We start from the raw sequence: 57,671 nt of genomic DNA, 5'->3' as shown, positions 1-57,671 counted from the left end.
GCTGGTGTCAAATGAGCTGACCAAAGCCGGTATCAAACACAACGTCCTCAACGCCAAATTCCACGCCAACGAAGCGGCGATTGTTGCTCAGGCAGGTTATCCGGCAGCGGTGACCATCGCGACCAACATGGCGGGTCGTGGTACTGACATTGTGCTTGGTGGTAGCTGGCAGGCAGAAGTTGCCGCGCTGGAAAATCCGACCGCAGAGCAAATTGAAAAAATTAAAGCCGACTGGCAGGTACGTCACGATGCGGTACTGGCAGCAGGTGGCCTGCATATCATCGGCACCGAACGTCACGAATCTCGTCGTATCGATAATCAGTTGCGCGGTCGTTCTGGTCGTCAGGGGGATGCTGGTTCTTCCCGTTTCTACCTGTCGATGGAAGATGCGCTGATGCGTATTTTTGCTTCCGACCGAGTATCCGGCATGATGCGTAAACTGGGTATGAAACCAGGCGAAGCCATTGAGCACCCGTGGGTGACCAAAGCGATTGCCAACGCCCAGCGTAAAGTTGAAAGCCGTAACTTCGATATTCGTAAGCAACTGCTGGAATATGATGACGTGGCTAACGACCAGCGTCGCGCCATTTACTCCCAGCGTAACGAACTGCTGGATGTTAGCGATGTGAGCGAAACCATCAACAGCATTCGTGAAGATGTGTTCAAAGCGACCATCGATGCCTACATTCCGCCACAGTCACTGGAAGAAATGTGGGATATTCCGGGTCTGCAGGAACGTCTGAAAAACGATTTCGACCTCGATTTGCCGATTGCCGAGTGGCTGGACAAAGAGCCTGAACTGCATGAAGAGACGCTGCGTGAGCGTATTCTGGCGCAGTCCATCGAAGTGTATCAGCGTAAAGAAGAAGTGGTTGGTGCTGAGATGATGCGTCACTTCGAGAAAGGCGTCATGCTGCAAACGCTTGACTCCCTGTGGAAAGAGCACCTGGCAGCGATGGACTATCTGCGTCAGGGTATCCACCTGCGTGGCTATGCACAGAAAGATCCGAAGCAGGAATACAAACGTGAATCGTTCTCCATGTTTGCAGCGATGCTGGAGTCGTTGAAATATGAAGTTATCAGCACGCTGAGCAAAGTCCAGGTACGTATGCCTGAAGAGGTTGAGGAGCTGGAACAACAGCGTCGTATGGAAGCCGAGCGTTTAGCGCAAATGCAGCAGCTTAGCCATCAGGATGACGACTCTGCAGCCGCAGCGGCACTGGCGGCGCAAACCGGTGAGCGCAAAGTAGGACGTAACGATCCTTGCCCGTGCGGTTCTGGTAAAAAATACAAGCAGTGCCATGGTCGCCTGCAATAAAAGCTAACTGTTGAAATAAAAGGCGCAGGATTCTGCGCCTTTTTTATAGGTTTAAGACAATGAAAAAACTGCAAATTGCGGTGGGTATTATTCGCAACGAGAACAATGAAATTTTTATTACTCGTCGTGCCGCAGATGCGCACATGGCGAATAAACTGGAGTTTCCAGGCGGTAAAATTGAAATGGGCGAAACACCGGAACGAGCGGTGGTGCGTGAACTTCAGGAAGAAGTCGGGATTACCCCGCAACATTTTTATCTATTTGAAAAGCTGGAATATGAATTCCCGGACAGGCATATAACACTGTGGTTCTGGCTGGTCGAAAGCTGGGAAGGGGAGCCGTGGGGTAAAGAAGGGCAGCCCGGAGAGTGGATGACGCTGGCCAGCCTCAATGCAGATGATTTTCCGCCAGCCAATGAACCGGTAATTGCGAAGCTTAAGCGTCTGTAGGTCGGACAAGGCGTTTACGCCGCATCCGACATTTGCGCAAGATGCCTGATGCGACGCTGACCGCGTCTAATCAGGCCTACGTGCGGCATCAGACAAAATGTCACTGCTTTGGCTCTTCGCTCCAGTCATCACTCTCAGTAAGATCACCGCTGCTGGGGATTCGTTTTTCTTCAGCAGCCCATTCTCCGAGGTCGATCAGTTGACAACGTTTGCAACAAAATGGCCGAAACGGGCTGACTTCACCCCAAACCACCGTTTTCCCGCAGGTAGGGCAATTCACCGTAATAGTTTCTGACATTTTTACTCCTTAGCAACAGGCCAGTTCGAAATCCAGACGTTCCGGTACTTGTCCATTTTCACTGTCCAGTGGCATAAAACGAATCGCAAAACGGCTTTTATGACCGGAAATTTGCGGATAAAGCTGTGAATCGAGCGCCAGATTCAGGCGCAGCAAATCGGCATCGTCACCGTTATCCTGATAAAAACCATTCAGGCTGGTTTGTTTGCGGAAGGGGGCAGACTGGCGAATTAAATCAAGCACCATGGTAAGTGCCTGGGTGAGCGGGTTCAGGCTGGCAATCCAGGTTTCTACCTGGCTGTCGCGTTGTGACTGGGGTAAATGCAGCCAGATATGCAAAGTGGGCAAATCAAAGCTACAACAGCCGCCAGGGATGCTCAGACGCTGACGCACTAAGGCAATCAGCCTGTCTTCACGTAGAAATTGCCCGATACGCGGCGCGGAAATCAACACGCTACCCGCTGTTTTTAACTGCTGAATTAATGCTTCAATACGGCTCTGATCAACGCCTGGCACGCCAATCCAGGTCTGGAGTTTACGTTGCTGGCGGTCAAGCTCTTTCAACAGCTCAGTGCGCACTTCTCCGCGCTCGAAAACATCCAGCAATTCGCTGACATTACGGAAGAAATGCAGGGCGCCAGCGTAGTCAACGATGGGTAAATTTACGGTGAGTTGTTGAATTAAAAACTCAATGCGCAGCCATGTACGCATTTTTTCATTTAGTGGATGTTCAAAAAGGACCTGGGTCTGCATTACGGTTTTTCCTGTGAGACAAACTGCGACGCAAGCTGCAAATAGTGTGCGTGCAGGCGGGCAACATCCGATGCAATAGCATCCGGTGCGCCGTTATTATCAATGACGTCATCTGCCACGGCAAGACGGGCTTCGCGCGTTGCCTGGGCAGCAAGAATTTGTTCGACATGCTCGCGAGTAACATCATCGCGCTGCATGGTGCGCTTAAGTTGCGTTTCTGGGCTGACATCCACCACCAGCACACGATTCGCTTTTTTATACAGTGAATTTTCTACCAGCAATGGCACAACCCACAGTATATAGGGAGAAGTTGCCTGCTGGATCTGACGTTGCGTCTCCTGCTGAATCAGCGGATGCAGCAGGGCGTTAAGCCAGTTTTTCTCTTCCGGGTTAGCGAAGATCCGCTCGCGCAAGACCCTGCGCTGCAATGACCCATCAGCAGCAATCATGTCAGCGCCAAAGTGTTCAGCAATGGCACGTAGCGCAGGTGCACCTGGTTCAACCACCTGACGCGCAATAATATCGGCATCAATGACGTTAATTCCGAGGTCTGCAAACGCATTTGCAACGGTACTCTTGCCACTGCCAATGCCTCCCGTTAAGGCAACTATATACCTCATAATTTATATTCCCGGGAATTCATCATGATTATCAAAATGTTAAAAATGAGCGTACAAAAGCGAAATTGATGGAACATTCGCTCATTATTTACCAGGTAAATTTATGGGATTGTAGCGTAAAAAAAGACAATTTCGCAGTCTTGCGCCACATCGATTAGTGCGTATGATAGCGTCACTGGAGTTGCGCTCTTATCCTTATAGCCATTAACCCCAGGAATCCGCACATGCGTATTGAAGAAGATCTGAAGTTAGGTTTTAAAGACGTCCTCATCCGCCCTAAACGTTCTACTCTTAAAAGTCGTTCCGATGTTGAACTGGAACGTCAATTCACCTTCAAACATTCAGGGCAGAGCTGGTCCGGCGTGCCGATTATCGCCGCGAATATGGACACCGTAGGCACTTTTTCCATGGCCTCTGCGCTGGCTTCTTTTGATATTCTGACTGCTGTGCATAAACACTATTCTGTCGAAGAGTGGCAAGCGTTTATCAACAATTCTTCCGCTGATGTGCTGAAACATGTGATGGTTTCTACCGGCACGTCTGATGCGGATTTCGAAAAAACCAAACAAATTCTCGACCTGAACCCGGCATTAAACTTCGTTTGTATTGATGTGGCAAATGGTTATTCCGAACACTTCGTGCAGTTCGTTGCGAAAGCGCGTGAAGCGTGGCCGACCAAAACCATTTGTGCTGGCAACGTAGTGACTGGTGAAATGTGTGAGGAGCTTATCCTCTCCGGTGCTGATATCGTTAAAGTTGGTATTGGCCCAGGTTCTGTCTGTACAACTCGCGTCAAAACAGGCGTCGGTTATCCGCAACTTTCTGCGGTAATCGAATGTGCCGATGCCGCGCACGGTCTGGGCGGGATGATCGTCAGCGATGGTGGCTGCACCACACCGGGCGATGTCGCGAAAGCCTTTGGCGGCGGAGCTGATTTCGTGATGCTCGGTGGTATGCTGGCAGGCCACGAAGAGAGCGGTGGTCGCATTGTTGAAGAGAACGGCGAGAAATTTATGCTGTTCTACGGCATGAGCTCCGAGTCTGCGATGAAACGCCACGTTGGCGGCGTTGCGGAATATCGCGCTGCAGAAGGTAAAACCGTTAAGCTGCCGCTGCGTGGTCCGGTTGAAAATACCGCACGTGATATTTTAGGCGGTCTGCGTTCAGCTTGTACATACGTTGGGGCTTCACGCCTGAAAGAGCTGACCAAGCGCACCACGTTTATCCGTGTGCAGGAACAAGAAAACCGCATCTTCAATAACCTGTAATCTCCCAATGCTGGCGTGGATCACCACGCCAGCGTTATCCCATCCCACTCATCGCATCGCCTAAATGGAAAATTGGCAGATACATTGCCACCACCAGTGTACCGATAATTCCTCCTGTAATAACCAGCAACGCCGGTTCCAGTAAGGCTGCAAGATTATCTGCCAGCGCCAGCGTGTTATCCCGATGATGGTGAGCGAGGTTATCTAACATGAGATCCAGCGAGCCGGATGCCTCTCCTGTTCTCACTAATTGCAAACAGAGTGGGCTAAACTCACCGGCATTTTTTAGCGCCAGCCAGATAGGCTGACCGTTACTGATATCGTGCTGGATTTGTGTCAGAAGTTGCGCCCAGTACGGGCAGCGCATTGTTTCTCTGACGCTCTCAATCCCTTGTAAAAAAGTAATCCCTGCACTTTGTGTCAGCGCCAGAATCGTAAAAATCTGCGTGAGTTTTTGTCCCCGCATCAGGGAACCCATAATCGGGATGCGTAACAGCAACTTCTGCCGCGTGATAAGCCAGGTCGGGCGGCGTATCAGCAACTTATTAGCTATTGCCAGCAGAAAGCCGAACAACACCAGCAGCCAGCCCCATTCACCACTAAAATCTGCCAGCGTCATGATCCCCTGCGTTAGCGCCGGTAACGGGGTATTAAAGGTCCTATAGATAGCGGCAAACTCCGGCAGAACAAAATGCAGCATTGCCACAACCACCATGATTGCCATCGCTAAGATGATGATGGGATAACGCAATGCTGATTTCACTTTGTCGGCCAGCTGACGCTGGGCTTTTTGCTGACGAGCCAGTTCAAAACAGCATTCATCCAGCTTACCGGTCAGTTCACCCGTGCGGATCATCGCCTGGTAGAGTGGTGGAAATACCTCTGACCAGGGTAATAAAGCATTGGAAAAGGTAACGCCCTGCTCGAGATCGTGCGCCAGTGATTGCAGCAACACTTGCCATTGCTTACTGGGATGCTGTTCCGCCAACAGTGCCAGCCCTTCAGAAAGCGTCAACCCGGCTTTGAGTAGCGTCGCCAGTTGATGAATGACTTCCGCGCTTTTATCTCCTCTCCACTGCGCAGAATTGATGGCGATTCGCTTCAGGCTTAGTGGGGTAACCATCTGTTGCTGTAGTGCCATAAGCAGCAAAGCACGGCTCTCTGCCCATAGCATCCCATCTTGCGTATTGCCGTCGCCGGTTATGCCATGCCAGCGCCAGAGTTGCTTACTCGCCATGCGGCATCCCCAATACGCGGATTAACTCTTCAAAGGTGGTTAAGCCTTGCTCCACGGCCAGGCAGCCGTTTTCAAAAAGCGTGCGCATTCCCGCCTGTCGGGCGTGCGTTTCCAGCGATTCAACGTCGGTATTAGCGGCAATAAGCTGACGTATAATCGGTGTTATGGGCAAAACTTCAAACAAGGCCGTGCGACTATAAAAACCGAGGTAGCAATGTTCACAACCGGGTGCTTGCCAGCGGGGCAGCGGCGATAGCCATACATTGTCGGGAATATGGATAGGCTCCCCTTGCTGCCGGCGACAATGTGGGCAAAGTTTGCGTACCAGACGCTGGGCTATTACCAGCGTGAGCGCCGACGAGAGCATCCAGCGGGCGACCCCCATTTGCTGTAAACGCACCAGCGTTTCGCAGGTGGAATTAGTGTGTAGCGTAGACAATACCAGATGACCCGTTTGCGCGGCTTTAATGGCGATTTCTGCCGTTTCGCCATCGCGGATCTCTCCGATCATGATGACGTCAGGATCCTGGCGCAATAACGCACGCAAAACGCCCTGAAAGGTGAGCCCGGCACGCGGATGTATTTGCGTCTGGTTTAGCCCGGCGATGGGGATCTCAACCGGATCTTCGACGCTACAAATATTAATATCAGCGGTATTCAGCGTTTGCAGGGCACTATAAAGCGTGACCGTTTTGCCGCTTCCGGTAGGGCCAGTTACCAGCACCAGTCCCTGTGGTTGCTGTAGGGCATGAGCAAAGTCCGCCAGTTGTAACGGCTGCATTCCCAGCGTGTTGACATCCAGCGCCTGGTTCACCTGCTGTAACAACCGTAATACCACCTTTTCACCGCCCCGACATGGCAAGGTCGCAATACGAAATGAGACGGCGTTCCCTGCCAGTTCGACAGTGAATTGCCCGTCCTGCGGCAGGCGATGTTCCGCAATATCCAGGCTTCCCAGCACTTTTAATCTGGCGGTTAATGCCACTCCGATATCCAGCGGAATGTCCGGCAAAGGATGCAGTACACCGTCGATACGCAGGCGGATACGGTATCCATTGTCTGCTGGTTCGATATGAATATCAGACGCGCGTTGTTCCAGCGCAGATTGTAACGTTTGGGTCAGCAACTCTGCTCTGGGCTGATGCTTCTCCTGAACGGCTAAGGGCAACGTTTGTTGTACGCGACTGGCGTGACCTTCCATCTGCTGGCGCGTCCAGCAGATGATCTCAATGCGTTTGGTGGTAGCGAAATGCAATGCGTCCAGTAGCTCATGCGAAGGTGCATCGACCACCGCCACATGAACCACCTCTTCGCTGGTATCCAGCAAGACTCCCTGATAACGCAGACACAGGGCGGTGAGCTGTGAAATATTCATGGCCGCTCCTTAGTTAGCGTCATCAAAGCGGAAGACATCTTCGCAGGCTTGCTGCAACGCGCTGTCACTTTGAATATTGCAGTTGCGCGTCCAGCCGGTGACGCCGTTTGCGTTATCCCAACCCGGCGTCATGACGACGCTTAGCCCATTGAGGCTCTCCTGGCCGGTCAGCGACACCACGCCCTTTGCCACACTCATGGCTGAAACATAGCGGGTGGTGGTAGGCGAGGGAATGCCATTACTGCCACCGTCGCAGGTATCTATTCCACCATGTTCCAGCGCGCACAACTCTACGGCGGTACGGTAAGGCACAAAGGTTTGTAGCATGTCGGTGAGTGCGGCTTTGCGCAGGTAGTTTTGATAAGCGGGAATGCCGATGGCGCTTAAAATGGCAATGATGCCAATAACCACCATCAGTTCGATAAGTGTAAAACCGCGTTGCTTGTCCATCTGTTTTGCTCCTTGATTTCGTTGGCGCTACTTTGGCAAACGCCATCGGCACAGGCGAGGGGCAAAAAACAAAACGGGAAAGCAGCTTCCGGGGTTTTTTATTACGTTGCAGTGAAAGACAAGAAATTTGCGAGGCGTTACGAAGAAAGATGGGGGAAGGGAAGATTATCCGCCCGCTACGGAGCGGATAAATCTGTCAGCAATTAGCGAAAACGCATTGAAAGGTCGAGTGCCTGTACGTGTTTAGTTAGCGCACCGACGGAGATAAAGTCCACGCCCGTTTCGGCAAATTCGCGCAGAGTTTTGTCGGTGACGTTGCCAGACACTTCCAGTAGCGCCTTGCCGTTGGTGCGTTTGACGGCTTCGCGCATCTGGTCTGTTTCGAAGTTATCCAGCATGATGATATCGGCACCTGCTTTCAGGGCTTCATCAAGTTCTTCCAGATTTTCTACTTCGACTTCTACTGGCGCATCCGGGTGCAACCAGGACGCTTTTTCGACCGCCTGACGCACTGAGCCGGAGGCAATAATATGGTTTTCTTTGATAAGGAAGGCATCAGAAAGCCCCAGACGGTGATTCGCTCCGCCGCCGCAAAGTACCGCGTATTTCAGAGCTGAACGCAGGCCGGGTAAGGTTTTGCGCGTATCCAACAACTGCGTGTTGGTGCCTTCCAGTAATTCGACATAGTGGCGTACCTTACTGGCAACCCCTGAAAGGGTTTGCACAAAATTGAGCGCAGTGCGTTCGCCCGTTAACAGCACGCGGGATGGGCCTTCAAGTTCGAACAAGGGTTGATTGGCGTTGATGACATCGCCGTCATCGACATGCCAGATGATGGTGACATCGTCGCCTGCCAGCTGAATAAACACCTCTTCAACCCAGCGTTTGCCGCAAAATACGCCATTCTCGCGGGTGATCACCGTGGCATGAGAGCGAGAATTTTCCGGTAAAAGTTTTGCCGTAATGTCATTGTTGGCATCGACTGTTCCGCCTAAATCTTCCCGCAGCGCCTGAGCCACCGCGCCGGGGATATCGAGATTAATGCGTTCCAGCAGCTCGTCACGTCGGGTGTCAGGGTTATAGCGGCGAGGCGGCATGTTAAAACTCCAGATAGCTAACGAATCATAAGGTAGAAACATGCTACTCTGAACCGGGTATTAGCACCACATATAAGGAGATCCTGCATGTTGTTAGAACAGGGGTGGCTGGTCGGCGCGCGCCGCGTTCCCTCACCACATTACGATTGTCGCCCGGATGACGAAACACCCACCCTGCTGGTGGTGCACAATATTAGCCTGCCGCCAGGCGAGTTTGGCGGTCCGTGGATCGACGCATTATTCACTGGAACTATTGATCCGCAGGCACATCCTTTCTTTGCTGAGATCGCCCATTTGCGCGTTTCCGCTCATTGTTTGATTCGCCGTGATGGTGAAATTGTCCAGTATGTTCCTTTCGATAAACGCGCCTGGCACGCGGGAGTCTCTCAGTATCAAGGTCGCGAACGCTGTAATGATTTTTCTATTGGGATTGAGCTGGAAGGTACTGACACGCTGGCGTACACCGATGCGCAGTATCAACAGCTTGCGGCGGTTACGCGGGCGCTGATTGATCGCTATCCAGATATCGCTAAAAACATGACGGGGCATTGCGATATTGCGCCGGAGCGGAAAACCGATCCCGGTCCTGCATTTGATTGGGCACGGTTTCGTGCGCTGGTTAGCAAGGAGACAACATGACGCTATTTACAACCTTACTGGTGCTAATTTTTGAGCGTCTGTTTAAGTTGGGCGAGCACTGGCAGCTTGATCACCGTCTTGAAGCGTTCTTTCGGGGGGTGAAACATTTTTCGCTGGGGCGCACGTTAGGTATGACCATTATTGCGATGGGGGTGACTTTTTTGCTGTTGCGCGCGTTGCATGGGTTATTGTTCAACGTCCCTACGCTGCTGGTATGGCTGTTGCTTGGTTTACTGTGTATTGGCGCGGGTAAAGTGCGTCTCCATTATCATGCATATCTGACAGCCGCTTCACGTAACGATAACCATGCCCGTTCCACGATGGCTGGCGAATTAACCATGATTCACGGTGTTCCTGCAGGTTGTGATGAACGTGAGTTCTTGCGTGAGCTGCAAAATGCACTGCTGTGGATCAATTTCCGTTTTTACCTGGCGCCTCTGTTCTGGTTGATTGTAGGGGGAACCTGGGGGCCAGTTACGCTGATGGGGTATGCGTTTTTGCGTGCATGGCAATACTGGCTGGCGCGTTACCAGACGCCGCATCATCGTTTACAGTCCGGCATTGATGCCGTGCTTCATGTGCTGGATTGGGTGCCGGTTCGTCTTGCGGGTGTGGTATATGCCTTGATCGGTCACGGTGAGAAAGCATTACCTGCCTGGTTTGCTTCGCTGGGTGATTTCCATACTTCGCAATATCAGGTGTTAACGCGTCTGGCGCAGTTCTCTCTGGCGCGTGAACCGCATGTTGATAAGGTGGAGACGCCGAAAGCAGCGGTTTCAATGGCGAAGAAAACTTCGTTCGTGGTTGTGGTGGTGATTGCGCTACTGACGATTTACGGAGCGTTGGTGTAAAGATTGTAGCCCTCACCCAGCGCGGGTGAGGGCGTAGAGAGATTAATGCGCTTTTATGGCTTTTGCGGTTTTCTCTTTAAACAGATAACCGATGCCTAACACGAGCAGCCATACCGGGATCAGGTAAACCGAAATCGCCATTCCCGGCGTCATCAGCATAATTACCAGTACCGCCGCCATAAACAGCAGGCAGATCCAGTTACCCAGTGGATAGAGCAGGGCAGGGAAGCGAGTTACCACGCCTTGTGCTTGTTTGGCGCGACGGAATTTCATATGCGCCAGGCTAATCATCGCCCAGTTGATTACCAGAGCGGAAACCACCAGCGCCATTAACAGTCCGAATGCGGACTCTGGGGCAAGGTAGTTAATCAGTACGCACAATGCCGTAACCAACGCAGAGACCAGAATGGTGTTTACCGGTACGCCGCGTTTATCGACGGAAGCGAGCATTTTCGGTGCGTTTCCTTGTTGTGCCAGACCGAAAAGCATACGGCTGTTGCAGTAGACGCAACTGTTGTAAACCGAAAGCGCCGCCGTCAACACCACGATATTCAGGGCGTTAGCTACAAAAGTATCGCCCAACTCGTGGAAGATCAGCACAAATGGACTGGTATCGGCGGTAACGCGTGTCCACGGCATCAGCGAGAGCAGAACGGCTAAGGAACCAATGTAGAAAATCAGGATGCGGTAGATAACCTGGTTAGTCGCTTTGGGAATACTTTGCTCCGGGTTATCTGCTTCTGCTGCGGTGATGCCCACCAGTTCCAGACCGCCGAACGAGAACATGATAATCGCCATCATCATCACCAGCCCGGTGAAGCCGTGCGGCAGGAAGCCACCTTGATCCCACAGGTTGCTAACGCTCGCCTGCGGGCCACCGTTGCCGCTAAACAGCAGCCAGCCACCGAAGATGATCATCGCCACCACCGCGATAACTTTGATAATGGCAAACCAGAACTCCATCTCGCCAAACACTTTAACGTTGGTCAGGTTGATGGCGTTGATCACCACAAAGAATACGGCGGCCGAAGCCCAGGTGGGGATTTCCGGATACCAGAACTGAATGTATTTGCCGACGGCAGTAAGCTCTGCCATGGCAACTAAAACGTACAGTACCCAGTAGTTCCAGCCAGAGGCGAAACCAGCAAAGCTGCCCCAGTATTTATAAGCAAAGTGGCTGAAGGAGCCTGCTACCGGTTCTTCGACCACCATTTCACCTAACTGACGCATGATCAGAAAGGCGATAAAACCGGCAATAGCGTAACCCAGGATAATCCCTGGCCCTGCGGACTGTATTACGGAGGCGCTTCCCAGGAATAGCCCGGTTCCTATCGCGCCACCCAGCGCGATAAGCTGGATATGGCGGTTTTTAAGGCCGCGCTTTAGCTGCTCGCCGTGCTGTTGACCTTCCATCATGAAACCTCGTGCGGTGATTGTTTTTTTGATCTACGCAGTAATGCGTGTGTAAGTTTGCAATTCCGTTTATTGTATTAATTTGTTTACATCAAAGGAGTTTGAATTGTTACAAAGGGACTTCCGTCAGATCAAGAATAATGGTATACGGCAGCGAATGCACTCGCTTTATGCCAGGTTGAAGATGAGTTGCCTAAAAAGAAATCGTTTGTAAAGGGAAGCCCCGAAACACCCCCACCGCAATAAATGAATATAAATTCATTTTAATGGCATTAAAAATCGAAAAATTGGTAAGTGAATCGGTTCAATTCGGATTTTTATAGTTTAATAAACGTTAAAAAAACCATTGCTCACGTAAAGTCTACATTTGTGCATAGTTACAACTTTGAAACGTCATGTGTGTCAAGTTGTTAAAATGTGCACAGTTTCATGATTTCAATCAAAACCTGTATGGACATGAGGTGAATACTTTGTTACTTTAGCGTCACAGACATGAAATTGGTAAGACCAATTGACTTCGGCAAGTGGCTTAAGACAGGAACTCATGGCCTACAGCAAAATCCGCCAACCAAAACTCTCCGATGTGATTGAGCAGCAACTGGAGTTTTTGATCCTCGAAGGCACACTTCGTCCGGGCGAAAAACTCCCACCGGAACGCGAACTGGCGAAACAGTTCGACGTCTCCCGTCCCTCCTTGCGTGAGGCGATTCAACGTCTCGAAGCGAAGGGCTTGTTGCTTCGTCGCCAGGGTGGCGGCACTTTTGTCCAGAGCAGCCTCTGGCAAAGTTTCAGCGATCCGCTGGTGGAGCTGCTCTCCGACCATCCTGAATCACAGTATGACTTGCTCGAAACACGACACGCCCTGGAAGGTATTGCCGCTTATTACGCCGCGCTGCGTAGTACCGATGAAGACAAGGAACGCATCCGTGAACTCCATCACGCCATAGAGCTGGCGCAGCAGTCTGGCGATCTGGACGCGGAATCAAACGCCGTACTCCAGTATCAGATTGCCGTCACCGAAGCGGCCCACAATGTGGTTTTGCTTCATCTGCTAAGGTGTATGGAGCCGATGTTGGCTCAGAATGTCCGTCAGAACTTCGAATTGCTCTATTCGCGTCGCGAGATGCTGCCGCTGGTGAGTAGTCACCGCACCCGCATATTTGAAGCGATTATGGCCGGTAAGCCGGAAGAAGCGCGCGAAGCATCGCATCGCCATCTGGCCTTTATCGAAGAAATTTTGCTCGACAGAAGCCGTGAAGAGAGCCGCCGTGAGCGTTCTCTGCGTCGTCTGGAGCAACGAAAGAATTAGTGATTTTTCTGGTAAAAATTATCCAGAAGATGTTGTAAATCAAGCGCATATAAAAGCGCGGCAACTAAACGTAGAACCTGTCTTATTGAGCTTTCCGGCGAGAGTTCAATGGGACAGGTTCCAGAAAACTCAACGTTATTAGATAGATAAGGAATAACCCATGTCAGAACGTTTCCCAAATGACGTGGATCCGATCGAAACTCGCGACTGGCTCCAGGCGATCGAATCGGTCATCCGTGAAGAAGGTGTTGAGCGTGCTCAGTATCTGATCGACCAACTGCTTGCTGAAGCCCGCAAAGGCGGAGTCAACGTAGCCGCAGGCACCGGCGTCAGCAACTACATCAACACCATCCCCGTTGAAGAACAACCGGAGTATCCGGGTAATCTGGAACTGGAACGCCGTATTCGTTCAGCTATCCGCTGGAACGCCATCATGACGGTTCTGCGTGCATCCAAAAAAGATCTGGAACTGGGCGGCCACATGGCATCCTTCCAGTCTTCCGCAACCATTTATGATGTGTGCTTTAACCACTTCTTCCGTGCACGCAACGAGCAGGATGGCGGCGACCTGGTTTACTTCCAGGGTCACATCTCCCCGGGCGTTTACGCTCGTGCTTTCCTGGAAGGTCGTCTGACTCAGGAGCAGCTGGATAACTTCCGTCAGGAAGTTCACGGCAATGGCCTCTCTTCCTATCCGCACCCGAAACTGATGCCGGAATTCTGGCAGTTCCCGACCGTATCTATGGGTCTGGGTCCGATTGGTGCTATTTACCAGGCTAAATTCCTGAAATATCTGGAACACCGTGGCCTGAAAGATACCTCTAAACAAACCGTTTACGCGTTCCTCGGCGACGGTGAAATGGACGAACCGGAATCCAAAGGTGCGATCACCATCGCTACCCGTGAAAAACTGGATAACCTGGTCTTCGTTATCAACTGTAACCTGCAGCGTCTTGACGGCCCGGTAACTGGTAACGGCAAGATCATCAACGAACTGGAAGGCATCTTCGAAGGTGCTGGCTGGAACGTGATCAAAGTGATGTGGGGTAGCCGTTGGGATGAACTACTGCGTAAAGATACCAGCGGTAAACTGATCCAGCTGATGAACGAAACCGTTGACGGCGACTACCAGACCTTCAAATCGAAAGATGGTGCGTATGTTCGTGAACATTTCTTCGGTAAATATCCTGAAACCGCAGCACTGGTTGCAGACTGGACTGACGAGCAGATCTGGGCACTGAACCGTGGCGGTCACGATCCGAAGAAAATCTACGCTGCATTCAAGAAAGCGCAGGAAACCAAAGGCAAAGCGACTGTAATCCTTGCTCATACCATTAAAGGTTACGGCATGGGCGACGCGGCTGAAGGCAAAAACATCGCGCACCAGGTTAAGAAAATGAACATGGACGGCGTGCGTCACATCCGCGACCGTTTCAATGTGCCGGTGTCTGATGCAGATATCGAAAAACTGCCGTACATCACCTTCCCGGAAGGTTCTGAAGAGCATACCTATCTGCACGCTCAGCGTCAGAAACTGCACGGTTATCTGCCAAGCCGCCAGCCGAACTTCACCGAGAAGCTGGAGCTGCCGAGCCTGCAAGACTTCGGCGCGCTGCTGGAAGAGCAGAGCAAAGAGATTTCTACCACTATCGCTTTCGTTCGTGCCCTGAACGTGATGCTGAAGAACAAGTCGATCAAAGATCGTCTGGTGCCGATCATCGCCGACGAAGCGCGTACTTTCGGTATGGAAGGTCTGTTCCGTCAGATTGGTATTTACAGCCCGAACGGTCAGCAGTACACCCCGCAGGACCGCGAGCAGGTTGCTTACTATAAAGAAGACGAGAAAGGCCAGATTCTGCAGGAAGGGATCAACGAGCTGGGCGCAGGTTGTTCCTGGCTGGCAGCGGCGACCTCTTACAGCACCAACAATCTGCCGATGATTCCGTTCTACATCTATTACTCGATGTTCGGCTTCCAGCGTATCGGCGATCTGTGCTGGGCAGCTGGCGACCAGCAAGCGCGTGGCTTCCTGATCGGCGGTACTTCCGGTCGTACCACCCTGAACGGTGAAGGTCTGCAGCACGAAGATGGTCACAGCCACATTCAGTCGCTGACTATCCCGAACTGTATCTCTTACGACCCGGCTTACGCTTACGAAGTTGCTGTCATTATGCATGACGGTCTGGAGCGTATGTACGGTGAAAAACAAGAGAACGTTTACTACTACATCACTACGCTGAACGAAAACTACCACATGCCGGCAATGCCGGAAGGTGCTGAGGAAGGTATCCGTAAAGGTATCTACAAACTCGAAACCATTGAAGGTAGCAAAGGTAAAGTTCAGCTGCTGGGCTCCGGTTCTATTCTGCGTCACGTCCGTGAAGCAGCACAGATCCTGGCGAAAGATTACGGCGTAGGTTCTGACGTCTATAGCGTGACCTCCTTCACCGAACTGGCGCGTGATGGTCAGGATTGTGAACGCTGGAACATGTTGCACCCGCTGGAAACTCCGCGCGTTCCGTACATTGCTCAGGTGATGAATGACGCTCCGGCAGTGGCATCTACCGACTATATGAAACTGTTCGCTGAGCAGGTCCGTACTTACGTACCGGCTGACGACTACCGCGTCCTGGGTACTGATGGCTTCGGTCGTTCCGACAGCCGTGAGAACCTGCGTCACCACTTCGAAGTTGATGCTTCCTACGTAGTGGTTGCGGCGCTGGGCGAACTGGCTAAACGTGGCGAAATCGATAAGAAAGTGGTTGCTGACGCAATCGCCAAATTCAACATCGATGCAGAAAAAGTTAACCCGCGTCTGGCGTAAGAGGTAAAAGAATAATGGCTATCGAAATCAAAGTACCGGACATCGGGGCTGATGAAGTTGAAATCACCGAGATCCTGGTCAAAGTGGGCGACAAAGTTGAAGCCGAACAGTCGCTGATCACCGTAGAAGGCGACAAAGCCTCTATGGAAGTACCGTCTCCGCAGGCGGGTATCGTTAAAGAGATCAAAGTCTCTGTTGGCGACAAAACCCAGACCGGCGCACTGATTATGATTTTCGATTCCGCCGACGGTGCAGCTGACGCTGCACCTGCTCAGGCAGAAGAGAAGAAAGAAGCCGCTCCGGCAGCAGCACCAGCGGCAGCGGCGGCAAAAGATGTTAACGTTCCGGATATCGGCAGCGACGAAGTCGAAGTGACCGAAATCCTGGTGAAAGTGGGCGATAAAGTTGAAGCTGAACAGTCGCTGATCACCGTTGAAGGCGACAAGGCTTCTATGGAAGTTCCGGCGCCGTTTGCAGGCACCGTGAAAGAGATCAAAGTGAACGTTGGCGACAAAGTGTCTACCGGCTCGCTGATCATGGTCTTCGAAGTGGCGGGTGAAGCAGGCGCGGCAGCTCCGGCGGCTAAACAGGAAGCGGCTCCGGCAGCAGCACCTGCACCAGCAGCTGGCGTGAAAGAAGTTAACGTTCCAGATATCGGCGGTGACGAAGTTGAAGTGACCGAAGTGATGGTGAAAGTGGGCGACAAAGTTGCCGCTGAACAGTCACTGATCACCGTAGAAGGCGACAAAGCCTCTATGGAAGTTCCTGCTCCGTTCGCGGGCGTCGTGAAGGAACTGAAAGTCAACGTTGGCGATAAAGTGAAAACTGGCTCGCTGATTATGATCTTCGAAGTTGAAGGTGCAGCGCCTGCGGCAGCTCCTGCGAAACAGGAAGCGGCAGCGCCGGCTCCGGCAGCAAAAGCTGAAGCCCCGGCAGCAGCACCGGCTGCGAAAGCGGAAGGCAAATCTGAATTTGCTGAAAATGACGCTTACGTTCACGCGACTCCGCTGATCCGCCGTCTGGCACGCGAGTTTGGCGTTAACCTGGCGAAAGTGAAGGGCACTGGCCGTAAAGGTCGTATCCTGCGCGAAGACGTTCAGGCTTACGTGAAAGAAGCTATCAAACGTGCAGAAGCAGCTCCGGCGGTGACTGGCGGCGGTATCCCTGGCATGTTGCCGTGGCCGAAGGTGGACTTCAGCAAGTTTGGTGAAATCGAAGAAGTGGAACTGGGCCGCATTCAGAAAATCTCTGGTGCTAACCTGAGCCGTAACTGGGTGATGATCCCGCATGTTACTCACTTCGACAAAACCGATATTACCGAGCTGGAAGCGTTCCGTAAACAGCAGAACGAAGAAGCAGCGAAACGTAAGCTGGATGTGAAGATAACCCCAGTTGTCTTCATCATGAAAGCCGTTGCTGCAGCTCTTGAGCAGATGCCTCGCTTCAACAGTTCGCTGTCGGAAGACGGTCAGCGTCTGACCCTGAAGAAATACATCAACATCGGTGTGGCGGTGGATACCCCGAACGGTCTGGTTGTTCCGGTATTCAAAGACGTCAACAAGAAAGGCATCATCGAGCTGTCTCGCGAGCTGATGACTATTTCTAAGAAAGCGCGTGACGGTAAGCTGACTGCGGGCGAAATGCAGGGCGGTTGCTTTACCATCTCCAGCATCGGCGGCCTGGGTACTACCCACTTCGCGCCGATTGTGAACGCGCCGGAAGTGGCTATCCTCGGCGTTTCCAAGTCCGCGATGGAGCCGGTGTGGAATGGTAAAGAGTTCGTGCCGCGTCTGATGCTGCCGATCTCTCTCTCCTTCGACCACCGCGTGATCGACGGTGCTGATGGTGCCCGTTTCATTACCATCATTAACAACACGCTGTCTGACATTCGCCGTCTGGTGATGTAAATAAAAGAGCCGGCCCATCGGCCGGCTTTTTTCTGGTAATCTCATGAATGTATTGAGATTATTAGCGAATAGACAAATCGGTTGCCGTTTGTTGTTTAAAAATTGTTAACAATTTTGTAAAATACCGACGGATAGAACGACCCGGTGGTGGTTAGGGTATTACTTCACATACCCTATGGATTTCTGGGTGCAGCAAGGTAGCAAGCGCCAGAATCCCCTGGAGCTTACATAAGTAAGTGACTGGGGTGAAGGCGTGAAGCTAACGCCGCTGCGGCCTGAAAGACGACGGGTATGACCGCCGGAGATAAATAAATAGAGGTCATGATGAGTACTGAAATCAAAACTCAGGTCGTGGTACTTGGGGCAGGCCCCGCAGGTTATTCTGCTGCCTTCCGTTGCGCTGATTTAGGTCTGGAAACCGTAATCGTAGAACGCTACAACACCCTCGGCGGTGTTTGCCTGAACGTCGGCTGTATCCCTTCTAAAGCACTGCTGCACGTAGCGAAAGTTATCGAAGAAGCCAAAGCTCTGGCTGAACACGGTATCGTCTTCGGTGAACCGAAAACCGATATCGACAAGATTCGTACCTGGAAAGAGAAAGTGATCAATCAGCTGACCGGTGGTCTGGCTGGTATGGCGAAAGGCCGCAAAGTCAAAGTGGTCAACGGTCTGGGTAAATTCACCGGGGCGAACACCCTGGAAGTTGAAGGTGAGAACGGTAAAACCGTGATCAACTTCGATAACGCGATCATCGCAGCGGGTTCTCGCCCGATCCAACTGCCGTTTATTCCGCATGAAGATCCGCGTATCTGGGACTCCACTGACGCGCTGGAACTGAAAGAAGTACCAGAACGCCTGCTGGTTATGGGTGGTGGTATCATCGGTCTGGAAATGGGAACCGTATACCACGCGCTGGGTTCACAGATTGACGTGGTTGAAATGTTCGACCAAGTTATCCCTGCGGCTGACAAAGACATCGTTAAAGTCTTCACCAAGCGTATCAGCAAGAAATTCAATCTGATGCTGGAAACCAAAGTTACTGCCGTTGAAGCGAAAGAAGACGGTATTTATGTGACGATGGAAGGCAAAAAAGCACCGGCTGAACCGCAGCGTTACGATGCCGTGCTGGTAGCGATTGGTCGTGTGCCGAACGGTAAAAACCTCGACGCAGGTAAAGCAGGCGTGGAAGTGGACGACCGTGGCTTCATCCGCGTTGATAAACAACTGCGTACCAACGTACCGCACATCTTTGCTATCGGCGATATCGTCGGTCAGCCGATGCTGGCACACAAAGGTGTTCACGAAGGTCACGTTGCTGCTGAAGTTATCGCAGGTAAGAAACACTACTTCGATCCGAAAGTTATCCCGTCTATCGCTTATACCGAACCAGAAGTTGCATGGGTAGGTCTGACTGAGAAAGAAGCGAAAGAGAAAGGCATCAGCTACGAAACCGCCACCTTCCCGTGGGCTGCTTCTGGTCGTGCTATCGCTTCCGACTGCGCAGACGGTATGACCAAACTGATTTTCGACAAAGAATCTCACCGTGTGATCGGTGGTGCAATTGTCGGTACTAACGGCGGTGAGCTGCTGGGTGAAATCGGTCTGGCAATCGAAATGGGTTGTGACGCGGAAGACATCGCGCTGACCATCCACGCGCACCCGACTCTGCATGAGTCTGTGGGTCTGGCGGCAGAAATATTCGAAGGTAGCATCACTGACCTGCCGAACCCGAAAGCGAAGAAGAAGTAATTCTTCGTGTGCCGGAACATCCGGCAAATTAAGAAGCGGCTATTCTGGCCGCTTCAGATTGTTGACAAAGTGCTCGTTGTTGATGCCGGATGCGGCGTAAACGCCTTATCCGGCCTACAAAATCATGCAAATTCAATACATTGCAGGTGCCGTGTAGGCCCGATAAGCTTGCGCATCGGGCGCTTCGATGTTTGTCATCAGTCTTAAGCGGCTAACAACGCCGCTTTTTTTACGCCTGCAATTTATCTTTCCAGTCTTCTTGCTCCACGCTCAGACAACCGTTCACGTACCGCAGACCGTTGCTCGTTATTCAGCCTGGCAGTACGGTTACTGTCGTTTAGACGTTGCGGGCGGTTCTCCTGAACTTTCTCCCGAAAAACCTGACGTTGTTCAGGAGATGCCGATTGAATACGCTGGCGGGCGTTATCACGTTGCTGTTGGTTGAGTGGGTGCTGCTCTGGTGATGCGGACTGAATACGCTCACGCGCTGCATCTCTTCGCTGCTGGTTCTGCGGGTTAGTCTGCATTTTCTCGCGGACTGCCTGGCGCTGCTCAGGTGAAGCGGACTGAATACGCTGACGCGCCGCCTCTCTTCGCTGCTGGTTCTGCGGGTTAGTTTGCATTCTCTCACGGAACGCCTGGCGCTGTTCAGGTGAGGCCGACTGATAACGCTGACGAGCGGCATCCTTTTGCTGCTGGGTCAGTGGTTGGCGACGGCTGAACTCGCGAAAATCGTCATAATTGCCATCGTGTTCCGCTTCATTAAACCGTTGTGCCGCAGCCTGACGTTGCGTATCTCGCGTAATGGCTGGTGCGGCGTGTGTTCGTTGCTGAAACTGGCTTGCCGCCGCCTGACGCTGACTGTCGCGCGACGGTGCAGGAAGCGGCGTGGCGCTCATGCCGCCACTGACATCGGTTTGATGAAACCGCTTTGCCATATCCTGATCATGATAAGGCAAACCATTACGGTAGTTTGGATTGTGCCGCCATGCCATATTCTTATCAGTAAGATGCTCACCGGTGATACGGTTGAAATTGTTGACGTCAATATTGATGTTGTCACCGTTGTGTTGCCAGCCGTTGCCGTCACGATGACCGCCATCGTGGTGATGATAATCATCATCGTCATGATGATGGTCATGATCGTCGTCATCCCAGTCGATGCTGCTGAATAACGCGTATGTAGTGGCGACGCCCATGCTGTAGCCGAAACCGCGCACAAAGCTGTCAACAAACGGTTCTCCGGCTGGCGGCGGCAGGTAAACCGGCGGATACGCGGAATTGGCCCAGTTCCCGTAAACCACGGTCGGGTTATAGTTGGGAATATAAACCACATCCGGATTGGTTGGTTCGATGGTTATTACGGTCGGTGCAGGTTCTGTAATGACGGGGCTGGCTGTTGAAACGGTATTGGATTGTATGGCGGAAGGCGCGACAGTCGGTTTTACCGGTACAGCTTTCTTCGTTGTCGTAATGACTTTCTGTTCGGTTGATGACTTCAGCGACCCGGTTTGTTGCGCCAGTTGACGCAAACGCTGTACCGAGTCCATCACGTCCTGCGGCTGTGCCAGAAACGCATCGCCCAGGTTTTGCACCCACTGCAGGTTTTCGCCCATCAATGCCATCAACTGTGGAAACGCCACCAGTGATTTGACGCTGGCATCCCACGGCTGGTCAGCTACTGCCTGAATAGCAGCGTCACCTTGTTTAAGTGGATTATCGTGCGACCATTGCACTGCTTGCGCAACGTTTGCCGGATAGGTTGATGCCATTAACACTTGTGAAAGCAGAGAATCGGGGTACAGTGCGACAGGCGCGACCCATTGATCAATTTGCGCAGTACTGAAGGTAGATTTGACGACGGCAGGTACTACTGGCGGCGCGGAAACCGTTGCTGGAAGCGTAGCTGTAGTGACAACAGGCACAGTTTGCGCTTCTACAGGCGTTTCCACAGTGCGGCTTTTTACATACAAAGCACCGGAAGCGGCACAAAGCCCGGCACTGCAAATTAGCGCCAGCACATGGGGTTTAAACGGCAAAGTCATTTTCATAATTCGGATCTCAAGGAAATCGCAATGGTCGGCGAACTGCCACCCGCAGGTGCTGTGAATCCGAGTATAAAGAGGCGGTAGTTTAAATTTTGACTAATCTTGGGATTCGTTGATAAAGGTGATTATCACTCTGCGAATTAACGAAGTTTTTACGAAGGGAAACAATCTCTAGACCATCCTTAACGATTCAGCCACTTTTTTATGTTGCTTTTTTGTAAACGGATTAACACATCGTCAAAATCCTGCTATTCTGCCCGTTGCGGTACTGGGCATTTACCCTACAAACTGCTGTCTCACAGGAGCGTGAAGAGAATCGCCTGCCGCACTATGACAATGAGAGCGAGGAGAACCGTCGTGCTAGAAGAATACCGTAAGCACGTAGCTGAGCGTGCCGCTGAGGGGATTGCGCCCAAGCCCCTGGATGCAAACCAAATGGCCGCGCTTGTAGAGCTGCTGAAAAACCCGCCTGCGGGCGAAGAAGAATTCCTGTTAGATCTGTTAACCAACCGTGTTCCCCCTGGCGTCGATGAAGCCGCCTATGTAAAAGCTGGTTTCCTTGCTGCTGTCGCGAAAGGCGAAGCCAAATCCCCACTGTTGACTCCAGAAAAAGCCATTGAACTGCTGGGCACCATGCAGGGTGGTTACAACATTCATCCGCTGATCGATGCGCTGGACGATGCCAAACTGGCACCAATTGCCGCCAAAGCACTGTCTCATACGCTGCTGATGTTCGATAACTTCTATGATGTAGAAGAAAAAGCCAAAGCCGGCAACAAATATGCGAAGCAGGTTATGCAGTCCTGGGCAGATGCCGAATGGTTCCTGAATCGCCCGGCGCTGGCTGAAAAACTGACCGTTACCGTCTTCAAAGTGACCGGTGAAACCAACACCGATGACCTCTCTCCGGCACCGGATGCATGGTCGCGTCCGGATATCCCACTGCACGCCCTGGCGATGTTGAAAAACGCCCGTGAAGGCATCGAGCCAGACCAGCCAGGCGTTGTTGGACCGATCAAACAGATCGAAGCTCTGCAACAAAAAGGTTTCCCGCTGGCCTACGTGGGTGACGTTGTAGGGACTGGTTCTTCGCGTAAATCCGCCACTAACTCCGTACTGTGGTTTATGGGCGATGATATTCCACATGTGCCAAACAAACGTGGCGGCGGTCTGTGCCTCGGCGGCAAAATTGCGCCAATCTTCTTTAACACTATGGAAGACGCTGGTGCACTGCCAATTGAAGTGGACGTCTCTAACCTGAATATGGGCGATGTGATTGACGTTTACCCGTACAAAGGCGAAGTGCGTAACCACGAAACCAACGAACTGCTGGCGACCTTCGAACTGAAAACCGACGTGCTGATTGATGAAGTGCGTGCTGGCGGCCGTATTCCGCTGATTATCGGTCGTGGCCTGACCACCAAAGCGCGTGAAGCACTTGGCCTGCCGCACAGCGATGTTTTCCGTCAGGCGAAAGATGTCGCTGAGAGCGATCGCGGCTTCTCGCTGGCGCAGAAAATGGTGGGGCGTGCCTGTGGCGTTAAAGGCATTCGTCCGGGCGCTTACTGTGAGCCGAAAATGACTTCGGTCGGTTCTCAGGACACCACCGGCCCAATGACTCGTGATGAACTGAAAGACCTGGCGTGCCTGGGCTTCTCGGCTGACCTGGTGATGCAGTCTTTCTGTCACACTGCGGCTTATCCGAAGCCGGTTGACGTTAACACACACCACACGCTGCCGGACTTCATTATGAACCGTGGCGGTGTGTCGCTGCGTCCGGGTGACGGCGTAATCCACTCCTGGCTGAACCGTATGCTGCTGCCAGATACCGTGGGTACGGGTGGTGACTCCCATACTCGTTTCCCGATTGGTATCTCCTTCCCGGCGGGTTCTGGTCTGGTGGCATTTGCTGCCGCAACTGGCGTGATGCCACTGGATATGCCGGAATCCGTTCTGGTGCGCTTCAAAGGCAAGATGCAGCCGGGAATCACCCTGCGCGATCTGGTACACGCCATTCCGCTGTATGCGATCAAACAAGGTCTGCTGACCGTTGAGAAGAAAGGCAAGAAAAACATCTTCTCTGGTCGCATTCTGGAAATTGAAGGTCTGCCGGATCTGAAAGTTGAGCAGGCCTTTGAGCTGACCGATGCGTCCGCTGAGCGTTCCGCTGCTGGTTGTACCATCAAGCTGAATAAAGAGCCGATCATCGAGTATCTGAACTCTAACATTGTCCTGCTGAAGTGGATGATCGCAGAAGGTTACGGCGATCGTCGTACTCTGGAACGTCGTATTCAGGGCATGGAAAAATGGCTGGCAAATCCTGAGCTGCTGGAAGCCGATGCGGATGCGGAATACGCGGCGGTGATCGACATCGATCTGGCTGATATTAAAGAGCCAATCCTGTGTGCACCGAACGACCCGGACGACGCACGTCCGCTGTCTGCGGTACAGGGTGAGAAGATCGACGAAGTGTTTATCGGTTCCTGCATGACTAACATCGGTCACTTCCGTGCCGCAGGTAAACTGCTGGATGCGCATAAAGGCCAGTTGCCGACTCGCCTGTGGGTGGCACCGCCAACCCGTATGGACGCCGCGCAGTTGACCGAAGAAGGCTACTACAGCGTCTTCGGTAAGAGTGGTGCGCGTATAGAGATACCTGGCTGTTCCCTGTGTATGGGTAACCAGGCGCGTGTGGCAGACGGTGCGACGGTGGTTTCCACCTCTACCCGTAACTTCCCGAACCGTCTGGGTACTGGCGCGAACGTCTTCCTGGCTTCTGCGGAACTGGCTGCTGTTGCGGCACTTCTTGGCAAACTGCCGACGCCGGAAGAGTACCAGACCTACGTGGCGCAAGTAGATAAAACTGCCGTTGATACTTACCGTTATCTGAACTTCAACCAGCTTTCTCAGTACACCGAAAAAGCCGATGGTGTAATTTTCCAGACTGCGGTTTAAAAAGTCAGCGCACGCGCTGCGCATAAACGACACAATGCCCGGTGAATGAGATTCCCGGGCATTTTTTTATTTCTAAACCATCGCCGTTCCGCTGTTTTTCTCCGGTAAGGCTGCGATAATTACATCAATGGCGCAATGCGATTTCGGCGCATTGCCGGGAGCAGAGGAACACACTATGGATTACGAATTTCTGCGCGATATTACCGGAGTGGTAAAGGTGCGTATGTCCATGGGGCATGAAGTGGTCGGGCACTGGTTTAATGAAGAGGTGAAAGAAAACCTGGCCTTGCTTGATGAAGTGGAAGACGCCGCGCGCACGCTCAAAGGTAGCGAACGTTCCTGGCAGCGGGCAGGGCATGAGTACACGCTATGGATGGACGGCGAAGAGGTGATGATTCGCGCCAATCAACTGGAATTTGCTGGCGATGAAATGGAAGAGGGGATGAACTACTACGACGAAGAAAGCCTGTCGCTGTGCGGCGTTGAGGATTTTCTTCAGGTGGTGGCGGCGTACCGTAAATTCGTACAGCAGAAGTAAATAAAGCAGGCGGAGCCTCTGTGCTCCGCCTGAGCCGTTAAACAGCTGGCATATTGCGCCCGTAATAAATCTCGCGCATCTCTTTCCACAGCGCAGCGGTAATTTCTTTGCGCTCGCTGTCGGTTAAATCTTCCGGTTTGGTGTGGAACATGTAGTGCTTAAGGTCGAACTCTTTAAGCAACATCTTGGTATGGAAGATATTTTCCTGATAGACGTTTACATCCACCATGTCATACAGCGCCTTCATATCCTCGGACATAAAGTTCTGAATCGAATTAATCTCATGGTCGATAAAGTGCTTCATACCGTTGATGTCACGCGTAAAGCCACGCACGCGATAATCAATGGTTACGATATCGGACTCAAGCTGGTGGATCAGGTAATTCAGCGCCTTCAGCGGGGAAATCACGCCGCAGGTGGAGACTTCTATGTCGGCGCGGAAGGTACATAAACCGCCTTCAGGATGGCTTTCCGGGTAGGTATGTACGCAAATATGACTTTTATCGAGATGGGCAACCACGGCTTCTGGCAGCGGGCCGGGGTGTTCTGTTTTGTCGATAAGTTTCGGATCAACCGGCTCTTCGCTCACCAGAATAGTGACGCTGGCACCCTGTGGTTCGTAATCCTGGCGGGCGATGTTAAGAATATTGGCTCCGATAATGGAACAGGTTTCTGACAGGATTTCGGTCAGACGATTGGCATTATAGAGTTCATCGATATAAGCAATATAACCGTCGCGCTCTTCGGCAGTTTTGGCGTAGCAGATATCGTAAATACAAAAACTCAGACTTTTGGTCAGATTATTAAAGCCATGCAGTTTCAGTTTTTTCAATTTCTTATCTTCTCCTTAGGACGGCTGTGAAGCCAGTGCGTCTTGCAGATACTGAGGTAAGGCAAAAGCTGCCGTGTGGACTGCCGGGTTGTAATAACGGCATTTCAGGCCAGAGGCGAGAAAACGCGCCTGAATAATTTCGGTAGAGAGATGGCGTAAGGCGTCGTTATCTGTTGCCCATGCAAAGGTCATGATGCCGCCGTAATAGGTCGGGATCGCCGCCTGATAAAAGCCAACGTCGCTGAAGTAATGGCTGAGTTTGCGATGGCTGTCGATGGCCTCTTCCTGCTGTAAAAAACAGACACCGTTCTGCGCGACGAAAATACCGCCAGGATTCAGGCAACGTTTGCAACCTTCATAAAATGCTGAGGTAAACAGGCTTTCGCCGGGACCGATTGGATCGGTGCAGTCGGAGATAATTACGTCGAAGGTCTGGCTGGTTTGATTAACGAAATTGACACCATCATCGATCACCAGTTTAAAGCGTGGATCGTCGTAGCTACCGGCATTATGGTTGGGCAGATACTGACGGCAGAACGTCACGACACCCGCATCGATTTCCACCATCGTGATTGACTCAACGTTTTTATGTCGGGTCACTTCACGCAGCATGGCACCGTCGCCGCCGCCGATGATCAGAACATGTTTCGCGTGACCGTGAGCCAGTAGAGGAACGTGGGTCATCATCTCATGATAGATAAACTCGTCGCGCTCGGTGGTTTGTACTACACCATCCAGCGCCATCACGCGACCAAATGCGGCGTTCTCAAAAATGATCAGATCCTGGTGATCGGTCTTTTCATGATACAGAACATTATCTACAGCAAAGTACTGCCCAAACTGGTCGTGTAGCGTTTCATGCCACCGTTTTTTTTCGGCCATGGGTTGATACCTCCTTTGTTAACACCCGTAAAAAAAGGGCGCAACATAATAGCTAACATTGACCGCAGATGCACGGTCAATATTTCTACAAAAAGGTATCAGGGATTATTTGACGTAGGCAAGCAGGCTTAAGGAATCGCGAGCCAGGGCTTTGCACTTTTTAGCGACGGGAATGCTAATACCGCTGAGATCGCGATAGCTATCTTCACCGAGAGATTTCATGTCGAAGGTGTCGTAATTGCTGAGATCCCACTGGTTTTGCTGGGCGAAAAAGACCAGTGCGCGACGAATTTGCCCGTTAGGTAAGTTCTGGTAACCGCAATCGTTCTTCAGAAAAACAAACACTGCCGTTAAATCGGCCATATCTTCGGCTTCAGACTCGCTGAGCGCGTAACTGTTTGCGCATACAGCCATCAGGCTGCCGAATAATACTGTTCTGAAAAACGTCTTCATTGCTTCTACCAGGACTTAAAGATGATAAACGTTAGCACACTGCGAGCGAGGCGACGACCATTATTGTGGATTAAATTGTGTCTGTGGCTTGACCTTCCTGTAAGGGGAAGGACTATGCTCAACGTTTGATTTTGTTTCGCCTGCTTAAGAATAAGGAAATAACTATGCAACGTCGTGATTTCTTAAAATATTCCGTCGCGCTGGGCGTGGCTTCGGCTTTGCCACTGTGGAGCCGCGCAGTATTTGCGGCGGATCGTCCAACGTTACCGATCCCTGATTTGCTCACGACCGATGCCCGTAATCGTATTCAGTTAACTATTGGTGAAGGCCAGTCCAGCTTTGCCGGGAAAACGGCGACCACCTGGGGTTACAACGGCAATCTGCTGGGGCCGGCGGTGAAATTACAGCGCGGCAAAGCGGTAACGGTTGATATCTATAACCAACTGGCGGAAGAGACGACGTTGCACTGGCACGGGCTGGAAGTGCCGGGTGAAGTGGACGGCGGCCCGCAGGGGATTATTCCGCCTGGCGGTAAACGCACGGTGACGCTGAACGTTGATCAACCTGCCGCCACTTGCTGGTTCCATCCGCATCAACACGGCAAAACCGGGCGTCAGGTGGCGATGGGGCTGGCAGGACTGGTAGTGATTGAAGATGACGAGATCCTGAAATTAATGCTGCCGAAACAGTGGGGTATCGATGATGTCCCGGTGATCGTTCAGGATAAAAAATTTAACGCCGACGGGCAGATTGATTATCAACTGGATGTGATGACTGCCGCCGTGGGCTGGTTTGGCGATACGCTGCTGACCAACGGCGCTATTTACCCGCAACACGCTGCACCGCGTGGCTGGCTGCGCCTGCGTTTGCTTAATGGCTGTAATGCCCGCTCGCTCAATTTCGCCACCAGCGACAATCGCCCGCTGTATGTGATTGCCAGCGATGGTGGTCTGCTGCCTGAACCGGTGAAGGTGAGCGAACTGCCGGTGCTGATGGGCGAGCGTTTTGAAGTGCTGGTGGAGGTTAACGACAACAAACCGTTTGATCTGGTGACGCTACCGGTCAGCCAGATGGGAATGGCGATTGCGCCGTTTGATAAGCCGCATCCGGTAATGCGTATTCAGCCGATTGCCATTAGTGCTTCAGGTGCCTTACCTGACACATTAAGTAGCCTGCCTGCTTTACCTTCGCTGGACGGATTAACGGTACGCAATCTGCAACTCTCTATGGATCCGATGCTCGATATGATGGGGATGCAGATGCTGATGGAGAAATATGGCGATCAGGCGATGGCCGGGTTGGATCACAGCCAGATGATGGGGCATATGGGGCACGGTAATATGAATCATATGAGCCACGGCGGGAAGTTCGATTTCCACCATGCCAATAAAATCAACGGTCAGGCGTTTGATATGAACAAGCCGATGTTTGCGGCGGCGAAAGGACAGTACGAACGTTGGGTTATTTCTGGCGTGGGTGACATGATGCTGCATCCGTTCCATATCCACGGTACGCAGTTCCGTATCTTGTCAGAAAATGGCAAACCGCCAGCGCCGCATCGCGCAGGCTGGAAAGATACCGTTAAGGTAGAAGGTAATGTCAGCGAAGTGCTGGTGAAGTTTAATCACGATGCCCCGAAAGAACATGCTTATATGGCGCACTGCCATCTGCTGGAGCATGAAGATACGGGGATGATGTTAGGGTTTACGGTGTAAAAATACGTATTCGGAAATATGCCCGGATCTCTCCGGGCTTTAAACTGATGACAAACGCAAAATTGCCTGATGCGCTACACTTATCAGGCCTACGCACCATACGATTTTGTAGGCCGAATAAGGCGTTTACGCCGCATCCGGCATGAACAAAGCGCACTTTGTCAGTAATCTGAGCGAATCTTACTTCACATCATCCGGCAGCGCATAAGCCACAATATAGTCGCCCATCTTCGTACCAAATGAACCGTGACCGCCTGCGGAGATCACCACATACTGCTTACCATTCACTTCATAGGTCATCGGTGTTGCCTGACCGCCCGCTGGTAGACGACCCTGCCACAGTTTTTCACCGTTGCTCATGTTGTAAGCGCGCAGGTAGTTATCTGCCGTAGCGGCAATAAACAGCACGTTACCCGCCGTGGAGATTGGTCCGCCGAGCATCGGCATACCCATATTAAACGGCACCGGAACGGGCATCGGGAACGGCATACTGTCCTGCGGCGTACCAATACGTTTCTTCCACACCACTTCATTGGTTTTCAGATCCAGTGCCGAGATGTAACCCCATGCTGGTTGTTTACATGGCAGACCAAACGGCGAAAGGAACGGGTTGAGCGTGACACCATACGGTACACCGTACTGCGGCTGAATGCCGGATTCCGTACCCGTGCCTTTGGCATCTTTCGGTTGCTCCATCGGGTTGCCAGGACCACGCGGGATCAGTTTCGAAACAAACGGCAGCGCCATTGGGTTGGCAATCGCCACTTCACGATTCGGATCAACGGAAATCCCGCCCCATTCGAACATCCCCAGGTTACCGGGGAAGACCAGCGTACCCTGTTCAGATGGCGGGGTGAAAATGCCTTCATAGCGCATCTGGTGGAACATCACGCGGCACACCAGTTGGTCAAACATGGTGGCACCCCACATATCCGCACCGCTTAGATCTTTTGTCGGACGGAAGCTCAGCTCAGAGAACGGTTGAGTAGGGGTAACGTAATCGCCTTTCGCTGCGCCTTGTGGCACTGGTTTTTCCGGGGCAGGAACCACCAGTTCACCATTACGACGATCGAGCACAAAAATGTTGCCGGTTTTCGCCGGAGCGTAAATGACCGGAACCTTTTGACCATTAACGGTGATATCCGCCAGCGTCGGCTGTGCCGGAAGATCCATATCCCACAGGTCATGGTGAACGGTCTGGTAACTCCACGCCAGTTTCCCGGTAGTGGCATTCAGCGCCAGAATCGAGCTGGCATAACGTTCCTGTTCCGGTGTGCGGTTACCGCCCCAGATATCTGGTGTGGTCACGCCCATCGGCAGATACACCAGATCCAGCTTCGCGTCATAGGCCGCAGGTGCCCACGAGTTTGGCGAGTTAAAGGTAAAGGTGTGTTCGTCAGACGGGATCGCGTTCGGATCTTTCGCGCCCGGATCAAAGGCCCACAGCAGCTTCCCGGTGTTGACATCAAAACCACGGATCACGCCAGACGTTTCGCGGGTTGAGAAGTTATCGGTGACCGAACCGGCCATCACGATGGTTTTATCGGTAATAATCGGTGGCGAAGTCGGTTCATACAGACCCGGTTTGGTGTCCGGCATATTGCTTTGCAGATTGAGCACGCCTTTATTGGCGAAGGTTTCGCACAGCTTGCCGTTTTCGGCGTTAATCGCAATCAGTCGACCATCATTGACCGGAAGAATGATACGTCGCGGGCAATCCGCCATCACTTCCGGCGAAGCCGTTTCTGCTTTGGCTTCATGATAAGAGACGCCACGGCAGGTTACGTGCTGGAAAGACTCGTTGGTTTTCAGCTCAGGATCGTAATGCCATTTCTCTTTGCCGCTGGCGGCATCAAGCGCAAACAGTCGCTGGTGAGCGGTACACAGGTAAAGGGTGTCGCCCACTTTAATTGGCGTCACTTCATTGGTGATTTCGCCCGGATCGTTCGGCTGTTTCACATCACCCGTGCGAAATACCCAGGCTTCTTTCAGGTTGTGGACGTTATCGGCGTTAATTTGCTTCAGAGGCGAAAAGCGTTGGCCTTCCTGATTGCGGCCATAGGCAGGCCAGTCCTGATCGGCAACGGGGGAGATGGCTTCTGCTGGCGTGGCATCGGCGCTTAAGGTGCCGTTGATTTCCTGCGGATCGTTAAATCCGGCCCAGGTGAGGATTCCGCCACTAATCAGCAGTGCGACCACCAGTGCGGCAACTGCGCCGCTGGCAGGAATGACCAGGCGACGCCAGACAAACGGCAGGATCAGCCAGATGCCGAAGAAGACCAGAATGTCGCTGCGCGGAGTCAGCGCCCAGAAGTCGAAACCGACTTCCCAGACGCCCCAAATCATAGTGCCGAGCAGCAGAGCCGCGTATAGCCAAAGCGCGGCGCGTTTACTGCGCCACAGCATCCAGGCGACGCCGAGCATCACAAGGCCTGCAATAGGGTAGTACCAGGAGCCGCCAATCGCGACCAGCCAGCCTCCGCCAATGAGAAGATACAGCCCGCAAAGAGCTGCAAAAAGGGCTGTTAGCGTGACGAGTAATCGTCGCGAGCCGGTATTGTTAATTGCCATAAAGAGACACCATTTCAATTCATTAATATTTTAGTAGCAATTAATTATAGGTTTTAACATGTGTGATCGTCATCACAATTTGAGCTTTATTAACAGATTCCGCCAATGAATAGTTTTACTGGTATACTGCGTGTCTTGCGCTTTGCTGCGGTGCCGAAGCTAGCCCGTGCGAAGTGATTTGTTTTTAAATCATATGGTTAGAGATATGAAACATACTGTAGAAGTAATGATCCCCGAAGCGGAGATTAAAGCGCGTATCGCCGAACTGGGTCGTCAGATTACTGAGCGTTACAAAGACAGCGGCAGCGATATGGTGCTGGTAGGCCTGCTGCGTGGCTCATTTATGTTTATGGCGGACCTGTGCCGTGAAGTTCAGGTATCTCATGAAGTCGACTTTATGACCGCCTCCAGCTACGGTAGCGGCATGTCCACCACCCGTGATGTGAAAATCCTCAAAGATCTGGATGAAGATATCCGTGGCAAGGACGTGCTGATTGTTGAAGATATCATCGACTCCGGTAATACACTGTCGAAAGTGCGTGAAATCTTAAGCCTGCGCGAACCGAAGTCGCTGGCGATTTGTACGCTGCTGGATAAACCGTCCCGCCGTGAAGTGAACGTGCCGGTAGAATTTATCGGTTTCTCGATCCCGGATGAGTTTGTGGTGGGTTACGGCATTGATTACGCACAGCGTTACCGCCATCTGCCGTATATCGGCAAAGTGATTCTGCTGGACGAATAAGTGCGGATTTGCCGGATGTGTTGCATCCGGCATGGCGAATTTATTTGTGATTGATGTGCTTCAGCTTGAGGTTGGAAATCCCGTGACGGTAACGTTGCTCCAGGGTTTCGCGGTTGGTGGCTGTGACATCCAGGTCACGCAATAAGCCGTCGTGAATGCCGTAAGCCCAGCCGTGAATGGTGACTTTCTGCCCGCGTTTCCACGCTGATTGCATAATGGTGGAGTGACCCAGGTTATATACCTGTTCCATTACGTTCAGTTCGCACAGGGTATCCAGACGACGCTCTGGCGGCATTTCGCCGAGCAATGAGCTATGTTTGAACCAGATATCGCGGATGTGCAGCAGCCAGTTGTTGATAAGCCCCAGTTCCGGGTTTTCAACAGCAGCTTGCACGCCGCCGCAACCATAGTGGCCACAGATAATAATATGTTCAACTTCGAGAACATCCACTGCATACTGAACCACGGAGAGGCAGTTTAGATCGGTGTGAATGACCAGGTTAGCAACATTACGGTGAACAAAGAGTTCGCCCGGCTCAAGACCGGTTAAACGTTCAGCAGGAACGCGACTGTCGGAACATCCAATCCATAGAAAGCGCGGTTTTTGCGCTTGTGCCAGTTTCTCAAAAAACCCGGGATCCTCTTCCACCAGCATTTTTGACCATAGTGCATTATTGCTGATGAGTGTATCTATGTCTTTCATGGAGGTTAACGACCTGTAACCAAATAATTACGTTTGGCTAATATAGGGCAACTCCGGGACGATTTAAACCACAGATAAAGTGTAAGAACGTAAGGTAAGTAAAAATTTATGACCATTGCACTGGAACTTCAACAGCTTAAAAAAACCTATCCAGGCGGCGTTCAGGCGCTTCGTGGAATAGATTTGCAGGTCGAGGCGGGTGATTTTTATGCGCTTCTGGGGCCGAATGGGGCCGGGAAATCGACCACTATCGGTATTATCAGCTCGCTGGTAAATAAGACCTCCGGGCGCGTCAGCGTATTTGGTTACGATCTTGAAAAAGATGTCGTTAATGCCAAACGCCAGTTGGGGCTGGTGCCGCAGGAATTTAACTTCAACCCGTTTGAAACCGTGCAGCAAATTGTGGTGAATCAGGCAGGGTACTACGGCGTGGAGCGCAAAGAAGCGTACATCCGCAGCGAAAAATATCTTAAACAACTCGATCTATGGGGAAAACGCAACGAACGTGCGCGTATGTTATCTGGCGGGATGAAGCGCCGTTTAATGATTGCCCGTGCGTTAATGCATGAACCTAAACTACTGATTCTCGACGAACCGACCGCAGGCGTGGATATTGAACTTCGCCGCTCAATGTGGGGCTTTTTGAAGGATTTAAACGACAAAGGCACCACCATCATTCTCACCACGCACTACCTGGAAGAAGCAGAAATGCTGTGCCGCAATATCGGCATTATTCAACACGGTGAGCTGGTGGAAAATACCTCGATGAAGGCGCTGCTGGCGAAGCTGAAATCGGAAACCTTTATTCTCGATCTCGCACCGAAAAGCCCGTTGCCGAAGCTCGATGGTTATCAGTATCGACTGGTCGATACCGCCACGCTTGAAGTTGAAGTGCTGCGCGAGCAGGGGATCAACAGTGTGTTTACGCAGTTAAGCGAGCAGGGCATTCAGGTATTAAGTATGCGTAACAAAGCCAACCGTCTGGAAGAGCTGTTTGTTTCACTGGTTAATGAAAAACAAGGAGATCGCGCATGATGCATCTTTACTGGGTGGCGTTAAAAAGCATCTGGGCGAAAGAAATTCATCGCTTTATGCGTATCTGGGTGCAGACGCTGGTGCCGCCGGTCATCACCATGACCCTTTACTTTATTATCTTCGGCAACCTGATTGGTTCGCGCATTGGTGATATGCATGGCTTCAGCTATATGCAGTTCATCGTGCCGGGGCTGATCATGATGTCGGTGATCACCAATGCCTACGCCAACGTTGCATCATCATTTTTTGGTGCCAAGTTCCAGCGTAATATTGAAGAGTTGCTGGTCGCTCCGGTTCCAACGCACGTGATTATCGCCGGATATGTCGGCGGCGGCGTGGCGCGTGGGCTGTTTGTTGGCATTCTGGTGACGGCGATTTCGCTGTTCTTTGTGCCGTTTCAGGTGCATTCGTGGGTATTCGTTGCCTTAACACTGGTGCTCACGGCGGTGTTGTTCTCCCTTGCGGGTTTGCTGAACGGTGTGTTTGCCAAAACGTTCGATGACATCAGTCTGGTGCCAACCTTTGTATTAACGCCACTCACGTATTTGGGCGGGGTCTTTTACTCCCTGACTTTGCTGCCGCCGTTCTGGCAGGGACTGTCGCACCTGAACCCAATCGTTTATATGATCAGTGGATTCCGCTACGGCTTCCTCGGCATTAATGATGTGCCGCTGGTCACGACTTTTGGCGTGCTGGTTGTTTTTATTATTGCGTTTTATCTGATCTGCTGGTCGCTGATCCAGCGTGGGCGCGGCTTGCGTAGCTAAGTCGCTCTCCTCTCCTCCGGATACGGGGGAGGGGAGTTTTGACGGCTATCACCCTTTATCAACAATGGTCAGGGTAGACTGATTTTCGGCTAAGGAGGAAAGCAATGTTAGGTTGGGTCATTACCTGTCACGACGATAGGGCGCAAGAGATACTGGATGCGCTGGAAAAAAAACATGGTGCACTTATCCAGTGCCGGGCAGTGAATTTCTGGCGCGGGTTAAGTTCAAATATGCTTAGCCGCATGATGTGCGATGCTCTGCATGAAACTGATTCTGGCGATGGGGTGATTTTTTTAACCGATATAGCAGGCGCTGCACCTTATCGTGTTGCGTCGTTATTAAGCCACAAGCATTCTCGTTGTGAAGTCATTTCTGGGGTGACGTTACCGTTAATTGAGCAGATGCTCCCCTGTCGGGAGACAATGTCCAGTGCGGCATTTCGAGAGCATATCGTGGCATCAGGAGCACCTGAAGTCAGTAGCCTCTGGCATCAGCAACAAAAGAATCCCCCTTTTGTCCTCAAGCACAATTGGTTCGAGTATTAAATCGCATTCTGATTTTGCTACACTAACTGCGTTGTTTCTCGCCTGGTAGTTTCCTCATGATTAAAAAGATAATTTTCCTGGTGCTGCTGGTTTCATCTGCTGTCAGCGCAGCACTTCCCACGCGTTATATGCAAACCACTCAGGATGCGACTATCTGGGGAAAAATTGGCGACAACACGGTAACCGTCGGTAACATTCGTGCCGGGCAGATTATTTCGGTCATCCCAACCACAGCCGATTATTATGAATTCAATTTTTGTTTTGCTACGGGGTATATTGATAAAGGTCATCTTGAACCTGTACAAGGGCGGCAAAAAGTTGAAGATGGTCTGGGTGATCTGAATAAACCACTGAGCAACCAAAATCTTATTACCTGGAAAGATACGCCGGTATATAACGCGCCCGATGCAGGCAGTGCGCCATTTGGCGTGCTGGCCGATAACTTGCGTTATCCCATTATCAGTAAATTGAAAGATCGCCTGAATCAAACCTGGTATCAAATTCGTATTGGCGAACGTCTGGCCTATATCAGCGCGCTGGATGCGCAGCAGGATAACGGTATTCCTGTATTGACCTACCATCATATTTTACGCGATGAAGAGAATACTCGTTTTCGCCATACGTCGACCACAACGTCGGTACGTGCATTCAATAACCAGATGACCTGGTTGCGTGACAGGGGATATACCACGTTGACCTTGTATCAACTGGAAGGATATCTGCGTAATTCGATGAATCTCCCCGCTCGCGCGGTTGTGTTGACATTTGATGATGGTTTGAAATCGGTGAGTCGTTATGCATACCCCATTCTGAAACAATACGGTATGAAGGCGACGGCATTTATTATTACCTCGCGTATTAAACGCCATCCACAAAAATGGAATCCACAGTCGTTACAGTTTATGAGTATTTCTGAACTGCATGATGTCAGCGATGTTTTTGATTTCCAGTCACATACCCATTTTTTACATCGGGTTGATGGTTATCGCCGACCCATATTACTTAGCCGCAGTGAGCATAATATTTTGTTTGATTTTGAACGTTCACGTCGGGCGCTGACGCAATTTAATCCGCATGTATTGTATCTTTCTTATCCGTTTGGCGGATTTAATGACAAAGCGGTTAAAGCGGCAAATGATGCCGGGTTTCATCTGGCGGTGACGACCATGAAAGGTAAAGTAAAACCGGGGGATAATCCCTTGTTGCTAAAACGGCTTTATATCTTAAGAACGGATTCGCTGGAGACGATGTCGCGGCTGGTGAGTAACCAGCCGCAGGGATGATTATCAGGCAACCTGAACCGGGATCGCTTTCGCGGTACGTTTCATTTCGTTGTCGCCTTCAAAGTAGGCAACGTTGGGGCGCCAGGTACGGGCTTCGGCATCTGGCATAGTGACGAAGCTGGCGATGATGACAATATCGCCGACGCTGGCGCAGTGAGCCGCCGCGCCGTTGACAGAAATAATTCTCGAACCGCGCTCTGCCGCAATGGCGTAGGTGGAGAAACGCTTGCCGTTGGTGACATTCCAGATATCAATGGCTTCGTTTTCGAGAATACCGGCTGCGTCAAGAAAATCCTGGTCAATGGCGCAAGAACCTTCATAGTGCAGGTCCGCATGAGTCACTTTCACGCGGTGGAGTTTGCCCTGCAGCATCGTGCGAATCATAACTTCTACCTTTCTACCCTGTCGTTAACGAAGCAGGCGGAGCCTGCTTTGAGAAAATTCTCACGCAGTATTGCCCGATTTTTGTTTAGTGTCTACTCATCTGACGGCATTTGCATCAGCAGTTTGCGTACCGCGCCGAAGTGTGCCATGTAACGCCTGTAACCAATTGAAATTTCTCTGAACGCTGCTCGGTAAACAATAAAGAGGCGGCTGACGGCTGCGCGCCTTGACTGGATACTGCCTTCACGCAAGACAACACGGAAGGCAGGTAAGATGGACGCACCAAGTACCACGCCGCATGACGCGGTGTTTAAACAATTTTTAATGCATGCGGATACCGCTCGCGACTTCCTCGACATACACCTGCCTGAGGAATTGCGTGAGATCTGCGATCTCAACACGCTGCATCTGGAGTCGGGGAGTTTCATCGAAGAAAGCCTGAAAGGGCACAGCACCGACGTGCTCTATTCCGTGCAAATGCTGGGTAATCCCGGCTATCTGTATGTCGTGATTGAACATCAAAGCAAGCCGGACAAAAAAATGGCCTTTCGCATGATGCGCTACTCTATTGCCGCCATGCACCGACATCTGGAGGCTGACCACGATAAGCTGCCGCTGGTGGTGCCGATTCTGTTTTATCAGGGCGAGGCCACGCCTTACCCGCTCTCAATGTGCTGGTTTGATATGTTTTACTCACCGGAACTGGCGCGACGCGTCTACAACAACCCTTTCCCGCTGGTGGATATCACTATCACGCCGGATGACGAGATCATGCAGCATCGGCGGATTGCGATTCTCGAACTGCTGCAAAAACATATTCGCCAACGGGATTTAATGTTATTGCTGGAGCAACTGGTCACGCTGATTGACGAAGGGTACACTAGCGGAAGTCAGTTAGTTGCCATGCAAAACTATATGCTGCAACGCGGTCATACTGAACAAGCGGATTTGTTTTACGGTGTGGTGAGAGACAGGGAATCGGGAGGGGAGTCTATGATGACGTTGGCGCAGTGGTTTGAAGAGAAGGGAATTGAGAAGGGGATTCAGCAGGGAATTGAGAAGGGGATTCAGCAGGGAATTGAGAAGATGGCCCATCGTCTTCTGAGTAAAGGAATGTCTCGGGAAGACGTTGCAGATATGGCAAATTTACCTCTTGCCGAGATTGATAAGCTAATTAACTCTAACTAAATTGCCTGCGATATGAATAATCGCTTACAGACGTCATCGCCATGACGTGGGCAAATGAATAACTGGCGCCATCAGCCGTAGCGCCAGTTAAGTATTACGCCAGTTCGACTATTTTATTGTCGATCAGGCGAGCGTCGCCAAGCCAGGCGGCTACCAGAATCACGGCGCGTTTACTGTTTTCAGTGACTTCCAGCAACGTGTCAGCATCACGAATCTGAATATCATCGGCGCGGAAACCTTTTTCATTCAGTTCTTGCCCGGCAATGGCAATAATTTCATCGAGATCCCGCTCTCCAGCCTGCAATTTGTCGGCAATCGAACTTAAAACCTTGTACAGACCGGGCGCAATTTTGCGTTGTTCTGCCGTCAGATAACCATTACGGGAACTGAGCGCCAGGCCGTCTTTCGCGCGCATAATTGGCACACCGACAATCTCAATATCAAAGCCCATATCGGCAACCATTTTGCGGATCAGCGCCAGTTGCTGAAAATCTTTTTCACCGAAGCAGGCGATGTCCGGCTGGACAAGGTTGAACAACTTGCTAACGATGGTCGAAACGCCACGGAAATGCCCTGGGCGGCTGGCACCTTCCAGCATGGTGGAAAGACCGGGAACATCAACATAGGTGTGGGTTTCTGTACCGTTCGGGTAGATCTCTTTTACTGATGGAGCGAAAACCAGATCCACTTTACGTTTATTCAGCTTCTCGCAGTCTTCCTGCAAGGTGCGTGGATAGCGAGCCAGATCTTCCGGGCGATCGAACTGCATCGGGTTAACGAAAATACTGACGACGACCACATCGGCGCGGGCTTTCGCTTCATCGACCAGCTTCATATGACCATCGTGCAGGTTACCCATGGTAGGCACCAGCGCCACACGCTTGCCTTCCATACGCAGGCGGCGGATTTGCTGACGCAGCAGCGGCAGAGTTTCGATAATTAACACAACGTGACTCCTTAATGGAAACTGTGTTCTTCGCCCGGATAAGCGCCGGACTCCACTTCAGCCATATACTGCCGTACAGCAGCGCGGATGTCGCTCGCTTCGGCAAGGAAATTTTTGGCAAATTTAGGGATGTGGCCGCCGGTAATGCCGAATGCATCGTGCATCACGAGGATTTGCCCATCGGTAACATTCCCCGCGCCAATACCGATAACCGGAATTGCCAGCGCCTCGGTAATACGTTTTGCCAGCTCAACCGGTACGCATTCCAGTACTAATAGTTGCGCACCCGCAGCTTCTAAGGCTAAAGCGTCATTAAGTAAACGGTCGCCTGCATCGCCGCGCCCTTGCACTTTATAACCGCCGAAAATATTCACCGACTGTGGCGTTAAGCCCAAATGTCCACAAACAGGAACTGCGCGTTCGGTCAGCATTTGTACCGTTTCCACCAGCCAGGCACCGCCTTCGATTTTGACCATATTCGCACCCGCGCGCATGACAGTTGCGGCGTTTTCAAATGCTTGTTCAGGAGTGGCATAAGCCATAAATGGCAGGTCAGCCAGCAGCAGACAGTTTGGCGCACCGCGACGAACGGCGGCAGTGTGGTAGGCGATATCTTCCACAGTGACAGGGAGGGTGGAGTCATGGCCCTGAACCGTCATTCCAAGGGAATCCCCCACCAGCATGACGTTAATTCCTTCGTCGGCAAACAATTTTGCAAAGCTATAGTCGTAAGCAGTGATGGTGGCGAAGCGTTTTTTTTCCTGTTTACATTTTTGCAGCAGGGAAATGGTAGTTGGTTTCATAACGTGTCCTGATGGCTAATGTCAGATCTGTTGGCATTCTATCAGTCGTATTAAGGGGGGCAATCGTTTTAGTGGGTCACATCGTCAGTTGCCTGACGATGTGTTTGGCTTGTCAAGGGTAGGTAATCTGGAATCTGCCGGTGGCTTCGAAATCGCCAGCTTTTATCGTACTGTTCCCGTCTTGTTGCAATGTCGCCTGAAATTCAAGGGGCTGTGTTGTACCCTGACCATTTCCGGGGTAAATCCCCCCTGATGAATCAATCTCGCTTTCATAGGATTTATAAACAGATGTTCCTACGTTAGGTTCAAGAACCATTTTTTCATTAACACTGTTTTTTAAACCTTCAATAAGTACGCCGACGCCCTCTGCTGCACCGTTACCTTGTAAAGTATTGGCGAGTAACTTTTTATTCTGTTGTCCTATTTTTGCAGAGGTCATTTTGGTTTCAATATTTTGTACTCGAATACAGTTTTGCAATGTTATCTGAAAAGGCACAGGCGTTGCGCCATTTTTAATTTGACTGATTTCGTAGCTCCCCAATGCGACAGTTGAGTTCTGGACGGTATCTCCTGTTACAACTGAAGAAAAACACGTAGGAAGCGATAGTTTTACATTACTTAAATTAAAGTTGATATAGATAGGTCCGCTGTATCCCTGGATCGCTGAGCCGGCGTCTTCGGCTTTAAAACGATAAATATAATCACTTGTGCTCAGTAATGTGATATTTTGGGTTGCTGTAGGTGCAAATGTGGCATCTGTATAAAATTCAACGGTAAAAGTTTGAAATATTCCCCCTAACCCCCAAAATTGTGGATAACTATTATCCATGTCTTTACATCTTCTTTCCATGTCGGCGTCATGGAACACAAAGTGAAATTTTTGCGCATCTGTATCCCCGATATATATTTCAGAAACATCTGCTCTTGTTTCATAAGCTGACCATATAGCTGAAATCTTTAATGTGTAATAAAGTCCGGTAACGGATGTTTTGAATAATTTATGTCCTCCATAAGAGAGTCCAGAGTCGACCATTGCATTTCTGATCGTCATCGGGCCACCTGAGGCGCTCTTATGTGCTGTGCAATAAAGAGTGCCATTAGAAGCTGTATCCTGACCCTCCCAGTATAATTGTACCCCAGTAGGACCCAACGTTGTCGGGCGATAAAACACCAGACTATTATTTCCGGGATACATAAAATTTACACGACCATCTCTGTCAGGTGGAGTTGCACTCGCGCCAACGATAAAATCAATTTTTGCGCAACAAACAGAGCTAAACAAAAAAAGAATACTAAAAAAAATAATATGTGAAGCTGTTCTCATATTCACTCCTTTAAATATGTTTGTTGTATGAGTGCATAATAAATTGTCTTACTAAAGAATAGCTGACATAGCTAACCTGGGGTGTTCGTCCAGGCGATAGTGAAATTGTGCTTACCAATTGCACCTGCTCATTGAGAATTTCTAATTGTGTTAAAATTATAGGTTCCATCCTGAGTTTTCCATTTCCTTACGCTGGTTATTCGTACCAAGCATCGACCAGTACGCTGGTTGTCACTTTGCCACTACCAACGCTTGTAGCGTTATTGACTTTTTGCATTCTGGTATAAAAATTCCAGCGGGAGTTATTCATTTTATCAGCGTCGATGGTGTATACAGACCGGGAAACTCCTGCAGGAGACCAGACATTAAACTTATTATTACTGTCATTAACTGAAAAAATGACTATCCCGACATTACTGGCTCCGTTGATGTCCTCGTTTGGGAATATCTGCGATGAGCCAGGTGCAAAAGAGCCCGTCTTGGGTTTAAAGTCCAAATGTAACTGTTTTGTTCCGGTTAATGCTGTACCGGAACAGCCAGATAACAGAATGGAGAAGTTTTTGCCGCCCGTATAATATTGTTCAGCTGTCGTGTTGTTGGCGAAATAATCCAGCCCTACAGTGGCTAAATTAATGATACCGTTATTGTCGATTTCCATTTTGCAAGTTGAACTGAGAACTTTAGCATTAAAATCAACATTAAGCTCCGCATAGGCAGCGGAACTCATCAAGGCTATGTTTATCGTTAAAGCGGCAAATAAATTATGTCTTTTCATAACATCACTTTTGCACTGGCTACGTCAAAATTTACTGGTAAGTGATGTTAAACACCGCAGGGGTGTTAAAATCACCGGCTCTGATGTCAGTATCTGCTTTGCCACTGTCGCGTACCAACCGTGCGCTAAGCGGAAACACTTTGGCATTATTCGTCATGGTCACAGTGGTCGAGTTTTTAGCTTTACACTCAATTTGCTTACCACTGTCTGGTGTCGCAGAGTCCCAAACTTCGACGGCTACCGCTTCCGCTTTGTTGGTCGATGCTGCGTTAGCAAATGCTTTCCCGTTGCCGTTGCCATCACAAGCTGCGCCATTGCCTGGGCTTAGGGTAAATACCGCCTGATTCTGTGGCAGACCATCACAGCCGCTAAATGCCAACTGGAATTTTTGCACTTTTGCTTTGCTGATCACTTCGGGAATATAGACGTTCTGGAAATTGACGGTGTCAATCTTTGCACTACCGGTGTCCTGCAACTCAACTTTACAGGTCCCGGCAGTGATATTGGTAACAATAGTCAAATCTAATGCGTCGACGGTCGCGTACACCGGGTTGATACCAAGAGTAGCGCAGGTCAAAACACTCGCGATACACCAGGCTAATTTTACTCTTTTCATTAGATTACCCCGTTACTCATAGGTGAAATTAAACGTGACTTTGGCATCAAATGGACCGATCGTGCCAGTATTTGGCGTAACTTCACGCATGGCTGCGCTTAAGTTTAATCCTTTACTCATTTCATCGGCCGTCCATACAATGGTGGTGTTATTATTTAAGCCAAAGTAGACATCGTCCGATGATGATTGGCGGCGGAAAGCAACGCCAATGTTTGAGGCCTTGCCAGTGGCTGAAGACGGTATTGCTAACACGGGTTGTTCGGTAGATGTTTTTTCCGCTTTTATTGTCGTTTTCAATCCTGCAAGCCCATTACAGTTAGCAGGCTTCAATGTAAAGTTTGCCTGGCTCTCGGCACCTTTAGCACGCAATTGATCGAGACGAATATCGGGAATAGTTAGCTTATAGGCGTTCGTTCCTGCATTACTGATGTTTGAACCGCCATAGGGGATCACTGACATATCACAGGTTGGCTGTACGATTGTGGCGATGAACTTTACATCGACATCAACAGCGAACACCTGAGCGGTTAGCATAAGTGCGCCTAAAGCAAAGGGAATACTTTTCCGTCTCATAGCTTTTCCAAAATTTGCGGATTTAGCGAGTCACAGATACCGTACACAGTACGTTATCCAACAACAGGGACCGGTTGCCACTTTCTTCAGTAGCTGTCATCGGAACCTGATAATGAGCAAGGCAATGCTGAGCTTGTCTGTTCTCATCGAACCAGTTCACCCGCAATACCCCTTTATCTTCTATACCTCTGATAAAGGCCCGGTTACCCTGGCCGATATAACCAAGGACATTGCCTTGTTCATCGGTGACATCTGCGGCAAACGGCAATGGCTGGCCATCATTGCGGTGTAGGGTGACCATTGCTGAGCGCCCCTGGTCAGTTTCAAAGTTGGTCAGTGTGATAGCACCGTAGCGCGGTACGGTGCGGGAACTGGTACTTTTTAGCTCGACATCGTTTTCCAGCCCTTCAATATCCAGGCTGATGTTATTTTCCTTGTAAGGCGATGCGGATGAGGCGATGCCATATCCCCAGCGATCGATCGTATTGTTACCATAGTTTATTCGTGCGCCTGCAGCGCCAGGGGCTTTTACCAGAACCAATGTATCGCTGTCGCTGAAGCTGTCGCCAGAAAACGTAATCCCCCCCTGATGCAGAACAAAACCGCCGTCAGTGCTTAATGACATCTGACGGTTACTGTCAGTATCTGCGCTTGCGGAAGCAGACAACGTTCCCCAGGGAGATTCGTAACTTATGTAGCCCCCGATATCAGCCAGATCGGTACTGTTTTTATTGATGCTGTAATCAGTACTCACGCTGTAGCTGTATTTACCATCACCGCTGGCACCGTTGGTGCTGGCGCTGAAAGCGTGGCTGCCGTTAAAGTCGGTGTTCATTCGTGCGTCAACGTACTGGAAGCCGCTTTCACGTCGTTTACTACCAAACAATTTTTCGATAGGAAGGCTGACGCTCAGATAGAAACTATCATCCTGCTCGCCATCTTCATTCCAGGTACGCTGAATGGAAGCACTCCAGGAGCCCCAATCTGTCCCTTTGCTGTAGCCCATTGAGTAGTAGCTCCGGCTGCTACTTCCGCCCCAGTAATCTGTCCAGCTACCGTTCAGATAAAAAGAACCATAATCTATCTCTTTGAATTTTAACGGTTGGTTGAGGCTGATCGTAAACTGGTTGCGCAGACGCTGGTAAGTGTTCATCGTCTGCTGTTCGTTGGCGGGTAGATGTTTGGCATCATCCTGTAGATTCAGTGCGTCATTGAGCCCCAGGTAGTTGCTGGTGGAGTAGCGATAAGCGGCAAGATTTAAAGACGTATTGGTCTCATTAAACATTTTGTTCCATGAAACACGGTAGCTCTGCCCTGTGTAGGTCTTGTCCTCATATATCCTGGCCTGAGATTGCGTCACATCAAACGACACGGCGCCAATTGAGGTGTTTACCCCGACCCCTAACAGGAAGGCCTGGTAGTCAGCATCGGTGAGTTGAATACCGGTGTAGCCCGTAAAGGTGTTGTTAATGCCGTAATACCATGTACCTTGTAGAAGATTGTAATCATCGCGAAGATCGTCACGATCAATCTGCCCACCGCTGATATCCCAGCGACCCACGCCAGGGCGCAGCATCTGAATAACGGACGAGAAAGGCTGAGAGAAAGTGCGACGCGAACCATCTGCTTCCTCGATAGTGACTAACAGGTCGTTGCCGTAGCCGGAAGGGGAAATATCGTCGATGGCGAACTCACCCGGAGGAACGGTGCCTTCATAAATTTTGTAGCCGCCTTGTGTTACGGTAACCTTAGCGTTGCTGTTAGCAACACCACGGATAACAGGCGCAAATCCGGTCATTGACGGTGGCAACATGCGGTCGTCGCTATACAGGCGTACCCCTTTTATACTAACGGAGTCGAAAGTTTCCCCGGTTGTATAGGTTTCCCCGACCACTAATTGTGAGCGAATAAATGGCAGTTCACGCTGAAGATAGCTGTTCTGGAAATCCAGATTGCTGCCAATATCCTGCTGCCAACTGTAGTTACCGTTGCTTCTCAGATGCCAGTTTCCGAGGTTAATACCGGTATTGAAGGCGGTATAAAAAGTCTGGTTTTCGTCGTTATGCTGCGTGTTGCGCCAGGCATTCATACGATAGGAGAGCATGGCTGCATTTATACCATCCTCCCATAGTGAAGGATCAACATAGCCCTGGTAATTACGCATGATCCAGACTTGCGGAACTGTCAGTTCCAGTTTTTGATCGTTAGTATCGAAATAAACCTGTGACTGTGGAATAGCTTTTGCGATATCAAGGCAATCATCTGCGCTTTCATTGCGTTTTTGTAATACTGCTTCTCCGTCCCGGAGATCAGGTTGTTTTATATGAAGCTGACTCAGTATTTTTCGCGAAATACAGGCTTCGGCGTTTCTCTTGCCCACATCAATCATTTCGATGTTCAGGCTGCTGGCGGAAATATTATTGACGTAAACCTTTACGTCATAATTTCCAGGCATTGCCGGGTTGCCATCAGAATAGCGCGATAAGTCTATTCCTCTGGCGGAAGAGCCCATGAGAAAGCTTGGGTCGTACTCAATCGTCTCTGTTGCATTTGTGCTTTGGGCATAAATGCAGGAGAAGATAATAGCGATCCTTGTTAATTTACAATGAGCCATCTTTTTTTTATACTCGCATCGCAAAAAATTCATCAATAAAATCAGGTTTAAAGATTGCTTTCACCTTTAATTTCACTGCCATAATCACTAATTGCTGAATAGCGTAATTTTGCGCCGCCTATAGATGTTTGTAGTCCTTGCACACTAAAATCGCTATTGCTATTTGGAGCTATCATAGAAGTATTTACAACATAAGACTTTGTGCCTGATACAACATCAACGGCTGAAAATGAGACATAGTATGGAGTAGGGTTAGTTACTTTGATTTTATTACCGCTCCATTGCCATTTTAATTGGGATGGCGCCGTAAACGAATCACCACTTAACCCCTCCGGTCGGTAAAATAATTTAATGCGCGTACGGAAAGCCAGTTGCAGAAGATTTTTATTTTCAGCTTCTTTATCTTTTACTTTAGGCGGTACTTCCAGCACATTAAACCAAAAGACACTTTCGCGATCTTTTGGTAACGTCTGGCTATTCGTATAGGTGATTGTCACTGTCTGACCGCGTTTCGGGTCGATGCGTGAAACCGGGGGGGTAGCGTTAAACGGAACTTTAATGGTCGCCGGATCGGCATTATCGTCACCCGTATCCAGCCATGACTGGACCAGTAATGGGCGCGAGCCTTTATTTTCCAGGCGCATAGTGACATTCTTGTCTTTTTCTTTATAAATAACACGTGTTCCGTTAATGACAATATCAGCCTGCGCAACTGATGCGAAAACAGATAAAGTACTTGCAAGTAATAACGGAATAATTTTCTGATAAATCTGCATCTCTTCTCTCCTTGAAAAACGCAAAATCATAAATAAGAGGCTGCAAGCACAGCCTCTTAATACAATTAATTCAACTCCAATAAAAATTAATTGTAAGTTAAGGTATAGGTGCTGTTAGTTTTCACATGACCAGAGGTTACGGTGGCATTAGCATCAGACTTCACATAAGATGCTTTTAAATGGAAGTTCGCAACATGAGTGGTGGCGTCGAATGCTTCAGTGATCTGGTTGCTCGGGTTATTCACTTCGACCAGATTCAGTGCGCCAGTATTATTTACATGGTGCAGAGCAATATCGACATTACCAGCCGGGTCCTGGACCGAGCCGTCATTACTCAAAGTACCCTGGTTAGAGTTATTGTACATAGAACTGAAACTCATGACTGCGTTTTGAGCAGTTGCATTACCTGTTGCACAGTCAACTTTAATATTAATATCTTCCGGGAAGCCACCAGCAGCCGTTTTGCTCATTGCCGGGACATCAGCAATTTGTGCAGTTTGTAGCATAACCGTAACGTCTTTACCGCCACCATTTATTGTCGTTACACAAGTACCAGCGGTAACAAAACCACCGATATTCAACTGACCACCGTCAACATCAGCCATTACTGAACCAGCTGAAAGGGAAGATACTGCTAATACGATGGCAAGTAGCTTTTTGTTCATTAAAATTCTCCATAAAAAAAGATAGACGAATCAATAACAAATATTAGTTTATTGTTATTCTACGTCTTCCAAAAATAAGCGCGGCAAAGACTAGCAATATAAGGATGAAAATAAAAATTGATGGTGTGAATGATTTGGGGTGATTTATTGATTTACCTTCACTTGCATTCATCATTTGAATAGCTATTTATTTTAGAGCAAGCGGTTAGGTGAGTATAAGAGTGTTTATAAGGGTGGCTTGATTGGTAACTTATTGATTTTTTTAATTTTATTATTTTTCTTGTGATTGATTGTGGTGTATCATTTTTATTATATATATATTTTAGTGTGTCATTTTGTATGCATTAGTTTTTCTGTATTTACATATTAGATTATCTTAATATAAAGTTTAATATTATTAATATGTACGTTAATTTTCATGTGTTTTTTTTGCCCATTTGTGCCTTTCTTGGGGGGATCTCACTTTTTTTTGATCTTAATTATCTAAAAGAAGAAAGGAATTTTAACCATAAAGATTATGACTGGCATATCAGAGGCAAGAACCAGATTACTGATGCGTATTTCACTACGCATACTAGCTTGAATAATTAGAAAGGGGAGGGTGATTACCAGCGTGGTAAGGGACAAGAAGCATTGCTCGTTAATAAACTTTGCAATGTCTCTCCATCAGGGAAAATTAATTCCGGCGCAATCTCAAACAGCGGCCACAGCATAAATCCACGATTTTTCATATCGTAGTGCGGAACGGTCAGGCGCTCGGTGTTAATCACCTGATTGCCAAACAACATAATGTCTAAATCGAGCGTGCGCGGCCCCCAGCGTTCGGCTTTACGGACGCGACCTTGCTGCAATTCAATACGCTGTGTGTGATTGAGTAACTCTTCGGGCGCGAGTGCGGTTTCCAGCGCCACGGCGGCGTTGAGGTAATCAGGTTGATCCTGCGGCCCCAGCGGTGGGGTGCGGTAAAACGAAGAAACGGCAAGAATGCAGCTTTCAGGGATATCACCGATTGCTTTCACGGCAGCATTGACCTGCTCCAGTGGAGAGGCCAGATTGCTGCCTATGGCAATATACGCCACTGTCATGCGGTGCCCTCACGACGCGGCGCGCGTTTGCGTGGGCGACGAGTACGACGACGCGTTGACGGTTCCTCGTCCAGTTCGTTAAGCATCCCTTTTTGATCCGGCGGCGCGGAAACCTGGAACTCTCCCCACCATTTCACCAGACGTTGCAGTTCAGCGTTACGCTCAACTTCAGCTCGCAAGGCCAACAGGTCGTAAGCCGCACGGAACTTAGGATGCTCCAGCAGCTTCCACGCACGTTTACCCTGACGACGAGACATACGCAACTGTAGCTGCCAGATGTCGCGCGTTAAGGTAGTAAGACGTTTCGGGATCGCCAGTGAACGGCAGGCTTCGTCCAGCACATCGTTCATCGCCAGTGCGAAAGCGTCGTGATAGGTCAGGCCACTCTCCTGAGCGATCTTCTGTGCCGTCTCCAGCAGCGGATACCAGAACATGGCGGCAAACAAGAACGCCGGGTTCACACGCATATCGTTATGGATACGCGTGTCGGTATTCTTCAGTACCTGCTCAATAATGCGCTCCATCGGACTGTCGCCATTTTCCGTGAAGTAACGGGTAATGGTCGGGAACAGCGGCTGGAACAGATGATATTCACACAGCAGTTTATAGGTTTCGTAACCGTATCCCGCTTGTAGCAGTTTAAGAGACTCTTCAAACAGGCGTGCCGGAGGAATATCGTTCAATAAGGTAGCGAGGCGGGGGATCGGTTCTGCGGTTTCTGGGCTGATGCGCATCCCCAGTTTTGCAGCAAAACGTACCGCGCGCAGCATCCGTACCGGATCTTCACGGTAGCGCGTTTCCGGATTACCAATCAGACGGATAACGCCGTCTTTCAGATCCTTCATGCCGCCAACGTAATCGCGAACGGTAAAATCCGCGACGCTGTAATACAGGCTGTTGATAGTGAAATCGCGGCGCTGGGCGTCTTCTTCGATGGAACCGAAAATGTTGTCGCGTAGCAACATGCCGTTTTGCCCGCGTTGGGAGGTTGTGCGGTCGCTGACGTTACCTTCGTGGTGTCCACGGAAGGTTGCGACTTCGATAATCTCCGGGCCAAACATCACGTGAGCAAGACGGAAACGGCGACCCACCAGGCGGCAGTTACGGAATAGTTTACGCACCTGCTCAGGCGTAGCGTTGGTGGTCACGTCAAAATCTTTCGGCTTTTTGCCAAGTAACAGGTCGCGCACGCCGCCGCCAACCAGCCAGGCTTCGTATCCCGCTTTATTGAGCCTGTACATTACCTTCAGGGCATTTTCACTGATATCTTTGCGGGAGATAGCATGTTGCTCACGCGGGATCACCGTTACCTGGGGACGGGCGGCAGCCTGTTCAGCTTCGCTTTCCTCGCGGCTTAGCACCTTGCGGCAAAAATTAGCGACTCGGGTAAAAATAGTACACCTCGGTAGTGTCAAACATCATTCAGGACAAAAAAATAGCGGCTAATCATAGCTCAGCATGACGCATTTGAGAATGTTGAATTTACAATTGCCGACTCAGGCACGGCGGTCAGCGTCCAGTTTTTGACGGCTGACTGAAGGATTTGCTCGACGCTGAAATCCTGCCAGTGTGTTTCTGTCTGCTGACCCAAAAATTGAAGCGCGGCGATTAACACCGGGCGCGGATCGCCTTTCGGTAACGCAGGCGCATGATTCTGCTTGGAAAGTTTAGCGCCTTGTGCGTTAAGTGCCAGCGGCAAATGAATGTAATCTGGCACTTGCCAGTCAAAAAGCTGGTACAGCGAGATTTGTCGCACCGTCGGTTCGATCAAATCTGCGCCACGGACAATTTCGCTCACGCCCTGGAAGTGATCGTCAACCACCACCGCCAGGTTATAGGCGAACAAACCATCACGGCGATGAATAATAAAATCTTCCCGCGCCAGTTTTTCGTCGGCGTGAATAATACCGCGCAACTGATCGGTAAACTGGGTGACCGGATGCTGCTGGCGGATGCGTACTGCGGCGTTTTCTGAACCATGATGTAATTCACGGCAATGACCGTCGTAAATACCGCCAATGCTGTGAATACGCGCACGCGTACAGGTGCAGTAATAACTTAGCCCTTGCTCACGTAACCAGGCGAGTGCTTCGCGATAGGCGTCATGACGTTGCGATTGCCAGAGAACATCGCCGTCCCAGTGCAGACCGTAATGTTCCAGCTGGCGCAGGATAGTCTCTGCGGCACCGGGAACTTCACGAGGTGGATCGATATCTTCAATACGTACCAGCCAGCGGCCTTGCCGGGCGCGTGCCTGTAGATAGCTGCCAAGCGCGGCAATCAGAGAGCCAAAATGAAGCTCGCCGGAAGGAGAGGGGGCGAAGCGACCAATATAGTGAATGTCTGTCATCTCGTTGAACAAAAAATAAGGCGGGAGAATTTCCCGCCTGTGGTAAACGTGATGGAACGGCTGTAATTAGCCAGCCATCTGTTTTTCGCGAATTTCAGCCAGCGTTTTGCAGTCGATGCACAGATCGGCTGTCGGGCGCGCTTCCAGACGACGAATACCAATTTCAACACCGCAGGATTCGCAGTAGCCGAAATCTTCGTCTTCCACTTTTTTCAGCGTCTTCTCGATCTTTTTGATCAGCTTACGCTCGCGATCGCGGTTACGCAGTTCGAGGCTGAACTCTTCTTCCTGGGCTGCACGGTCTACCGGATCCGGGAAGTTGGCTGCTTCATCCTGCATATGTGTAACGGTGCGATCGACTTCATCCCTGAGTTGATTACGCCATGCTTCCAGAATACGACGGAAGTGCGCCAGCTGGGCTTCATTCATATACTCTTCGCCCGGCTTCTCCTGATATGGTTCCACCCCAGCGATGGCGAGAATACTCAGGGACGATGTTTTACGGTTTTGCCCTTCTTGCATGTTGCTTCTCCTTAACACGCACTATCGATCCCCATGTTCGGGGGAAAAATGAGGCCGCTATAAATAGCAGATGCTTTTCCGGATAGCAATTATCTAAACGTAACACTTGACAACTGTGTGAGGAAAAGCGTATTTGCGCACGCGACCAGAATGTAAATTAACCAGTTACTTACTTTACTACAATGTAACCGGCAGTGATTTTTTAAGAGCCATGCCTTCAGCAGAAAGTTCCGCTTTATAAGCCAGAATTTCCACCCCCTTTTGTTGAGCCTCTGACAATAGTTGCGCGTATTTCTCATCGATGTGGCGCGCGGGTGAAAACCGTGTAATGGCTGAATGCAGCACGGCAAAAAAAATCACTGCACGCTGACCTTCAGCTGCTACGCTCATCAACTCCCGAAGATGTTTCTGACCTCGTTCAGTGACTGCATCGGGAAAGTATCCCTGTTCATTTTCCGCTAACGTAACCGATTTCACTTCAATATAGCAGTCAGGTCGAAACCTCGCCTGTAACATGAAGTCAATACGACTGCGCTCGGCGCCGTATTTTACTTCGCTTTTCAGCGAGCTATAGCCTGACAGTTCCGAAATATCCCCATTGAGGATAGCCTCTTTCGTCAATCTGTTTGCCCAAAGTGTATTGACGCAAATAAATGCACCGCTTTGGCTTTGGGTCAATTCCCAGGTGTGCGGATATTTCCGTTTTGTGTTGTCGGAAGTGGAATACCAGACGGTATCGCCAGGCGTTGCACAACCGGTCATCGCACCAGTATTAGGGCAGTGTAGCGTTAATTCGCGACCATCGGGTGTGATCACATCAGCTAAAAAGCGTTTATAACGCTGAACCAGCGTGGCGCGTTGTAGAGGGGGTGAAAATTTCATTGTGACAACCCTTGTTATTGCGTCAGTGTCCAGCGTTTTAGCGGCGTGTAGCGTGTGCGCCTACGGGCAAACGAGGAGGCGTAAAGAGTGAACTCCGTCACCGTATATGACCAGTTAAAACCTGGCGGCGGGATTGTCACCGCCTCGCTGGCGTCGCGCAATAAGGTGATATGCGGATGAAACGGTCGATTGCTTTGAAAACAACCACTGCGGGCGGCCTGCGAACGGAGCATATTTGCTAACTGGATTAAGCCGCGCGGTGGCTGACGCATCCCTAACCACACCACGCGCGAACGCAGCCACTGACCGGCGTCATCAAGCGTCAGAGTGAATCCCGGTTGACGAATCCGTCCGGCTAAAAGAGAAAGCGCCTTCTCTTTCTCTGCGCTCACTTCGCCTAAAAACGCCAGCGTCAGATGCAAATTTTCGGCGGCAACCGGACGCCCGGCTTCAGGCGGAAATTGTGCGGCGCGCCAGTGGATAATCTGCTCGCGAATTTCTGCGGGTAAGTCGATGGCAAAGAACAGCCGTTGCGGTTCAGACATGTGAGGTACTCGGTTATGAATTACCGCGATGCTACAATGTGGCGCGAAGAATGTTAACCCTCAGGAGCGTTTTGTGTCGTCGTTGCCCGTTGCTGCCGTCTTACCTGAATTACTTGCTGCTCTCGATACCGCACCGCAGGTGTTATTAAGCGCGCCGACCGGAGCCGGGAAATCGACCTGGTTGCCGCTGCAACTGCTGGCGCATCCAGGCATTAACGGAAAAATTATCCTGCTGGAGCCTCGGCGTCTGGCGGCACGTAATGTTGCGCAACGACTGGCGGAGCTGCTTAACGAAAAGCCTGGTGACACGGTTGGCTACCGGATGCGTGCGCAAAACTGCGTGGGGCCGAATACCCGACTGGAAGTGGTTACGGAAGGCGTGCTGACGCGCATGATCCAACGCGACCCAGAGCTGAGCGGCGTCGGTATGGTGATCCTCGATGAATTTCACGAGCGTAGCTTGCAGGCGGATTTGGCGCTGGCACTATTGCTGGACGTGCAACAAGGGCTGCGCGATGACTTAAAACTGCTCATTATGTCGGCCACGCTGGATAACGATCGTTTGCAACAAATGCTGCCGCAAGCGCCGGTTATTGTTTCCGAAGGACGTTCGTATCCAGTAGAACGTCGCTATTTGCCGTTGTCCACACATCAACGCTTTGACGAGGCTGTCGCGGTTGCTACCGCCGAATTGCTGCGTCAGGAAAGCGGATCATTACTCTTATTTTTACCCGGCGTCGGAGAAATTCAGCGCGTTCAGGAACAACTGTCTTCGCGCATCGGCAGTGATGTGTTGCTCTGCCCGCTGTATGGCGCGTTGTCGCTGAACGATCAGCGAAAAGCGATCCTTCCGGCACCGCAAGGAATGCGTAAAGTGGTGCTGGCAACCAATATCGCTGAAACCAGTTTAACCATCGAAGGTATTCGCCTGGTGGTGGATTGTGCCCAGGAGCGTGTAGCGCGCTTTGATCCGCGCACGGGGCTTACTCGATTGATTACTCAACGCGTTAGTCAGGCATCAATGACGCAACGCGCCGGGCGTGCCGGGCGTCTGGAACCGGGTATCTGTCTGCATTTAATCGCCAAAGAACAAGCAGAACGCGCTGCCGCGCAAAGTGAACCGGAGATCTTACAAAGCGATCTCTCCGGTTTGCTGATGGAATTACTGCAATGGGGATGCAGCGATCCGGCGCAGATGAGTTGGCTTGATCAACCGCCAGCGGTGAATCTACAGGCCGCGAAACGCCTGTTAGGGATGCTGGGGGCACTGGACGGCGAACGGCTTAGTGCGCAAGGGCAAAAAATGGCGACACTGGGTAACGATCCACGTTTAGCGGCAATGCTGGTGAGCGCGAAGAGCGACGACGAAGCCGCAACCGCCGCAAAAATTGCTGCCATTCTCGAAGAGCCACCACGGATGGGGAATAGCGATCTGGGTGTGGCGTTTTCGCGCAATCAACCGGCCTGGCAGCAACGCAGTCAACAGCTATTAAAACGCTTAAATGTGCGTGGCGGCGAGGCAGACAGTTCGCTTATCGCGCCGTTACTTGCTGAGGCGTTTGCCGATCGCATTGCTCGTCGTCGTGGGCAAGAAGGGCGCTATCAGCTGGCGAACGGCATGGGAGCGATGCTGGACACCGATGATGCCTTAAGCCGCTATGAATGGCTGGTCGCACCGTTATTATTGCAGGGCAGCGCCTCGCCGGATGCGCGAATTTTACTGGCGCTACCGGTCGATATCGATGAGTTAATACAGCGTTGTCCGCAGCTGTTACGGCAGTCTGATACCGTTGAATGGGACGATGTGCAAGGCACACTAAAAGCCTGGCGTCGATTGCAGATTGGTCAGCTCACAGTAAAAGTACAGCCGCTGGCGAAACCGTCGGAAGATGAATTACATCATGCAATGCTCAACGGTATTCGCGATAAAGGTCTCAGTGTACTTAACTGGACACCGGAAGCGGAACAGCTACGTTTGCGTTTGCTGTGTGCTGCGAAGTGGCTACCGGAATATGACTGGCCAGCGGTTGATGAGGCAAATTTGCTGGCGACGCTGGAAGCGTGGTTGTTGCCACATATGAGCGGTGTACATTCACTGCGTGGCCTGAAATCACTCGATATTTACCAGGCGCTGCGCGGGTTACTTGATTGGGGAATGCAGCAACGGCTGGATAGTGAACTTCCTGCGCATTACACTGTGCCGACGGGAAGCCGGATCGCCATTCGTTATCATGAAGATAACCCGCCCGCGCTGGCGGTGAGAATGCAGGAGATGTTTGGCGAGGCCACCAATCCGACGATCGCCCAGGGGCGCGTGCCGCTGGTGCTGGAGTTGCTTTCACCCGCCCAAAGGCCGCTGCAAATCACGCGTGATTTAAGCGCCTTCTGGCAGGGGGCGTATCGCGAAGTGCAAAAAGAGATGAAAGGGCGTTATCCCAAACATGTCTGGCCGGACGACCCCGCCAACACCGCGCCGACGCGCCGGACGAAAAAGTATTCGTAAAACGGGTATGGGCAGTCCCCTCGCCCCTATGGGGAGAGGGATAGGGTGAGGGGTAATGTGCGCGCTGATGCCCTCACCCCGGCCCTCTCCCACAGGGAGAGGGAGAAAAGCAATTTTGAGAGATATCTTCTTCTGTCTTGCAACGGAAGAACAGAAAATCGGGCTTTTGCGCCTGAATATTGCGGAGAAAAAGTATGGCCGGGAATGACCGCGAGCCAATTGGACGCAAAGGGAAACCGACGCGTCCTGTCAAACAAAAGGTAAGCCGTCGTCGTTACGAAGATGACGATGATTATGATGACTATGAGGATGAAGAACCGATGCCGCGCAAAGGTAAGGGCAAAGGGCGTAAGCCTCGTGGTAAACGCGGCTGGCTCTGGCTGCTACTGAAACTGGGCATCGTATTTGCGGTGTTAATCGCCGTTTACGGGGTTTATCTCGATCAAAAAATTCGCAGCCGTATTGATGGCAAGGTCTGGCAATTGCCAGCGGCAGTTTATGGTCGGATGGTAAACCTTGAGCCAGACATGACCATCAGCAAGAACGAGATGGTGAAACTGTTAGAGGCGACCCAATATCGTCAGGTGTCGAAGATGACCCGTCCTGGCGAATTTACCGTGCAGGCTAACAGCATTGAGATGATCCGCCGTCCGTTTGATTTCCCGGATAGTAAAGAAGGGCAGGTGCGTGCGCGCCTGACCTTTGATGGCGATCATCTGGCGACCATCGTCAATATGGAGAACAACCGTCAGTTCGGCTTCTTCCGTCTTGATCCGCGCCTGATCACCATGATCTCCTCGCCAAACGGTGAGCAGCGTCTGTTTGTGCCGCGCAGTGGATTCCCGGATCTGCTGGTGGATACCTTGCTGGCGACGGAAGACCGTCATTTCTACGAGCATGATGGGATCAGCCTCTACTCAATTGGGCGTGCGGTGCTGGCAAACCTGACCGCCGGTCGCACGGTGCAGGGGGCGAGTACGCTGACGCAACAGTTGGTGAAAAACTTGTTCCTTTCCAGTGAGCGTTCTTACTGGCGTAAAGCGAACGAAGCTTATATGGCGCTGATCATGGATGCGCGTTACAGCAAAGACCGCATTCTTGAGCTGTATATGAACGAGGTGTATCTCGGTCAGAGCGGTGACAACGAAATCCGTGGTTTCCCGCTGGCGAGCCTGTACTACTTTGGTCGTCCGGTGGAAGAGTTGAGCCTTGACCAGCAGGCGCTGTTAGTCGGTATGGTGAAAGGCGCGTCAATTTACAACCCGTGGCGTAACCCAAAACTGGCACTGGAGCGACGTAATCTGGTGCTGCGATTGCTGCAACAACAGCAGATTATTGATCAAGAACTCTACGACATGTTGAGCGCGCGTCCGCTGGGCGTTCAGCCGCGCGGTGGGGTAATCTCTCCACAGCCTGCTTTTATGCAACTGGTACGTCAGGAGCTGCAGGCGAAACTGGGCGATAAAGTGAAAGATCTCTCCGGCGTGAAGATCTTCACTACCTTTGACTCGGTGGCTCAGGACGCGGCAGAAAAAGCTGCCGTGGAAGGTATTCCGGCACTGAAGAAACAGCGTAAGTTAAGCGATCTGGAAACGGCGATTGTGGTTGTTGACCGCTTTAGCGGTGAGGTTCGTGCCATGGTCGGTGGTTCGGAACCGCAGTTTGCGGGTTATAACCGTGCGATGCAGGCGCGTCGTTCGATTGGTTCACTGGCAAAACCAGCGACTTATCTGACGGCCTTAAGCCAGCCGAAAATCTATCGTCTGAACACGTGGATTGCCGACGCCCCCATCGCGCTGCGCCAGCCGAACGGTCAGGTCTGGTCACCGCAGAACGATGATCGTCGCTATAGCGAAAGCGGCAGAGTGATGCTGGTGGATGCGTTGACCCGTTCTATGAACGTGCCAACGGTAAATCTGGGGATGGCGCTGGGGCTGCCTGCGGTTACGGACACCTGGATTAAGCTGGGCGTGCCGAAAGATCAGCTGAATCCGGTTCCGGCTATGTTACTGGGGGCGTTGAACTTAACGCCAATCGAAGTGGCGCAGGCATTCCAGACTATCGCCAGCGGAGGTAACCGCGCACCGCTTTCTGCACTGCGTTCAGTGATTGCTGAAGATGGTAAAGTGCTCTATCAGAGTTTCCCGCAGGCGGAACGCGCTGTTCCGGCGCAGGCGGCGTATCTGACATTGTGGACCATGCAGCAGGTTGTACAACGCGGTACGGGTCGTCAGCTTGGGGCGAAATATCCAAATCTGCATCTGGCAGGGAAAACAGGGACTACCAACAACAACGTTGATACCTGGTTTGCGGGCATTGACGGCAGCACGGTGACCATCACCTGGGTTGGCCGCGATAACAACCAGCCAACTAAACTGTATGGCGCCAGTGGGGCGATGTCGATTTACCAGCGTTATCTGGCGAACCAGACGCCAACGCCGCTGAATCTTGTACCGCCGGAAGATATTGTGGATATGGGCGTGGACTACGACGG

At 51.0% G+C, this 57,671-nt stretch carries 50 protein-coding genes (2 of these 50 cut by a window edge); 20 read left to right on the top strand and 30 right to left on the bottom strand.

Going from position 1 to position 57,671, the window contains the following annotated elements; genetic code table 11:
* On the top strand, positions 1–1,318 hold the end of the coding sequence (gene secA, locus A7098_RS03055; RefSeq protein ID WP_000905801.1) for a preprotein translocase subunit SecA. Its footprint begins 1,388 nt before the window's first position; the window shows 1,318 of its 2,706 coding nt (coding positions 1,389–2,706); its start codon lies beyond the left edge, outside the window; it ends in the stop codon at positions 1,316–1,318.
* A gap of 59 nt (positions 1,319–1,377) precedes the next feature.
* Positions 1,378–1,767: an 8-oxo-dGTP diphosphatase MutT gene (mutT, locus tag A7098_RS03050; protein WP_032224426.1), complete on the top strand. Its 390-nt coding sequence runs from the start codon at positions 1,378–1,380 to the stop codon at positions 1,765–1,767.
* 100 nt (positions 1,768–1,867) lie between these two features.
* Here the strand turns inward: mutT and yacG are convergent, their stop codons facing one another.
* From yacG to coaE, 3 genes are read right to left on the bottom strand one after another with little or no spacing between them, the layout of a single operon-like run.
* Entirely contained in the window at positions 1,868–2,065 is a 198-nt protein-coding gene (gene yacG / locus A7098_RS03045) for a DNA gyrase inhibitor YacG (RefSeq protein WP_105280310.1), read from the bottom strand.
* Between the two features lie 9 nt (positions 2,066–2,074).
* Positions 2,075–2,818: a cell division protein ZapD gene (gene zapD, locus A7098_RS03040; protein ID WP_001194742.1), complete on the bottom strand. Its 744-nt coding sequence runs from the start codon at positions 2,816–2,818 to the stop codon at positions 2,075–2,077.
* Entirely contained in the window at positions 2,818–3,438 is a 621-nt protein-coding gene (gene coaE, locus A7098_RS03035) for a dephospho-CoA kinase (RefSeq protein WP_001269534.1), read from the bottom strand. The genes zapD and coaE overlap by 1 nt, the downstream gene beginning before the upstream one ends.
* A 224-nt stretch (positions 3,439–3,662) precedes the next feature.
* Between coaE and guaC the strand changes: the two genes are divergently transcribed.
* Complete coding sequence (guaC, locus tag A7098_RS03030; RefSeq protein WP_001217338.1) at positions 3,663–4,706, top strand: GMP reductase; 1,044 nt, start codon at positions 3,663–3,665, stop codon at positions 4,704–4,706.
* 34 nt (positions 4,707–4,740) lie between these two features.
* Here guaC and hofC read toward each other — a convergent pair whose 3' ends face one another.
* The 4 genes from hofC to nadC form a co-directional block, all read right to left on the bottom strand.
* Complete coding sequence (gene hofC, locus A7098_RS03025) at positions 4,741–5,943, bottom strand: protein transport protein HofC (protein WP_032224428.1); 1,203 nt, start codon at positions 5,941–5,943, stop codon at positions 4,741–4,743.
* Positions 5,933–7,318, bottom strand: a complete 1,386-nt coding sequence (gene gspE / locus A7098_RS03020; protein WP_105280309.1) for a type II secretion system protein GspE — start codon at positions 7,316–7,318, stop codon at positions 5,933–5,935. Before gspE ends, hofC begins: the two co-directional genes overlap by 11 nt.
* A 9-nt stretch (positions 7,319–7,327) precedes the next feature.
* A complete protein-coding gene (gene ppdD, locus A7098_RS03015) occupies positions 7,328–7,768 on the bottom strand; it encodes a prepilin peptidase-dependent pilin (RefSeq protein ID WP_105280308.1) in 441 nt (146 codons plus the stop codon).
* Positions 7,769–7,971: 203 nt separating this feature from the next.
* Entirely contained in the window at positions 7,972–8,865 is an 894-nt protein-coding gene (gene nadC, locus A7098_RS03005) for a carboxylating nicotinate-nucleotide diphosphorylase (protein ID WP_001135165.1), read from the bottom strand.
* A gap of 87 nt (positions 8,866–8,952) precedes the next feature.
* Here nadC and ampD point away from each other — a divergent pair, with 87 nt between their 5' ends.
* Positions 8,953–9,504 (top strand): 1,6-anhydro-N-acetylmuramyl-L-alanine amidase AmpD, encoded by a 552-nt coding sequence (gene ampD, locus A7098_RS03000; RefSeq protein ID WP_000923724.1) that lies wholly within the window; start codon positions 8,953–8,955, stop codon positions 9,502–9,504.
* Positions 9,501–10,355, top strand: a complete 855-nt coding sequence (gene ampE / locus A7098_RS02995) for a beta-lactamase regulator AmpE (protein ID WP_000171976.1) — start codon at positions 9,501–9,503, stop codon at positions 10,353–10,355. Before ampD ends, ampE begins: the two co-directional genes overlap by 4 nt.
* Positions 10,356–10,397: 42 nt before the next feature.
* On the opposite strand, the gene aroP is transcribed toward ampE, so the two are convergent.
* Positions 10,398–11,771 (bottom strand): aromatic amino acid transporter AroP, encoded by a 1,374-nt coding sequence (gene aroP, locus A7098_RS02990; RefSeq protein WP_077629639.1) that lies wholly within the window; start codon positions 11,769–11,771, stop codon positions 10,398–10,400.
* 541 nt (positions 11,772–12,312) lie between these two features.
* Here aroP and pdhR point away from each other — a divergent pair.
* The 4 genes from pdhR to lpdA all read left to right on the top strand — a co-directional run bounded on the left by pdhR (position 12,313) and on the right by lpdA (position 19,557).
* Complete coding sequence (pdhR, locus tag A7098_RS02985; RefSeq protein ID WP_000331776.1) at positions 12,313–13,077, top strand: pyruvate dehydrogenase complex transcriptional repressor PdhR; 765 nt, start codon at positions 12,313–12,315, stop codon at positions 13,075–13,077.
* A gap of 160 nt (positions 13,078–13,237) precedes the next feature.
* A complete protein-coding gene (gene aceE, locus A7098_RS02975) occupies positions 13,238–15,901 on the top strand; it encodes a pyruvate dehydrogenase (acetyl-transferring), homodimeric type (RefSeq protein WP_000003836.1) in 2,664 nt (887 codons plus the stop codon).
* 14 nt (positions 15,902–15,915) lie between these two features.
* Positions 15,916–17,808: a pyruvate dehydrogenase complex dihydrolipoyllysine-residue acetyltransferase gene (gene aceF, locus A7098_RS02970; RefSeq protein ID WP_105280307.1), complete on the top strand. Its 1,893-nt coding sequence runs from the start codon at positions 15,916–15,918 to the stop codon at positions 17,806–17,808.
* 324 nt (positions 17,809–18,132) lie between these two features.
* Positions 18,133–19,557: a dihydrolipoyl dehydrogenase gene (gene lpdA / locus A7098_RS02965; protein ID WP_000102484.1), complete on the top strand. Its 1,425-nt coding sequence runs from the start codon at positions 18,133–18,135 to the stop codon at positions 19,555–19,557.
* 242 nt (positions 19,558–19,799) lie between these two features.
* Here the strand turns inward: lpdA and A7098_RS02955 are convergent, their stop codons facing one another.
* Entirely contained in the window at positions 19,800–21,608 is a 1,809-nt protein-coding gene (locus tag A7098_RS02955) for a DUF3300 domain-containing protein (RefSeq protein ID WP_105280306.1), read from the bottom strand.
* Between the two features lie 354 nt (positions 21,609–21,962).
* Here A7098_RS02955 and acnB point away from each other — a divergent pair, with 354 nt between their 5' ends.
* Positions 21,963–24,560, top strand: coding sequence for a bifunctional aconitate hydratase 2/2-methylisocitrate dehydratase (gene acnB / locus A7098_RS02945; protein ID WP_010350028.1), 2,598 nt, complete (start codon positions 21,963–21,965; stop codon positions 24,558–24,560).
* 175 nt (positions 24,561–24,735) lie between these two features.
* Complete coding sequence (yacL, locus tag A7098_RS02940; protein WP_010345363.1) at positions 24,736–25,098, top strand: protein YacL; 363 nt, start codon at positions 24,736–24,738, stop codon at positions 25,096–25,098.
* 37 nt (positions 25,099–25,135) lie between these two features.
* Here the strand turns inward: yacL and speD are convergent, their stop codons facing one another.
* From speD to A7098_RS02925, 3 genes are all read right to left on the bottom strand, one after another.
* Positions 25,136–25,930: an adenosylmethionine decarboxylase gene (gene speD / locus A7098_RS02935; RefSeq protein WP_000734284.1), complete on the bottom strand. Its 795-nt coding sequence runs from the start codon at positions 25,928–25,930 to the stop codon at positions 25,136–25,138.
* A 15-nt stretch (positions 25,931–25,945) separates the two neighbouring features.
* A complete protein-coding gene (gene speE / locus A7098_RS02930; protein ID WP_032224443.1) occupies positions 25,946–26,812 on the bottom strand; it encodes a polyamine aminopropyltransferase in 867 nt (288 codons plus the stop codon).
* A gap of 105 nt (positions 26,813–26,917) precedes the next feature.
* The gene (locus A7098_RS02925; RefSeq protein WP_105280305.1) at positions 26,918–27,265 is read right to left on the bottom strand and encodes a YacC family pilotin-like protein; all 348 of its coding nucleotides are present in this window, start codon (positions 27,263–27,265) and stop codon (positions 26,918–26,920) included.
* A gap of 164 nt (positions 27,266–27,429) precedes the next feature.
* Here A7098_RS02925 and cueO point away from each other — a divergent pair, with 164 nt between their 5' ends.
* Positions 27,430–28,980 (top strand): multicopper oxidase CueO, encoded by a 1,551-nt coding sequence (gene cueO / locus A7098_RS02920; RefSeq protein ID WP_105280304.1) that lies wholly within the window; start codon positions 27,430–27,432, stop codon positions 28,978–28,980.
* Positions 28,981–29,160: 180 nt separating this feature from the next.
* On the opposite strand, the gene gcd is transcribed toward cueO, so the two are convergent.
* Positions 29,161–31,551, bottom strand: coding sequence for a quinoprotein glucose dehydrogenase (gene gcd, locus A7098_RS02915; protein ID WP_105280303.1), 2,391 nt, complete (start codon positions 31,549–31,551; stop codon positions 29,161–29,163).
* 205 nt (positions 31,552–31,756) lie between these two features.
* Between gcd and hpt the strand changes: the two genes are divergently transcribed.
* Positions 31,757–32,293, top strand: a complete 537-nt coding sequence (gene hpt, locus A7098_RS02910) for a hypoxanthine phosphoribosyltransferase (RefSeq protein ID WP_000683335.1) — start codon at positions 31,757–31,759, stop codon at positions 32,291–32,293.
* 40 nt (positions 32,294–32,333) lie between these two features.
* On the opposite strand, the gene can is transcribed toward hpt, so the two are convergent.
* Positions 32,334–32,996, bottom strand: a complete 663-nt coding sequence (can, locus tag A7098_RS02905) for a carbonate dehydratase (RefSeq protein WP_000651596.1) — start codon at positions 32,994–32,996, stop codon at positions 32,334–32,336.
* A gap of 108 nt (positions 32,997–33,104) precedes the next feature.
* Between can and A7098_RS02900 the strand changes: the two genes are divergently transcribed.
* The 4 genes from A7098_RS02900 to A7098_RS02885 all read left to right on the top strand — a co-directional run bounded on the left by A7098_RS02900 (position 33,105) and on the right by A7098_RS02885 (position 36,626).
* The gene (locus A7098_RS02900; protein WP_000150637.1) at positions 33,105–34,031 is read left to right on the top strand and encodes an ABC transporter ATP-binding protein; all 927 of its coding nucleotides are present in this window, start codon (positions 33,105–33,107) and stop codon (positions 34,029–34,031) included.
* A complete protein-coding gene (locus tag A7098_RS02895; protein WP_000972201.1) occupies positions 34,028–34,798 on the top strand; it encodes an ABC transporter permease in 771 nt (256 codons plus the stop codon). Before A7098_RS02900 ends, A7098_RS02895 begins: the two co-directional genes overlap by 4 nt.
* 104 nt (positions 34,799–34,902) lie before the next feature.
* On the top strand, positions 34,903–35,343 hold the full coding sequence (locus A7098_RS02890) for a PTS sugar transporter subunit IIA (protein ID WP_000901973.1): 441 nt from the start codon (positions 34,903–34,905) through the stop codon (positions 35,341–35,343).
* 56 nt (positions 35,344–35,399) lie between these two features.
* The gene (locus A7098_RS02885) at positions 35,400–36,626 is read left to right on the top strand and encodes a polysaccharide deacetylase family protein (RefSeq protein WP_105280302.1); all 1,227 of its coding nucleotides are present in this window, start codon (positions 35,400–35,402) and stop codon (positions 36,624–36,626) included.
* 3 nt (positions 36,627–36,629) lie between these two features.
* On the opposite strand, the gene panD is transcribed toward A7098_RS02885, so the two are convergent.
* The gene (panD, locus tag A7098_RS02880) at positions 36,630–37,010 is read right to left on the bottom strand and encodes an aspartate 1-decarboxylase (protein ID WP_000621508.1); all 381 of its coding nucleotides are present in this window, start codon (positions 37,008–37,010) and stop codon (positions 36,630–36,632) included.
* A gap of 273 nt (positions 37,011–37,283) precedes the next feature.
* Here panD and A7098_RS02865 point away from each other — a divergent pair, with 273 nt between their 5' ends.
* The gene (locus A7098_RS02865; protein ID WP_105280300.1) at positions 37,284–38,198 is read left to right on the top strand and encodes an Rpn family recombination-promoting nuclease/putative transposase; all 915 of its coding nucleotides are present in this window, start codon (positions 37,284–37,286) and stop codon (positions 38,196–38,198) included.
* A gap of 94 nt (positions 38,199–38,292) precedes the next feature.
* Here A7098_RS02865 and panC read toward each other — a convergent pair whose 3' ends face one another.
* The 15 genes from panC to thpR form a co-directional block, all read right to left on the bottom strand.
* Positions 38,293–39,144 carry a pantoate--beta-alanine ligase gene (gene panC / locus A7098_RS02860; protein WP_032224453.1) on the bottom strand — a complete coding sequence of 284 codons (852 nt, stop codon included), beginning with the start codon at positions 39,142–39,144 and terminating at the stop codon, positions 38,293–38,295.
* Between the two features lie 11 nt (positions 39,145–39,155).
* Entirely contained in the window at positions 39,156–39,947 is a 792-nt protein-coding gene (gene panB, locus A7098_RS02855; protein ID WP_105280299.1) for a 3-methyl-2-oxobutanoate hydroxymethyltransferase, read from the bottom strand.
* A gap of 112 nt (positions 39,948–40,059) precedes the next feature.
* Entirely contained in the window at positions 40,060–41,271 is a 1,212-nt protein-coding gene (locus A7098_RS02850) for a fimbrial-like adhesin (RefSeq protein WP_105280298.1), read from the bottom strand.
* Between the two features lie 196 nt (positions 41,272–41,467).
* Positions 41,468–42,046 carry a fimbrial-like protein gene (locus A7098_RS02845; RefSeq protein ID WP_105280297.1) on the bottom strand — a complete coding sequence of 193 codons (579 nt, stop codon included), beginning with the start codon at positions 42,044–42,046 and terminating at the stop codon, positions 41,468–41,470.
* 31 nt (positions 42,047–42,077) lie between these two features.
* A complete protein-coding gene (locus A7098_RS02840; protein WP_105280296.1) occupies positions 42,078–42,662 on the bottom strand; it encodes a fimbrial protein in 585 nt (194 codons plus the stop codon).
* 12 nt (positions 42,663–42,674) lie between these two features.
* Positions 42,675–43,235: a fimbrial protein gene (locus tag A7098_RS02835; RefSeq protein WP_105280295.1), complete on the bottom strand. Its 561-nt coding sequence runs from the start codon at positions 43,233–43,235 to the stop codon at positions 42,675–42,677.
* 22 nt (positions 43,236–43,257) lie between these two features.
* The gene (locus tag A7098_RS02830; protein WP_105280314.1) at positions 43,258–45,849 is read right to left on the bottom strand and encodes an outer membrane usher protein; all 2,592 of its coding nucleotides are present in this window, start codon (positions 45,847–45,849) and stop codon (positions 43,258–43,260) included.
* Positions 45,850–45,896: 47 nt separating this feature from the next.
* A complete protein-coding gene (locus tag A7098_RS02825; RefSeq protein WP_050427815.1) occupies positions 45,897–46,625 on the bottom strand; it encodes a fimbrial chaperone in 729 nt (242 codons plus the stop codon).
* A gap of 86 nt (positions 46,626–46,711) precedes the next feature.
* Positions 46,712–47,290: a fimbrial protein gene (locus A7098_RS02820; RefSeq protein ID WP_105280294.1), complete on the bottom strand. Its 579-nt coding sequence runs from the start codon at positions 47,288–47,290 to the stop codon at positions 46,712–46,714.
* A 605-nt stretch (positions 47,291–47,895) separates the two neighbouring features.
* Positions 47,896–48,375 (bottom strand): 2-amino-4-hydroxy-6-hydroxymethyldihydropteridine diphosphokinase, encoded by a 480-nt coding sequence (folK, locus tag A7098_RS02815; RefSeq protein ID WP_000215154.1) that lies wholly within the window; start codon positions 48,373–48,375, stop codon positions 47,896–47,898.
* Positions 48,372–49,769, bottom strand: coding sequence for a polynucleotide adenylyltransferase PcnB (gene pcnB, locus A7098_RS02810; RefSeq protein WP_204116109.1), 1,398 nt, complete (start codon positions 49,767–49,769; stop codon positions 48,372–48,374). Before pcnB ends, folK begins: the two co-directional genes overlap by 4 nt.
* Before the next feature lie 59 nt (positions 49,770–49,828).
* Positions 49,829–50,725: a tRNA glutamyl-Q(34) synthetase GluQRS gene (gene gluQRS, locus A7098_RS02805; RefSeq protein WP_032224465.1), complete on the bottom strand. Its 897-nt coding sequence runs from the start codon at positions 50,723–50,725 to the stop codon at positions 49,829–49,831.
* Positions 50,726–50,791: 66 nt separating this feature from the next.
* A complete protein-coding gene (dksA, locus tag A7098_RS02800; protein WP_001155227.1) occupies positions 50,792–51,247 on the bottom strand; it encodes an RNA polymerase-binding protein DksA in 456 nt (151 codons plus the stop codon).
* Positions 51,248–51,424: 177 nt separating this feature from the next.
* Positions 51,425–52,129: a DNA/RNA nuclease SfsA gene (gene sfsA / locus A7098_RS02795; RefSeq protein WP_000672746.1), complete on the bottom strand. Its 705-nt coding sequence runs from the start codon at positions 52,127–52,129 to the stop codon at positions 51,425–51,427.
* Between the two features lie 14 nt (positions 52,130–52,143).
* On the bottom strand, positions 52,144–52,674 hold the full coding sequence (thpR, locus tag A7098_RS02790) for an RNA 2',3'-cyclic phosphodiesterase (protein WP_105280293.1): 531 nt from the start codon (positions 52,672–52,674) through the stop codon (positions 52,144–52,146).
* 73 nt (positions 52,675–52,747) lie between these two features.
* Here thpR and hrpB point away from each other — a divergent pair, with 73 nt between their 5' ends.
* Together hrpB and mrcB are read left to right on the top strand one after the other, a co-directional pair.
* A complete protein-coding gene (gene hrpB / locus A7098_RS02785; RefSeq protein ID WP_077699134.1) occupies positions 52,748–55,177 on the top strand; it encodes an ATP-dependent helicase HrpB in 2,430 nt (809 codons plus the stop codon).
* A gap of 194 nt (positions 55,178–55,371) precedes the next feature.
* Positions 55,372–57,671: the 5' portion of a bifunctional glycosyl transferase/transpeptidase gene (mrcB, locus tag A7098_RS02780; RefSeq protein ID WP_000918200.1), read on the top strand. Its footprint extends 205 nt past the window's final position; 2,300 of the gene's 2,505 nt are visible here — the first part of the coding sequence; it begins with the start codon at positions 55,372–55,374; its stop codon lies off the right edge, out of view.

The organism is Escherichia sp. MOD1-EC7011 (genome assembly GCF_002965005.1).
GTDB lineage: Bacteria > Pseudomonadota > Gammaproteobacteria > Enterobacterales > Enterobacteriaceae > Escherichia > Escherichia ruysiae.
Note: the sequence above shows the minus strand (reverse complement) of the source record. Positions and strands in the feature narration are given on the sequence as shown.

What these genes read in the sequence shown, in the direction of transcription:
- coaE (WP_001269534.1), bottom strand. Translation starts at nt 3,438, where the DNA reads ATGAGGTATATAGTTGCCTTAACGGGAGGCATTGGCAGTGGCAAGAGT.
- A7098_RS02895 (WP_000972201.1), top strand. Translation starts at nt 34,028, where the DNA reads ATGATGCATCTTTACTGGGTGGCGTTAAAAAGCATCTGGGCGAAAGAA.
- A7098_RS02840 (WP_105280296.1), bottom strand. Translation starts at nt 42,662, where the DNA reads ATGAAAAGAGTAAAATTAGCCTGGTGTATCGCGAGTGTTTTGACCTGC.
- A7098_RS02955 (WP_105280306.1), bottom strand. Translation starts at nt 21,608, where the DNA reads ATGAAAATGACTTTGCCGTTTAAACCCCATGTGCTGGCGCTAATTTGC.
- sfsA (WP_000672746.1), bottom strand. Translation starts at nt 52,129, where the DNA reads ATGAAATTTTCACCCCCTCTACAACGCGCCACGCTGGTTCAGCGTTAT.
- aroP (WP_077629639.1), bottom strand. Translation starts at nt 11,771, where the DNA reads ATGATGGAAGGTCAACAGCACGGCGAGCAGCTAAAGCGCGGCCTTAAA.
- A7098_RS02835 (WP_105280295.1), bottom strand. Translation starts at nt 43,235, where the DNA reads ATGAGACGGAAAAGTATTCCCTTTGCTTTAGGCGCACTTATGCTAACC.
- pdhR (WP_000331776.1), top strand. Translation starts at nt 12,313, where the DNA reads ATGGCCTACAGCAAAATCCGCCAACCAAAACTCTCCGATGTGATTGAG.
- panB (WP_105280299.1), bottom strand. Translation starts at nt 39,947, where the DNA reads ATGAAACCAACTACCATTTCCCTGCTGCAAAAATGTAAACAGGAAAAA.
- A7098_RS02900 (WP_000150637.1), top strand. Translation starts at nt 33,105, where the DNA reads ATGACCATTGCACTGGAACTTCAACAGCTTAAAAAAACCTATCCAGGC.
- gspE (WP_105280309.1), bottom strand. Translation starts at nt 7,318, where the DNA reads ATGAATATTTCACAGCTCACCGCCCTGTGTCTGCGTTATCAGGGAGTC.
- yacL (WP_010345363.1), top strand. Translation starts at nt 24,736, where the DNA reads ATGGATTACGAATTTCTGCGCGATATTACCGGAGTGGTAAAGGTGCGT.
- panD (WP_000621508.1), bottom strand. Translation starts at nt 37,010, where the DNA reads ATGATTCGCACGATGCTGCAGGGCAAACTCCACCGCGTGAAAGTGACT.
- guaC (WP_001217338.1), top strand. Translation starts at nt 3,663, where the DNA reads ATGCGTATTGAAGAAGATCTGAAGTTAGGTTTTAAAGACGTCCTCATC.
- folK (WP_000215154.1), bottom strand. Translation starts at nt 48,375, where the DNA reads ATGACAGTGGCGTATATTGCCATAGGCAGCAATCTGGCCTCTCCACTG.
- zapD (WP_001194742.1), bottom strand. Translation starts at nt 2,818, where the DNA reads ATGCAGACCCAGGTCCTTTTTGAACATCCACTAAATGAAAAAATGCGT.
- hpt (WP_000683335.1), top strand. Translation starts at nt 31,757, where the DNA reads ATGAAACATACTGTAGAAGTAATGATCCCCGAAGCGGAGATTAAAGCG.
- nadC (WP_001135165.1), bottom strand. Translation starts at nt 8,865, where the DNA reads ATGCCGCCTCGCCGCTATAACCCTGACACCCGACGTGACGAGCTGCTG.
- aceE (WP_000003836.1), top strand. Translation starts at nt 13,238, where the DNA reads ATGTCAGAACGTTTCCCAAATGACGTGGATCCGATCGAAACTCGCGAC.
- yacG (WP_105280310.1), bottom strand. Translation starts at nt 2,065, where the DNA reads ATGTCAGAAACTATTACGGTGAATTGCCCTACCTGCGGGAAAACGGTG.
- ampD (WP_000923724.1), top strand. Translation starts at nt 8,953, where the DNA reads ATGTTGTTAGAACAGGGGTGGCTGGTCGGCGCGCGCCGCGTTCCCTCA.
- A7098_RS02885 (WP_105280302.1), top strand. Translation starts at nt 35,400, where the DNA reads ATGATTAAAAAGATAATTTTCCTGGTGCTGCTGGTTTCATCTGCTGTC.
- can (WP_000651596.1), bottom strand. Translation starts at nt 32,996, where the DNA reads ATGAAAGACATAGATACACTCATCAGCAATAATGCACTATGGTCAAAA.
- A7098_RS02890 (WP_000901973.1), top strand. Translation starts at nt 34,903, where the DNA reads ATGTTAGGTTGGGTCATTACCTGTCACGACGATAGGGCGCAAGAGATA.
- mutT (WP_032224426.1), top strand. Translation starts at nt 1,378, where the DNA reads ATGAAAAAACTGCAAATTGCGGTGGGTATTATTCGCAACGAGAACAAT.
- ampE (WP_000171976.1), top strand. Translation starts at nt 9,501, where the DNA reads ATGACGCTATTTACAACCTTACTGGTGCTAATTTTTGAGCGTCTGTTT.
- A7098_RS02820 (WP_105280294.1), bottom strand. Translation starts at nt 47,290, where the DNA reads ATGAACAAAAAGCTACTTGCCATCGTATTAGCAGTATCTTCCCTTTCA.
- gcd (WP_105280303.1), bottom strand. Translation starts at nt 31,551, where the DNA reads ATGGCAATTAACAATACCGGCTCGCGACGATTACTCGTCACGCTAACA.
- A7098_RS02850 (WP_105280298.1), bottom strand. Translation starts at nt 41,271, where the DNA reads ATGAGAACAGCTTCACATATTATTTTTTTTAGTATTCTTTTTTTGTTT.
- A7098_RS02925 (WP_105280305.1), bottom strand. Translation starts at nt 27,265, where the DNA reads ATGAAGACGTTTTTCAGAACAGTATTATTCGGCAGCCTGATGGCTGTA.
- hofC (WP_032224428.1), bottom strand. Translation starts at nt 5,943, where the DNA reads ATGGCGAGTAAGCAACTCTGGCGCTGGCATGGCATAACCGGCGACGGC.
- dksA (WP_001155227.1), bottom strand. Translation starts at nt 51,247, where the DNA reads ATGCAAGAAGGGCAAAACCGTAAAACATCGTCCCTGAGTATTCTCGCC.
- lpdA (WP_000102484.1), top strand. Translation starts at nt 18,133, where the DNA reads ATGAGTACTGAAATCAAAACTCAGGTCGTGGTACTTGGGGCAGGCCCC.
- A7098_RS02825 (WP_050427815.1), bottom strand. Translation starts at nt 46,625, where the DNA reads ATGCAGATTTATCAGAAAATTATTCCGTTATTACTTGCAAGTACTTTA.
- thpR (WP_105280293.1), bottom strand. Translation starts at nt 52,674, where the DNA reads ATGTCTGAACCGCAACGGCTGTTCTTTGCCATCGACTTACCCGCAGAA.
- ppdD (WP_105280308.1), bottom strand. Translation starts at nt 7,768, where the DNA reads ATGGACAAGCAACGCGGTTTTACACTTATCGAACTGATGGTGGTTATT.
- A7098_RS02830 (WP_105280314.1), bottom strand. Translation starts at nt 45,849, where the DNA reads ATGGCTCATTGTAAATTAACAAGGATCGCTATTATCTTCTCCTGCATT.
- speE (WP_032224443.1), bottom strand. Translation starts at nt 26,812, where the DNA reads ATGGCCGAAAAAAAACGGTGGCATGAAACGCTACACGACCAGTTTGGG.
- aceF (WP_105280307.1), top strand. Translation starts at nt 15,916, where the DNA reads ATGGCTATCGAAATCAAAGTACCGGACATCGGGGCTGATGAAGTTGAA.
- A7098_RS02865 (WP_105280300.1), top strand. Translation starts at nt 37,284, where the DNA reads ATGGACGCACCAAGTACCACGCCGCATGACGCGGTGTTTAAACAATTT.
- gluQRS (WP_032224465.1), bottom strand. Translation starts at nt 50,725, where the DNA reads ATGACAGACATTCACTATATTGGTCGCTTCGCCCCCTCTCCTTCCGGC.
- A7098_RS02845 (WP_105280297.1), bottom strand. Translation starts at nt 42,046, where the DNA reads ATGAAAAGACATAATTTATTTGCCGCTTTAACGATAAACATAGCCTTG.
- cueO (WP_105280304.1), top strand. Translation starts at nt 27,430, where the DNA reads ATGCAACGTCGTGATTTCTTAAAATATTCCGTCGCGCTGGGCGTGGCT.